Below are 56995 nucleotides of genomic sequence, written 5' to 3' on the forward strand. Positions count from 1 at the left end.
GCTGCTGACCGGCGAGCACGACGTGGTGGTGCTCGACGAGCCGACCAACCACCTCGACGTCGAGGGGGTCGACTGGCTGGCCCGGCACCTCGCCGCGCGCTGGCCCGCAGGGACCGGCGCCCTGCTGGTCGTCACCCACGACCGCTGGTTCCTCGACGCCGTCTGCGAGAAGGTCTGGGAGGTCCACGACGGGGTCGTCGACCCCTACGAGGGCGGGTACGCGGCCTACGTGCAGACCCGGGCCGAGCGCAGCCGGGTCGCGGCGGTGACCGAGGAACGTCGGCAGAACCTGCTGCGCAAGGAGCTCGCCTGGCTGCGTCGGGGCGCCCCGGCCCGCACCTCCAAGCCGCGCTTCCGCCTCGACGCGGCCGCCGCCCTCATCGCCGACGAGCCGCCGCCCCGCGACACCGTCGCGCTGGCCCGGATGGCGACGACGCGGCTGGGCAAGGACGTCCTGGACCTCGAGAACGTCAGCCTCGACCGCGGCGAGGGGAGCCGGCGGCGTCGCCTGCTCGACACCGTGACCTGGCGGCTCGGGCCGGGCGACCGGATCGGTGTCGTCGGGGTCAACGGGGCCGGCAAGTCCTCGCTGATCTCGCTGATCACGGGTGAGCTGGCGCCCGACGCCGGCCGGGTGAAGCGCGGGACCACGGTGGTCGTGGCCCACCTGTCCCAGGACGTCCACGAGATCGACGAGGTGGGCGAGCTGCGGGCGCTGGAGGCGGTCGAGAAGGTCGCCGGCCACGTCCGCCTCGGAGACCGTGACGTCCCGGCCGGGCAGCTCCTGGAACGGCTGGGGTTCACCGCCCAGCGGGCCTGGACGCGGGTCGACGACCTCTCCGGCGGCGAGCGACGTCGGCTGCAGCTGCTCCGGCTGCTGATGGCCGAGCCCAACGTGCTCCTCCTGGACGAGCCCACCAACGACCTCGACACCGACACCCTGGCCGCGGTCGAGGACCTGCTCGACGGGTGGCCGGGCACCCTGGTCGTCGTCAGCCACGACCGCTACCTCCTGGAGCGGGTCACGGACACCCAGGTCGCGCTGTTCGGCGACGGCGCGCTGCGTCAGCTCGTCGGCGGGGTCGAGGAGTACCTGCGCCGCCGGGCCGAGGGGGTCGGTGCGGTGACGCGCGAGACCCCGCGCCCCGCGGCCGCCCCCGACGGTGCCGTGGTCCGGGCCGCGCGCAAGGAGCTGGCCCGTCTCGAACGGCGCCTGGAGAAGCTCGGCGAGCGGGAGGTCGCCCTGCACGCGGCGATGGCCGAGGCCTCCACCGACCACGCCCGGGTCGGCGCCCTCGACGCGGAGCTGCGGGCCGTCCTCGCCGAGAAGGACGAGGTCGAGGACGCCTGGATGACCGCCTCGGAACTCCTGGAGTAACGCCCGGCGACGGGCCGGCGATGTTCCGGCGATGCCCGCTGGTGGTGACGCCGGGTGCGACCGTTGGGCCGTCCGGTCGGACATTGCGCCGAACGGGGGACTCCTGGCGAAGCAACTCACCGTCCGGGGGCATCACCGTGCGACGTATCTTGCGCTCAGGGGGTGACTGTCCCCTAAGGTTCAGGTAGCGACGCCGCGGGGGCGGACAAGCGTCGCAACGGTTCCGTTCAGCGGAAGATTCAGGTCCTGGGGGAAATGTGAGCATCGGTGACGTGGCCCGAACGGCCGGCACGACCGAGCTGGACGACCAGTTGCTGGGGCCCTCTCCGGCCGAGATGGCCGAGCTGACCACCGACGGCAAGGTGGACGGGGCTCGCCGCGAACGGCTCCTCGTCCCCCGTCAGGCCTCCCGCGCCGGTGGGCACCGGGTGCCGGCCTGGCAGCGTTCCTACATCCAGAAGATCATCGCCACCGACGCCGCCGTCGCCGCCATCGCGTCCTTCATGGGCTACTTCGCCCGCTTCAACGGCCAGCCCGCGAATCTCTCGACCGTCCAGGGTCAGGCCGTCATCGCCGTCGCGGTGTGCCTGCCGGTCCTCTGGGTCATGGCGATGGGCGCGCTGCGCACCTACGAGGCCCGCTTCCTCGGGGTCGGTTCGGAGGAGTACCACCGGGTGCTCACCGCCGGTCTCGCCGTGGTCGCCCTCGTCGGGACCACCTCCTACGCCTTCGCCCTCGACGTGGCCCGCGGCTTCGTCGTCGTCGCCTTCCCGCTGGCCCTGGTGCTGACCCTCATGGGTCGCTACACGATGCGGCAGAAGCTGCACTCCAGCCGCATCCGCGGCGAGGCCGGCCAGGCCGTCGTCGCCGTCGGGCACCGCGCCGCGGTCGCCGGGATGGCGCGTCAGCTGCACCGGGCGAGCTACCACGGCATGCGGATCGTCGGGGCCTGCGTGCCCGGCGGCCAGGGCAGCGCGGCCGACGACGCCGAGCTGACCGCCCTGGGCATCCCCGTGATCGGCAGCCTGGAGGACGTGCGGCACGCCGTGTCCCGCGTGGACGCCGACGTCGTGGCCGTCACTGCCTGCCCCGAGCTCGACGGCCCGGCCCTGCGTCGCCTCGGCTGGGACCTCGAGGCCACCCGCGCCGACCTGGTGGTCGCCCCGGCCCTCACCGAGGTCATCGGCCCGCGCGTCGCGATCCGTCCGGTCTGCGGTCTGCCGCTGCTGCACGTCGAGCGCCCCGAGCTGGAGGGTGTGCGACGCGTCGCCAAGGCGCTGTTCGACCGGTCCGTGGCGGGGCTGTCCCTGCTGTTGCTGAGCCCGCTGCTGCTCGGCCTGGCGCTCGCCATCCGGCTGGACTCCAAGGGTCCGGCGCTGTTCCGCCAGGAGCGGGTCGGCAAGGACGGTCAGCCGTTCACCATGTACAAGTTCCGCTCGATGGTGACCGACGCCGAGCGGCTGCTGATCGACCTGCGCGAGTCCAGCGAGGGCAACGGCGTCCTGTTCAAGATGAAGGTCGACCCGCGGATCACCCGCATCGGCCGCGTCCTGCGCAAGTTCTCCCTCGACGAGCTGCCCCAGCTGATCAACGTCTTCCTCGGCAACATGTCGCTGGTGGGTCCGCGGCCGCCGCTGCAGCGCGAGGTCGACGAGTACGGCTCGGACATGCGCCGCCGCCTGCTGGTGAAGCCCGGTCTGACCGGTCTCTGGCAGATCAACGGCCGCAGCGACCTCGACTGGGACGAGTCGGTCCGCCTCGACGTGCGCTACGTCGAGAACTGGTCCTTCACCTTCGACTTCATGATCCTCTGGAAGACCGCAGGCGCGGTCCTGCGGGGCCGAGGGGCGTACTGACCGGTCCGCCCGACCCTCGTCCCACCCTCTCGAGCCCCGACGCGATCAGCGTCGGGGCTCGAACGGTTCCGCGACGGTGCGCAGGAGGTCGGCGAGGGTCTGCTGCCCCGCCGGGTCGAGCGCCAGCAGCATCCGGCGTTCGGCGGCCACCAGGTCCACCAGGGCGGCCTCGACCACGGCCGCACCGGCGGTCGTGAGCCGCACCCGGATGCTGCGTCCGTCGTCGGGGGCCGGGTGGCGGGCGACCAGCTCCCGGCCGACCAGTCGGTCGACCCGGTTCGTCATGGTCCCGCTGGTCACCAGGGTCTCCCGCAGGAGCTGGCCGGGGGAGAGCTCGTAGGGCCGTCCCGCCTTGCGCAGCGCGGCCAGGACGTCGAACTCCCAGGGCTCCAGGCCGTGGGCGGCGAAGGCCTCCCGGCGCAGCCGGTCCAGGTGACGCGCCAGCCGGCTCACCCGCGACAGCACGGCCAACGGGTCGACGTCGACGTGCGGGACCTCGCGGCGCCAGTCCGCCAGGATCCGATCGACCTCGTCGCTCACGCACCCTCCGTGGCGCCCGCGGGGCCGCGCGCGGCCAGGCGCGGGCGTCGCTCCAGGCCGGTCAGGCCGTTCCAGGCCAGGTTCACCAGGTGCGCCGCGACCTCCTCCTTCGGCGGTTCGCGCGTCTCCAGCCACCACTGCCCGGTCGTGGCGACCATGCCCACCAGCATCTGGGCGTACATGGCCGCGGTCTGCGGCGGGAAGCCGCGCGCCGCGAACGCGTCGACCAGCAGGTACTCGACCTGGGTGACGACGTCGGAGAGCAGCGAGGCGAAGCTCCCGGTGGTCGTGGTGACGGGGGAGTCGCGCACCAGGATCCGGAACCCGTCGGTGGAGCGCTCGATGTAGTCCAGCAGCGCGACGGTGGCCCGTTCGAGCAGCGTGCGTGGTGAGCCCCGCCCCGACAGGGCCCGGGTGATCGCCTCCAGCAGGCCCGAGATCTCGCGGTCGACGACGACCGCGTACAACCCTTCCTTGCCCCCGAAGTGCTCGTACACGACCGGTTTCGACACCCCGGCCGTCGCGGCGATCTCCTCGACGCTCGTCCCCTCGACCCCGCGCTCGGCGAACAGCCGTCGGCCGATGCCGATCAGCTGCTCGCGGCGCTCCTGCCCGGTCATCCGGGCCCGGGGGTGGGGGGGCACGCCCTCATCCTGCCGCACGGGTTGCGCCGACCGGGTGACGCGCACCCCGCGTCCCCCGGGCCCGCCCCGCCGGTGACCTGGTCGGGCCCGCCGTGGGCAACTGGCAGGATGGGCCCCGGCGCGAGGGGTCCGACGGTGCACCACCGGGGGCCTTCCTCGCGGTCCCGGGTGGTGTAACGGCAGCACGGCGGGTTTTGGTCCCGTCCAGTGGGGGTTCGAATCCTCCCCCGGGAGCGTCGGGCGGGGGTCCGGCCCCAGGGTGCGCCCCGGTGGCGTCGCCCGGCCGATACGCTCCCCCGGACGTCGCGCCGCCGCACCCGTCACCGACTCAGGAGTCCTCCCCGCCGTGAGCCCCCAGTCCTCCGCCCCCGCCGCCGTGGTCGTGCTCGCCGCCGGTGAGGGCACCCGGATGCGGTCCCGACTGCCGAAGGTGCTGCACCCGCTGGCCGGGCGCGCCCTGGTCTCCCACGCGCTGCTCGCCGCGGCGGGGACGACGCCGGAGCACCTGGTCGTCGTCCTGCGCCACCAGGCCGAGCGGGTCTCCGCGCACGTCGGGGGAGCCCACCCCGAGGTCACCGTCGCCCTGCAGGACGACGTGCCCGGCACCGGACGGGCCGTGCAGTGCGGGTTGGACGCGCTGCCCGCCGACCTGGCCGGGACGGTCCTGGTCACCTACGGCGACGTGCCGCTCCTCAGCACCGCCACCCTCGGCCGGCTGGTCGCCGCCCACCACGAGGCCGGCAACGCGATGACCATCCTCACCGCCGAGCTCGCCGACCCGACCGGGTACGGCCGGGTCCTGCGCGACGCGGCCGGGGTCAGCGGCATCGTCGAGCAGAAGGACGCGACCGAGGAGCAGCGGGCGGTGCGCGAGATCAACTCCGGGGTCTACGCCTTCGACGCCGCCGCCCTGCGGCAGGCGCTCGGACGGGTGGGCCGCGACAACGCCGCCGGTGAGATGTACCTCACCGACGTCCTCGCCCTCGTGCGGGCCGAGGGCGGGAAGGTCGAGGCGCTGGTCCTCGAGGACGAGTGGGAGATCCGCGGGGTCAACGACCGGGTGCAGCTCGCCGAGCTCGCGGCCGAGGCCAACCGCCGCACCCTGCTGCGCTGGATGCGCGCGGGGGTGACGGTGGTCGACCCGTGCACGACCTGGATCGACGCCGACGTCGAGCTCGACCAGGACGTCACCGTGCTGCCCGGCACCCAGCTGCACGGCGCGACCCGGATCGCGGCCGGGGCCACGATCGGCCCGGACAGCACCCTGACCGACACCGAGGTGGGGGAGGGCGCGCGCGTCGTGCGCACCGACGCCACCCTCGCCGTCGTGGGGGCCGGCGCCCAGGTCGGCCCGTTCGCGTTCCTGCGCCCGGGCACCGAGCTCGGGGCCGACGGCAAGATCGGGACCTTCGTCGAGACCAAGAACGCGGTCATCGGCGCCGGTTCCAAGGTGCCGCACCTGTCCTACGTCGGGGACGCGAGCATCGGCGAGCACTCCAACATCGGGGCCGCCTCGATCTTCGTGAACTACGACGGGGTGAACAAGCACCGGACGACTGTCGGCAGCCACGTCCGGATGGGCTCGGACAACATGTACGTCGCCCCCGTCACGATCGGCGACGGCGCCTACTCCGGGGCGGGCACCACCATCCGCAAGGACGTGCCCCCGGGCGCGCTGGCCGTCTCCGTCGCGCCGCAGCGCAACCTCGAGGGCTGGACCCTCGCCAACCGTCCCGGGACGCCCGCCGCCGAGGCGGCCGCCCGGGCCCAGCAGGGTGCGACCGAGCACAGCACGGCGACGGAGCACAGCACGGCGACCGAGAACACCACCGCGACAGGGGAGCAGCGATGACCGGGATCACCACGACGGGCGAGAAGCGGATGGTCCTCATCTCCGGGCGGGCCCACCCGGAGCTGGCCGAGGACGTCGCCGCCTCGCTCGGGGCCGAGTTGGTCCCGACCACCCTGCACGACTTCGCCAACTCCGAGATCTACGTGCGCTTCCAGGAGAGCGTCCGCGGCTGCGACGCGTTCGTCATCCAGTCGCACACCGCGAACGTCAACCAGTGGATCATGGAGCAGCTGATCATGGTCGACGCGCTCAAGCGCGCCTCGGCCAAGCGGATCACGGTCGTCGCGCCGTTCTACGGGTACGCCCGGCAGGACAAGAAGGGCCGCGGTCGCGAACCGATCTCGGCCCGCCTCATCGCCGACATGTTCAAGACCGCCGGTGCCGACCGCCTCATGTCGGTCGACCTGCACACCGCGCAGATCCAGGGGTTCTTCGACGGCCCGGTCGACCACCTGTGGGCGCTGCCGCTGCTGGCCGACCACGTCGGCAAGCGCGTCGACCGCTCGAACATCACCATCGTCTCGCCCGACGCGGGCCGGGTGCGGGTGGCCGACCTCTGGTCGGACCGTCTCGGGGCCCCGCTGGCGATCATCCACAAGCGCCGCGACCCGAACGTGCCGAACCAGGTGAAGGTGCACGAGGTCGTCGGTGACGTCCGGGGCCGGACCTGCGTCCTGGTCGACGACCTCATCGACACCGCGGGCACGATCGTCCAGGCCGCCGAGGCGCTCAAGGCCAACGGCGCCGCCGACGTCGTCGCGACCGCGACCCACGCCGTGCTGTCCGGGCCGGCGGTCGACCGGTTGAAGAACTCCGCGATCTCCGAGCTGGTGGTCACCAACACCCTGCCGATCTCCGACGAGCAGCGCTTCCCCCAGCTCACCGTCCTCTCCATCGCCCCGCTGCTGGCCCGGGCCATCCGCGAGGTCTTCGACGACGGGTCGGTCACCTCGCTGTTCGAGGGTCACGCCTGAGCTGAGGGCAGCCCCCCGGGCTGAGGTCCGGGGTCGGCCGCGGGGTCGGCCGCGGGGTCGGCCGCGGGGTCGGGCGCGGAGACGGGGAACTCGGCCCGGACCAGCCCGCCCCGTGGCGTCGGTCCGGCGGTGAGCGTGCCGCCGAGCAGCTCGGTGCGCTCCACCATCGAGGTCAGGCCGACCCCGGCGGCCCACGGACCGGCCCGGGTGCCGTCGTCGCGCACCTCGGCCAGCAGCGTGGCCGCCCGGATCCGGACGTCGATGGTCACCCTCGACGCCCCGGCGTGCCGGGCCACGTTGGTGAGGGCCTCGGCCAGCACCCGGTAGGCGGCCACCTCCACCTCCGGGGGCAGGTCGGGCACCTCGACGTGGGCCTCGACCGCGCGGTCGGGTCCGCGGAACCGGGCCGCCAGGGCCTGCACCGACGCGGTCAGCCCGCGTTCCTCCAGAGCCGCCGGGCGCAGGTCGTCGATGATCCGCCGGACTTCCACCAGGGCCTCGCCGGCGTCGGCAGCGAGTTCGCGCAGCACCGCCTGGGCCTCGGCGGGGCGGGCCGGAAGGAGCCGGCTCGCCGCCTGGGCCGAGAGGCGCAGTCCGGTCAGCGTCGGCCCCAGACCGTCGTGCAGGTCGTGGCGGAGGTGACGGCGCTCGTCCTCCCGGGCGCGGGCCAGCCGTTGGCGCGACCGTTGCAGGTCGGCCGCGAGCCGGCCGGCCCGGACCGCCTGGGCCAGCGGCGGGGTCAGCAGGGTCAGCACCAGGCGGGTCTCCGGCTCCGGCCGGGGTCGTGACGTGCCGACCACGAGATCGCCCACCCGGGCCCCCTCCAGCAGCAGCGGGAGCACGTGCTCGGTGGACGTGCTGCCGTCCGGGGGGTCGTGGCGGGCCAGGACCCGGCCGTCGACGTCGAGGAGCCGGGCGCCGACCAGGCCCGCCAACCCGCACAGGTCGGCCAACCAGCCGGCGCCGGGACCGGAGTCGGTGAGCCGGCCGCCGAGCCCGACCAGCACGGGCAACGGGTCGAGCCGGCGACCGAAGAGCAGCACGTCCACGTGCGGCCGCAGCACCCGTCGCAGGGGTTCGAAACCAGCGGCGGCGCAGAGCAATACGACCATGCGCACCGCGCGTCCGGGTGGTCCGCCGAGCGCCACGGAGGCCAGTGCCTCGACCACCGAGGCGCCGGCCGCGATCCCGAGGGCCGTCACCCCGTGGCCCACCACGGTGGCGATCACCCGGCGGACGTCGGTCACGTCGGGGCCCCGGGCGGCGACCGCGAGGCAGGCCGCGAGCACCAGGGCGGCGGGGACGGTGAGCAGGACCCCCGGCGCCCCCCCGACGAACTGGGTGCTCGTCGTGCCCAGGAGCGCCGCCGTGCCCACCCCCAGCGCCACCCACGACCCGCGCACCCGACGCGCCTCGACGTCCCCGCCCGTCGCCTCGTCGCGGTCGCGGGGTCCGGCCCCGACCAGCAGCACCAGCACCACGACGGTGGCGGTCCCCACCGCCCGGACCGTGGGCGACGCGAGTCCGGGCGCCACCGCCGCCCCCAGGACCGTCGCCCCGCCCGCGGCCAGGACCACCCGGCCGAGTCCGGGCACCGTTCCGAAGACCACCCGCAGCAGCAACCAGGGCAGGGTCAGCAGGAGGGCCGCGTCTCGGGCGGCCGAGCCGAGGGGGCCGGTCGGGCCGAGGGCCGCGGCGAGCAGCAGCAGTGCGGTCGTCGCCAGTGCGGGCCGGTGGGTCCCGACCGGGCGCAGCAGCACGGCGAGGACGAGCGTCACGGCCCCCGTCACCAGGCAGACGACGACCAGTGCGCCGCCGACGTCGAGGCTCATCCCGCGAACCCGTCACGCCGGGCGATCGCCACCGCCTCCGCGCGCGTCGCGACCCCCAGCTTGGTCAGCACCTCCGAGATGCGGTTGCTCACCGTCTTGGTCGCCAGGCCGAGGCGCTGCGCGATCGCCGCGCTGGGCAGTCCGGCCACGAGCAGGGCCAGCACCTCCCGCTCGCGGGCGCTCAGCTCCCGCAGGCCGGTGGGGGCGACCGTGGGGGCGAGCAGCGTCCCCGCCAGTCCGGCCGGGAGCACGACGTGGCCGCCGGCCACCACCGCGAGGGCGTGCACGATGTCGTCGGCCTCGCTGCCCTTGGCCAGCACCCCGCCGGCCCCGGCGACCAGGGCCGCCCGCAGCGCCGTCGGGTCGGTCTCCAAGGTGAGCACCAGGACGCGGGTCCCGGGCAGGGCGGCCCGGATCCGCCGGGTCGCGGCGATGCCGTCGGGGACCTCCTCGTCCCCGGGCAGCCGCAAGTCCATGAGGACCACGTCGGGCCGGTGCAGCACCGCCTCGCGCACCGAGGAGGGGCCGTCGGCGGCCTGGGCGACGACCTGCAGACCCGCTTCCGCGCCCAGCAGCGCGGCCAGCCCCCGGCGGACGACGGGATGGTCGTCCACCAGCAGGACCCGCAGGTCGCCCACCGCTCAGCGCTCGCCGGGGGCGGGGGAGAGCAGGAGCACCACGGCGAGGATGGTCAGCCCCACGCAGAGCGAGGCCAGCACGACCAGGACCGGCGGAACGCCGTCGACGAAGAAGGCGGGCACCGCGGTGAGAGCCGAGACCGTGCGGACCGCGGCCGCCACGCGCAGCCAGGCCCGGCGCCGGGTCCCGAGGTAGGCCACGACGGCGACGAGGGTCAGCACCCCGAAGCCCTCCAGCATGACCAGGAACGTGGGGCCCGGCTCGAAGTCGGCCGGCACGTCGATCGGCAGCCAGACGAGCGGCACCACGTCCATGACCGCGAGCAGAGCGGCGACGGCGAGCCCGGCGCGGCGGCGGGCGGTCAGGGCGGGGCGGGCGGTGCCGCGCGGGGTCGGTCGCGGGGTCGGTCGCGGGGTCGGTCGAGTGGTGGTCATGACGGGCTCCCGGGGTGCGGTGCGGACAGGTGCCCCCACCGTCGGGGGGCAGTGTCCCGCGCGGGGCCCGCCATGTCCCGGTCCGGCCGGGAATTCGCCCGGTTTCGTCGGGGTGGTGGCGGGCGGCTAAGGTGTGGCGGTTACCTCGGCGAGGGCGGCGTCACGACGTCGCCGTGATCGACGCGGTGGAAGGCGTTGCGGCGTGCTCTCCCGAGGTGTGCAGACCGACCACCCCGAGAGTTCCAGGAGATCTGTCATGGACGCCACCAAGCTCAGCGCCGAGAAGCGCGACTCGTTCGGCAAGGGCGCGGCCCGCCAGGTCCGCCGCGCCAACCGCATCCCCGCCGTCGTCTACGGCCACGGCGAGGCGCCGCTGCACATCACCCTGCCGGGCCACGACACCATGATGGCCCTCAAGCACTCCAACGCCCTGCTCGACGTCACCGTCGAGGGCAAGAGCCACCTGGTCCTGCCCAAGGACGTCCAGCGCGACCCGATCAAGGGCTTCATCGAGCACGTCGACCTGCTCACCGTGCGTCGCGGCGAGAAGGTCGAGGTCGACGTCCCCGTCCACGTGACCGGCGACGCCGCCCCCGAGACGGTCGTCCAGCAGGAGCTCACCACCCTGACCCTCGAGGTCGAGGCCACCAACATCCCCGAGTCCGTCGAGGTCTCGGTCCAGGACGCCGCTGCCGGCACCCTCGTCACCGCCGCCGACGTCACCCTGCCCCAGGGCGCGACGCTGGCCGGCGACGGCGAGCAGCTCGTCGTCAACGTGACCGCGGCCGTCACCGCCGAGCAGCTCGAGGCCGAGCTCGAGGCCGCCGAGGCCGAGGCCGGCATCGAGCGCGACGAGCCCGAGTCGGAGACCGCGTCCGAGGACGCCGCCGCCGACGAGGCTCCCGCCGCCGACCAGGACTGAGCCTCTCCGACGTGGACGCAGGCGCCTGGCTCGTCGTCGGACTCGGCAACCCCGGTCCGGAGTACGAGCGCACCCGGCACAACGTCGGCCAGATGGCGCTCGCCGAGCTCGGCGAGCGGGCCGGCGCCTCGTTCAAGCGTCACCGCACCGGGGCCCGGGTGGCCGAGATCCGACTCGGCACCCGCCCCGGTGGGGCCCCCGGTCCGCGCACGATCCTCGCCGCGCCGACCTCCTACATGAACGTCTCCGGCGGCCCGGTCGCGGGCCTCGCCTCGTACTACGACGTCCCCGTCGAGCGGGTCGTGGTGCTGCACGACGAGCTCGACATCGACGCGGGAGCCGTCCGCCTCAAGCGCGGCGGCGGCGAGGGCGGCCACAACGGCCTCCGCTCGATCTCGAAATCGTTGGGGGACAAGGATTACTTCCGGGTCCGCATCGGGATCGGCCGTCCGCCGGGCCGGCAGGACCCGGCCGACTTCGTGCTCAAGGAGTTCTCCTCCGCCGAGCGCAAGGATCTCCCCTTCCTGCTGATGGACGCCGCCGACGCCGTGGAGCTGCTCGTGCACTCCGGCCTCGAAGCCGCCCAGCAGAAGTTCCACGCCCCCGCCTGAGGCCCGGGCCTCAGTCCGCCCGCACCCCGTCCATCCGGATGTCGCGGTGCCAGCGCGGTCCCCACCCCGGCCCGAGGTGGTGCGTCCACAGCCGGGTCCGCGGATGCGCGGCGACCAGCCGCCCGGCCGCCGAGGGTCCGCGGGTCCGGTCGGAGGTCTCGACGAAGTGCGCCTCGCGCCCGGCGGTCAGGGCGGCCAGGACGGCCGGGACCGCGACCGCACCCCCGGTGCCGACCAGGGCCGTCAGGTCGGGGTCGGTGAGCAGGCGGGCGACGACCGGCCCGCAGCGCGCGGCCCCGGGACCCGCCGGGAGCCACGCCACGGACCGTCCGGCCAGCACCGACTCGCTCTCCGGCGTGCGGATGCTCACCCACGCGCTGTCCGGGCGGGCGTCGAGGGCCTCGGCCAGGCGCGCCAGTTCGACGAGCCGGCGCCCGGGGGAGGCGACCAGCACGAGGCGGGCCGATCGCGGCAGCGCGACCACCGTCGGGTCAGCCTCCGTCCTCAGCCGCGCGCCGGGTCAGCGGGCCAGCCGCACCCGGACGTAGCGGAACCCGATCATGCGCTGGAAGTGGCGCAGCCCGTTGGGCAGATGGGTGGCCGGGACGGTGTCGGCCAGGTGGCGCACCCCGCGGGCCGAGAGTTCGCGCACCGCGACGACGGCCATCAGGTAGCGCGCGTCGCTGTGCGCCGGGCCGGTCCCGATGGTCCGGAAGTGCCGCAGCACGGCCCACTCCCCGGCGTGCGGCAGCACCGCCAGCATGAGGGGTTCCCCGTCACGCTCGGCCACGAGCCACAGCTGGTAGTCGGGCAGGTCGGCGAGGTCCGGGTCGGCGCTGCGGTAGCGCTCGTCGGGGTGGGCCTGCTCGGCGGCCCGGGCCCGGGCCAGCAGCGTCTCGCGCTCCCCCGGACGGACGACCCGGGCGCTCACACCCTTCTTGGTGGCCGCCCGCAGCTTGCGGCGCAGGGTCTGCCGGCTGTTGCCCTCCAGGTACTCCTCCGCGTCGGCCGGGACGTCGAGGACGGCCGTCCCGGTCAGCCCGACCGGGACGATCCCGGCCAGTCGGCGGCCGAGGACCTCCCGCACCTGCCGGGCGTCCGCGGTCGCCGCGAGGGGCGGACCGGGCAGCACGGCCCGTCGCCCCGGCAGCCGCACGACGGCGACCGCGGCCAGGACCGTCCGCAGCGGCTGGGCCCGGACGAAGGCGGGCGCGGAGCGGACCCCGGTGCCCCGGGCGTCGGCGTGCTCGCGGTAGTCACCGAGGAACGAGGCCAGCGCCGCCTCGGTCGACCCGGCCCGGAACCGCTCGACGACCGCCGCCACCCGACCGGGACCGTCCGGCTGCGGCGGCTGCGGTGCCGCCGTGGGCCTCCGCGGCGGGGCCGGGTGGGAACGGGGCGGGCTCACGGGGGTCGTGAGGGGGGCGGGCATGGGTGGAGGTCCTCGTCGTCGTCGGCGCACCCGGAGCACGTCCTCGGGGCAGGTCATTCTCCCACGACCTGAGCGCTTCGTGTGACCGAGCGACGACACCGCGTTCACCCCGCGCCGCCCAGGAACCCCACCGTGGACGCGTCAGCGCGCCGGGCCCGTCCCGCTCGTGGCGACCACGACGGAGAGCACGGGGGCGTGCTCGCTGGCACCCCGGGGGCGCACCGAGGTCTGCTCCGTCCGCGCGTTGCGCGTCAGGACGGCGTCGATGCGGGCGATGCCCGGTCCGGCCCCGCGCGTCAGGCCGGGACCCCACCCCCGCGTGCGGAAGGTGTCGGTGAAACCCGCGGTGGCCAGCGCGCGCAGCGGGTCGTTGAAGGACGTGGCGTTGAGGTCCCCGCCCAGGACGACGAGCCGGCCCCGGTCCGCCGGGGCGGCCACCGCGTCGGCCAGGACCCGCGCCTCGGTCCCGCGCAACCGGGCGGCGCGGCTGCCCCCGCCCGCGGGCCCGGCGTCGGAGGGGTGCAGGTCGCAGGCCACGCAGGGGGAGGCGAGGTGAAGGCTCACCACGTCCACCGTCGTCCCGTCGACGTCGAGGTGCACGAGGTCCATGGGGCGCGACGCCGCGGGGAGTCCCGTGACCGGTTCGGCCCCCAGGACCGGGTAGCGCGAGAGGACCGCGGTGCTCGACGGGGTGCTCCACCGGGCGGCCCAGGCCGGGGGGGCGACGTGCGACCAGGGCAGCTCCGTCCCGAGGTCGCGGCGCAGCGACTCCGCCGTCGAGGCCGTGACCTCCTGGAGCAGGACGACGTCGGGCCGGGCGGCCCGGATCTCCCGGACCGTGCCGGCCGCGTCGGTGCCGGCGGTGACGTTCCACGTCAGCACGCGCAACCGCGGGCCGCTGCCCGCTCCGTCGCCCCCGGTGCCGTCCGCCGCGGTGGCCGGGGCCGGCAGCGGGACGAGGGTCGTGAGTGCGACCAGGGCCGGCAGCAGGGTGGCCGCGGCGGCCCGGGACCACCGCAGGGCCAGGCTGAGGACGAAGGCCGGCAGCGCCCACACCACCCACCAGAACGCCGTGAGCCCCAGGACGTAGAGCAGGGCCTGCCGGTCCCCGAGGACGGCCAGCCCGGCCAGCGCCGCGGTGGCCACCGCCCCGTAGAGCTGGATCACGACCGGGCCGGGGGAGGGAACGGAGGCGGTGCGGCGCGGTCGCCCCACGGTCCCCCCTCGCTCAGCGCGCTCGGACGAGTCCCAGCGCCGGGGTCTCCTTCAGGCCCGGGAAGATCGGGCCGACCGACGGAGCGCCGCAGCGGCGCCGCAGGATCTCGCTGATCACCGAACGATAGTCGGTCGTCCCGGCCAGCGCGCCGTCCACGAGCTGCTGCTCGCCGAGCCCGGGCCAGCGGCCGTAGACCCGTCCACCCTCGACGCCTCCGCCGAGGACGAGCATCGCGTTGCCGTGCCCGTGGTCGACGCCCGACGACCCGTTCTCGACGACCCGACGACCGAACTCGGAGAGGGTGACCATCGTCACCCGCGAGAAGTCGGGGCCGAGGTCCTGGGCGAAGGCGGCGACGGACCCGGCGAGATCGGTCAACCGGTCGGAGATCCACCCGTCGCCGGCCTTGCCGAGGTTCTCGTGCATGTCCCAGTCGCCGCTGTCGACGGTGGCGACCTGCACGCCGACCCGGCTCCGGATCAACCGGGCGATGTCGCGCAGGGAGCGACCGAGGTCGCTGTCGGGGTAGGCGGCCAGGTTCGTCGCCGGGGGCAGGGTCTTGACGGTGGTGGCCGCCGAGAGGGCGGCGCGCCCGGGGCGGGCCACCGTCTCGGGGCCGGTGGCGTGCAGGTCCTGGAGACAGGTCGACCAGCGGACGCGTTCGGCCTCGTTGCGCGGTCCGGACAGGACGAAGCTCCCGAGGGAGTTCATCGCCAGTTCCGGGGTCGGCCCCGCGAAGGACTGCGGCGCGGTGGGGGTGCCGATCTGGATCCCGGCGAAGGTGCTGTCCGCGGGAGTCCCCTGCACCCCGAGGGTGCGGTCCAGCCACCCCGTGCGCAGCGAGGTGCCGGGGGCCGCCCGCTCCATCTCGGCGAGGGCGGCGAAGTGCGAGCGGGTGGGGTCGGGGGCGCCGACGGCGTGGACGACGGCGAGCTGCTTCCGCTTCCACAGCGGCAGCAGCGGGGCCATCGCCGGGTGCATCCCGAACATGGCGTCCAGGCCGAGCAGGCGACCCTGGGGCACCCCGATGCCCGGGCGCCACCGCAGGTAGTCCGGGTCGCCGGTCGGGACGACGGCCGAGAGTCCGTCGAACCCGCCGCGCAGCGAGAGGACCACGAGAACGTCGCGCGAGGCCTGCTCGGTCGGCGCGGCCAGCGCGACCTGGGTGTGCACGGCGTCGGTGGCCAGAAGCGTGACGACACCGGCCCCGAGCGCCTTGAGCATCGTGCGGCGCGTGGTGGCGGCGGCCGTGGCGGCGCGCCGTCCCTCGGCGCAGGTGCCCTGGGTGAAGGTCTCGAGCACTGGTCTCACCTTTCCATGTGTCCGGGGGCGCACAGCACGATCGCGCTCAGGTCGCCGAGGCGCTGGGCCAGCCAGGGGTCGTTCTCGCTGAGGGGGGTCTCCGAGCTCCGGCCGCAGAGCCGGAGCAGGGCGTCGATCTCCGGCTGGGTGGCCGGGCGGAACAGGAGCGTGGCGACGAGACGCGCGAGGAACTGCCCCCACGTGCGGCACCCGGCGATGCGGGTGGCCAGGTTGCTGTTCTCGGGCCAGACCAGGTTGTCGGGCTTGCGGCGGGAGGTGAGTTCCCAGGTGGCGTTCCAGCGGCGCATCGTGGACCCGGCGGAGGACCAGGCGGTGGCCACGTCGGGGAACCCGTTGGGCGCGGGCCACAGCAGGGGGCCGTGGCCCAGGCCGCGGGCGGCGATGAAGATGGCGTCGGCCCCGCCGGCCCCGGTTCGACCGGGTTGGGCGCCGAGCGCACGGACGGCCGCGACGAGGCCTTCCAGCGGGCGGCGGGTCTTGGTGCCGGCGGAGGCCGCGAAGGCGGGGGAGGCGAACAGCGCCCGCAGGACCGGCGCCACGGCGGTGTCGTTGTCCAGGTAGACGCGGGCGAGCTGGGCGACGAGGTCGGGCTGCGGGTCGTCGGAGACGAAGCGGCGCACCAGCTTCGTGGCCAGCGACCGGGCAGTGGAGGGGTGCCGGGCCAGGAACAGCAGGAGGTCGGCCTGCACCTGCGGCCCGCTCGCCGGGTCGTGGTCGGGGGCCGACCAGCCGGCCACCCGCACCGCGCCCGCGTCGTGGCGTCGGGGGTCGAAGATCGCCGTCCCGTCGCCGCGGAAGCACCACCCGGTCATGACCCGGGCGCACGCCTTCATGTCGGTCTCGGTGTACCCCCCGTCGATGCCCAGCGTGTGCAGCTCGAGCACCTCACGGCCGTAGTTCTGGTTCGGGGCCTCCTTGCGCGACACCCCGCCGTCCAGGTACCGCAGCATCGCCGGGTGCCGGGAGGAGGCCAGCAGCATGTCGGCGAACCGGCCGAGCGCGTGGGGCCGGACGACGGTGGCGTCGTAGTCGTGCCGGTCGGCGAAGAACGCCGGGACGGTGTTGGTCACGTTCAGGTGGTTGGACCAGAAGTCGCACATCACCTCGAACAGCTGGCGCCGGCTCCAGCAGTAGCGGCCGATGGTGGCGTAGCTGAGCTGCTGCATCGTGCGGGCGTCGCCCCAGCGTTCCTGAGCGCGAACCTGCTGGAGCGTGCGGTTCAGCTTGGGGAACAGGGTGAGGAAGCGGTCGCAGGCCTCGTCCGGGATCCGCGACGGGTCCAGCTGCTGCTCCAGCCAGCGCGCCGGTCCGACGGCGGCGACCTCCTCGAGCAGCCCGGGGGTGGGTCCCCAGGTCGTCCTGCGCACGAGATGCAGCAGGGTGTCGACCATTCGGTGGTCCTCCTCGTAGCCCGGGGGCTGGCAGCGTCAGAACACCCATCGGCAGGGGCGGGAGGGGGCTTGAGCGGGCGATCATGCGGGTGGTCGTGCTCGTCGGTCGAGCGCGGAAGGAGCTGTCCGATGGCAGTGCGTGAGGCATCGATCACGCGGTGACCCGGGGGGGTGAAGGTTCGGTCGCCTTTACCGCGATCTGGTTGCCCAGGCAATGATCGCCGGGTTATTTTTCCTGCGACCTGCTCCTCCGCCGGTCGCCCACGCATGCGGTGATCTTCGACCGCCCGTCACGTCGAGGGACTTCCCATGAGCGAGATCACCCCTGCCCTGCGTCGGCGTTCCTTCCTGCTCGGCGGGGCCGCCGGGATCGGTGCGGGCCTGACGACCGCGACCGCGGCCCACGCCGCCAACGCGAACAACCCCAACGGCAGCCCGATCCCCACGCTGCCCGGTGAGGTGTGGCGCGACGTGACCCGCTACAGCCGGATCGGCAAGAAGCCCTACGAGGTCATCGACGTCCTGCAGGACGGCGACATGGCCCGGCTGTACGTGCCCTGGACGGCGAAGCTCAAGGGCATGGTCCCCGGGGCGCTGGTCTGGTACTACCACACGTACGGGTGGTCCTACACGTCCATGGACCGCACCTACGCCTACCCGGGCATGCTCTGCGTGGACCAGGACGCGGTGAGCATCTGCCCCGACTACGGCGGGAACATCTGGACGTCGGAGCGCGCCATCTCGTTGCAGCGCACGTGGTCGACCTGGGCCACGAACACGTTCAGCATCGGGCGCAGCTTCGCCCGTTCGCACTCCGGCGGCTGCGCGCTGATGATCTACGCCTACGGCAAGAACATGCTGCGCAACCAGCGCGGCATCTACGTCGTCAACGGGGTCTACGACATGGAGGACATGTACGCCCGGTCCCCCGAGACGGTCGGCCCCGCCTACAACAACGACCCGGTCGCCATCGCCACGACCAACCCGGCTCGGTTCCCGCAGACCGCCTGGACCGGGAAGCGGCTGAAGATCATCGTCTCCGAGGCCGACACGATGGTCCCGCCCGGTCCCCACGGTCTGGCGCTGGCCGAGAAGGCGTCGCCCGTCGCTGTGTCGTGCACCACTGTTTTCCACGACGACGGCCACAACGTCCCGGCCTTCGTGAACAATGACATGATGATCACCTTCCGCTCCTGGGCCTGATGCCGGTGCCGACGCGCTCCGTCCCTCTCACGTCCACCCCCCACGACCTCTCGCCGCCGGACGCCGGTTCCGACCTCGTCGTCCTGCACTCGCTGCGGCGTTCGTCGACGCCGGGCAGCACCTACACCGATCTGGTGTCCGGTTCGTGCCCCCCGGGGACCGAGCTGAAGTTCTTCTCGTGGTCCACGGCCCTACGGGGCCGTTTCGACGTGTTCCACATGCACTGGCCCGAACAACTCGTCCGTGACCGCCACCGTCCGTGGCTGCGTCCCGTGCGGGCGTCGTTGTTCACGCTGCTGCTGCTGCGGTTGCGGGTCCGCCGGATCCCGCTGGTGTGGACGGTGCACAACCTGGCCCCCCACGAACCCGGGGGCCTCATCGAGTCGCTGCTCTTCCGGTTGTTCCGGGGCTCTGTCGCGACGGCCGTGACGATGACCGAGGCCACCCCGGACCCGGGGGTCCCGGCCCGTACCGTCATCGCCCACGCGCACTACCGCGAGCACTTCCCGCGCGAGGTGCTCGCCGAGCGACGGCCCTCGTCGATCCTCCACTGCGGCATCATCCGCCCGTACAAGGGTGTGGAATCGCTGCTGGCGGCCTTCGCCGACCTCCCCGACCCGGCGGCGAGCCTGCGCATCGTGGGCAAGCCGCAGACCCCTGACCAGGCCGACCTGGTGCGGAGCGGGTGCGCGGCCGACCCGCGCGTCTCCGCCCACCTCGGCTACGCCGACGACGCGACCTTCGTGACGGAGCTCGACGCGGCCCAGCTCGTCGTCCTGCCCTACCGGGGCCGGATGCACAACTCGGGTGTCCTGCTCGCCGCGCTCTCCCGGGGGACCCCGGTCCTCGTGCCGCGCTCCCCGGTGAACGAGGCCCTGGCCGAACGGGTGGGGCACGACTGGATCGTCCAGTACGACGGCGACCTCGACGCCACCGTCCTGGCCTCGGCCCTCGCGGTGACGGCGGGGCGGACGGGGACGCCCGACCTCTCCGCGCACGACCCGTCCACGGTGGCGGCCCGGCACGGTGAGCTCTACCGAGAACTCCGGGGCCGCGACGCAGGAAGGAGGCGCCCGTGAGCGGGAACCTGAACAAGGCGGCCGGTCGCGGGGCCGCCGTCACCCTGGGCACCCAGGGAATCCGACTCGTCGTGCAGGTGATCGGCCTCAGCGTCCTCGGTCGACTGCTGGCGCCGCACGACTACGGCCTCGTCGCCATCGTCACCGTGCTGGTCTCGGCCGGCGAGGTGTTCCGTGACTTCGGCCTCTCGGCGGCCGCGATCCAGGCGAAGACGGTGACCGCGGTCCAGCGCAGCAACCTGTTCTGGATCAACCTCGGCATCGGGACCGTCCTGGCCGGTCTGCTGGCCGCGGCCAGCCCGCTCATCGCCCACGTCTACGACGACCAGCGTCTGGTCGGTGTCTGCCTGGCCATGGCCAGCATCTTCGTCCTCAACGGGATGTCGACGCAGTACCGCGCGAACCTGGCCCGCAACCTGCAGTTCGGCCGCCTGAGCGGGGCCGAACTCACCGGCCAGGTCACCGGGGTCGCGGTCGCGGTGCTGGTCGCGGTGCTGGGTGGGGGTTACTGGGCCCTTGCGGCGCAATGGATCTCGGCGCAGGTCATGGTCCTCACCCTGCTGCTGGTGTGGAGTCGCTGGCTGCCCCGCCGCTACGACCGGTCGGGTCCCGTCCGGCCGTTCCTGCGGTTCGGGGCGAACCTCCTCGGGGCCACCCTGCTCGACAACTCGGTGAACTACTCCGCGCCGCTCGCGCTCGGCATCACGACCAGCCCCACCGGGGTCGGCGTCTTCAACCGCGCGCAGCAACTGGTCTCGATGCCGCTGCTGCAGCTGCAGGCCCCCACCTTCCGGGTCGCGCTGCCGGTGCTGTCCAAACTCGTCGACGACTCCCGGCGCTACGCCGAGATGCTGCTGCGGGTGCAGCTGCTCCTGCTGACCGTCATCGGCATCACCTTCGCCGTCCTCTTCGCGCAGGCTCCCGCGGTCGTCCGCATCCTGCTGGGCACCCAGTGGGGTGCGACCGTCCCGCTGTTCCGGCTGCTCCTGGTCGCCGGGTTCTTCCAGGCCTGCACCTACGCCGCCAACTGGGTGTTCCAGTCCAAGGGGATGACGTCGGCGCAGTTCCGGTACTCGCTGTGGACCCGGCCGGTGTTCGTCGTCCTCATCGTCGTCGGCGCGCAGTGGGGCCCCTACGGGGTCGCCGTGGCCTACACCATCACCACCGTGCTGGGCTGGCCGGCGTCGCTGCTCTGGTTGCGACGCCTCGGCGTCGCGCCCGTGCGGGCCATGTTCACCAACGGCCTCGTCACGGGCGTCATCTCCGCCGCCGCCGTCATGGGGTCGTGGGGGGTGACCCGGTTCGTGCCGGGGCCCGCCCTCGTCCAGGTCGTGGTCGGGGGACTGGCCGCCCTGCTGGTCGCCGCGATCGCGGCCCTCATCCTCCCGGGACACCGACGGGGGCTGCAGCAGGCGGTCCGCATGCTGCGGCGTCGGCGGCGGGGTTCGCGCACCCCGGTCGAGCCGGTCGAGGTGAGCGCGGTCAAGAGCTGACCCGCAGGGCAGGAGGGGCCGGTCCCGGATCGTCGGGACCGGCCCCTCGTGCGTGCGGCCGGGGCCGGCGGCCCCGAGGGACGACGAAGGGGGTCCGTCCCCGGACGACCGGGACGGACCCCCTCGACGTGACGGGCGGTGCGGGCGGGCGGGCTCAGTGCTGCAGGGCCCGGCCGCGGTCCTTGCGGTGGTGGACGTGGGCGATCGTCTCGCGCAGGCGGCGCCCGAAGGTCTCCCGCGAGAACTTCTCGGAGTGGGCGCGGATGGCGGCGGGGTCGAACGCGGCGTCGTCGAACTCGGCGAGGGCGAGGGCCAGCGCCTCGACGCTCTCCTCGTCGACGAACACGGTGGCGACGCCCTCGAGACCGCTGTCGAGGTAACCCCCGGCGCGCAGGCAGATGCTGGGCCGCCCGAACCGGTACCCCTCGACGGGGGCCAGACCGAAGTCCTCGTGGCTCATGGCGACGACCGCTCGGCAGTTCGCGTAGGCCCAGCGCAGCTGGGCGTCGGAGATGCCGCGCACGGTCGTGACGCGCTCCCCGTCGTCGGTGGGTGAACCCCCGACGACCAGCAGTCGTACCCCGGGCGTCTGCTCGACGGCCGCGCAGACCAGGGCGGTGTTCTTGTAGCCGCGGCGACGGCCCACGGTGAGGAAGAAACCCGGTTCGACGCCGGGGATCGCCTCCGTCACCCCTTCGGAGTCCAGCCCCGCCGGCGGGTGCACCACGGTCGCCCGGACGCCGTAGGCGCTGTGGATCCGTTCGGCCACCGCGGTGGAGTTCGCGAGGTAGTGGTCGGCCGTGCGGGCCGCCCGGCGGTCCCACCAGCGCAGCGGGGAGAGCACCGACGAGAGCATCCAGCGCACGGCCGACGGCGTGGTCGGGAAGTAGTCGTGCGGCTGGTACAACCAGCGGGCCGGGTTGTGGCAGTAGACGATCTTCGGCCCCCGGGCCCGCAACCCGTGCGCCCAGCCGGAGGAGCTGACGAGCAGCACGCCCTCCGGCACCGGCATCTGCCGGATGGCCGCGGGCAGGAACCCGAACGCGATGCGCGGGTCGCGCCGGAAAGGCTTGCAGCGGTTGAGGAAACTCGTCCGGACGTCGACGCCGTCGAACTCCGGGAAGGTCTCCTCGCGCTGGTAGACGCTGGTCAGCAGCGGGGCCTCGGGGAACTGCCGGGTGAACTCCAGGGCCACCCGTTCGCCCCCACCCCGCTGGGTGAGGTAGTCGTGGGCGAGGACGACCGGCGGGGTCATCTCCTGGGCCGGAGGGCCGGGTTGGGCCGGGGCCTGACCCGTGGTCGACGTGGCACCCGCGACGGTCTCCTGAGCAGGGGGCGTTGCCTGCGCCGAGTGCGCCAAGTGGGACTCCTGACGGGGGTCTTGGGGCCGTCCGGCGGTCGGCGGCGCGTTCAACGTACTGGATCAGCACGGGTTCCTGCAGGGAACGTGGGAAACCCCTCAAAAACTACCCACGGTCAGAACTCTATCGCTCTTGGTCGATCTTGTCGGCGTCCGAGCAGGGCCGAACGGGTCGCCTTGGCCGTTCCCGGGCCCGCGGGACGCGCCGCCGGATACCGTGAGGACGTGATGAAGGTCAGCATCGTTCTGCCCGTCTACAACGATGCCGGTCGACTTCCCTCCGCCGTGGAGAACGCCCTGTCGCAGGCCGGCGCCGAGGTCGAGCTGGTCCTCGTCGACGACGGCTCCACCGACGGTTCCGCCGAGGTCGTGAAGGCCGCGGCCGCGAAGGACCCCCGGGTCGTCGCGGTGCTGCAGCCGGAGAACGGCGGGGTCTCCCTCGCCCGCCGCGCCGGCGTCGAAGCCGCACGGGGAGAATGGATCTGGTTCGTCGACTCCGACGACGAGTGGCCCGTCTTCGCCTGCGCCGCGATGCTCGCGGCCGCCGCGGACGCCGCCTCGTCGGGACGCGAGGCCCAGGTGGTCCTGGCCCGTGCCCAGCTGACCCCGCCCTCGGGCGTCCCCCGTCTGCTGTCCTCGCCGTCGACCGGGACCCTCGACAACCGCGAGGCGCTCCGGGCTTTGCTGCGGGGCGAGGTCACCGGGCACCTGTGGAACAAGCTGGTCCGTCGGGACCTGCTGCTGGGGCTGGAGTTCCCCCTGGCCCGGGTGCAGTCCGACCTCGCCCTGATGGCGCGGATCCTCGGGGCGGCGACGACCGTGGCCTGCATCGAGACGGTCGTCTACCACCACGGGAAGCGTCCGGGCTCCATCATCACGTCCCGCCACCGCCGCGTGCAGTCGTTGCAGATCGTCGAGGACGTCGTGCTGGAAGTGGCCCGACGCAACGGTTTCGGCGAGGACGACGTCGACGCGGCCTACTTCCGGCTGCGGTACGTCGCTCTCTCCGGGCTCAAGGACGCCCTGAGCGGCGCCTACGACGACGAGGCCTCCCGGGTGCTCGTCCGGGCCGTCCGTGCCCGCATCGGCACCCGGGAACTGGCGTTGCTCACGCGCCGTCGGGACAAGCGCGTGTTCCTGGCCCTGCTCGCCCACGCCCCGCGACCGCTCCAGCTGCGCCTGCTGCGCCGCTGGTGAGGTGATTCTCCGGGCGAAACCGCCCGGCGCCCGGCCCCCGGCTGCTAGCGTTTTCTCGTCGTCGCCGTGGCCGGCCTCAGACCCCTGCCCGTTCCCCGCGACGTCTCGAGGTATCCCGTGCGCCAGATCTTCACCGTCGGTCGAGGTCAGTTCGACAACATCGGTGACGCCATGCTGCGTCGGCAGTTGTTCAGCTGGTTGCGCGAGTCGGGGCGGCTGCACATCTTCGTCGGGAACTGCCCGGACGGGTACGAGGAGTGCCTGGGCGTCACCTCCGAGGACGTCACCTACCGCGACCTGGGCACCTGGTACCGGGCGGCCGTGAACGAGGGGCTGGCCGGGCGCGCCTCCTACGCCTTCAAACCGGGTGAGATCCAGCTCTCCCTGGGGGGCATGAAGGAGCACCTGGTCGTCGTCCCGCTGCTCGCGCTGCTGCGCGCCCGCAACGGACGGGTCGTCCGGGTCGGTTCCGGGGCGAAGTCGCTCGCCCCGCTGCCCCGGCTCCTGATGCGACCCTCGATCGCCCTCAGCGACCTGACCCGGTGGCGCGACGACGAGACCGCGGACTACCTCGGCGCCCCGGCGATGCCCGACCTCGCCTTCGGTGAAGGTGCCTCGACGGAGGAGATCGCAGCCGGTGGGCGACGCGACGTCCTCGTCGTCTCGGTCCGCGACGACAAGGGCAGCCCGCCCTACCCGAGCCCGGAGGCGTTGCAGGCCGTGCGGGAGTTCGCCGCCCGCAACGAGCTGGAGATCTGGACCATCACCCAGGTGTTCCAGGACGACCGGCGGGCCCGTCGTCTCGCCGAGGACCTCGGCGGTCAGGTGCTCGGATGGCAGGACCGCATCCGTCACGACGAGCACGAGGCGGCGCTGCGCGCGTTGTACCGCCGCGCGGCCATGGTCGTCTCCGACCGTCTGCACGTCGTCATCGCCGCGTTCACCGAAGGGGCGGTTCCGGTCGCCGGCCTCGTCCAGCGCAGCACGAAGATCGCGCGGCACATGAGCACGATCGGGGTCGAGGACATCTCGGTCGACCTCCTCGGTCGCGACACCGACGCGCTGACCGAACGCCTGCAGTCCCTGCTCGGGCGGCGGGAGGAGTTCTTCGGGCACCTCACCGACGCGCGGGAGCGTCTCGACCAGGTCCGCCTGGCGATCCTGGACACGCTCAAGGGTGCGAACCAGCCGGCGGACGGGTCCGGTCCGGCCGCCGTCCGTCCGGTCCCGGCCACCCCGGCCGCCCCGGCCCCCGTGCGGGCCTCCACGACCCCGACGTCGGCCCGTCCGCGTCCCCTGGTCCACCACCTGGGTCGCGTCGGGGACGTCGCCGGCGGCATGACCCAGGTCCTCAACGGCTACCTCGACGGGCCGTTCGAGAACACCGACGTCACGGTGCTGACCACCCGGGGGAACCCCGGGGACGTGGCGACCGGCGTCCGTCGCGCCCTCGGGGCCGCGGTGCGGATCGCCCGGCTGCGCTCCACCGAGGCGGTCGTCGTGGCCCACCTGTCGAACCGCGGTTCGTGGTTGCGCGAAGGGGCCCTGCTCTGGTGGGCCGACCGCCGGGGTCTGCCCACGGTCGCCCACCTGCACGGGAGTTCGTTCGTGCCGTTCGCCCGACGGCACCCGAAACTCGTCCGCACGGTTCTCCGCAGCGCCGACCAGGCCATCACGCTCTCGGAGGAGACCTCCGAGGTGGTGCGGGCGGCGCTCCCGGTCGACCGCGTCGACCTGGTTCCCAACGCGGTCCCGGTCGCGACGGCCACCGCGAACTCCGAGAACCTCGTGGTCTTCGGCGGTGCCGTCGGTCGGCGCAAGGGTGTGGACGTCCTGCTCGCCGCGTGGGAGCAGCTCGACCTGGCCGCGGCCGGCTGGCGTCTGGTGGTCGCCGGGCCGGTGCAGGAGCCCGACCTGGTGCGCGACCTGCCCGGTGTCGAGTTCCCGGGTGCCCTCGCCCACGACGCCCTCGTCGAACTCCTCGGGCGGTCCCGCGTGGCGGTCCTGCCCTCGCGCGGCGAGGCGATGCCGGTGTTCGTGCTCGAGGCCATGGCCCAGGGCAACGCCGTCGTGGCCACCGACGTGGGTGGTGTCGCCGAGGTCGTCGGACCCGACACCGGTGAACTCGTCCCGGCCGAGGACGTCGCCGCCCTCGCCGCCGCCCTGGACCGCGTCTGCCGCGACGACGCCCACCGGGAACGCCTGGCCGCCAACGGCCGCACCGCGGTCGCCGAACGTTTCGACACCAGCGTGGTCTTCCCGGCGCTGGAACGGATCTGGATCGACGCCCTGCAGCGGCGGGACTGGCGCAACCGCTGACGGTCCGCCGCACCCGGAGGAACGACGAAGCGCCCCCCGCGCGAGGCGGGGGGCGCTTCGTCGTTCCCCGTCAGTTCCGCAGGGCGAAGGGGGTCGTCGCCGAGAGCGACACCTCGTGGGCGGCGGCGTGCTCCAGGTCGGACCACTCCACCGTCCCGGCGTCGCGGACGACGGCCAGACCTCGTTCCTCCAGCATGGCCGCGATCTGCGTCTGGTGGTCGTCGACGTGCTCACCGCGGCTGATCAACCGGGGGAGCAGCAGGGGCATCTTGCCGTTGGCCAGCGCCGTCAGGGTGGAACCCGTCCCGGCGTGGGCCACGACCACGTCCGCGTCGCGGATGGCCGCGTTCAGGGCTTCGGAACTCATCGACGGGGTGGCGGTCAGCGGGAGTCCGTCCACGGGGGTGGAACCGGTCTGCCAGAGCACCTCGACCCCTTCGGGCAGGATCTCGAGCAGGCGTTCCAGGGGGCGGCGGAACGGGTACCCCTCGGAACTGCCGAGCGTCACCACGACCTTGCGGACGGGGCGGGATCCGGTGGGCGTCGCGCGGTAACCGTCGAGGACCGTGCCGGAGTAGCGCCAACGGGCGTCGGCCCACGTCTCGTGCTGCGTGTAGAGGCGGATGCCCGGGACCCGGCTCAGCAGCCGGCCGGAGGAGGAGGGGCCGTCCACGCGGGTGGCGCTCTCGATGTAGTGGCAGGGGATCCCGCGCAGGGCGTAGGGCGGCAGGACGGACAGGGCCAGGCTCGCCCCGGTCGTGATCACCTGGTCGACCCCCCGCTGCGGCAGCCGGCGCAGCGCCAGGGCGGTGTTGCGGGCGACGTGGAAGACGTTGCGCGCGCGCGGATAGGTCAGGTAGACGGCCTTCTCACCCGCCAGCAGCGAGCGGCTCTGCGGTCCGTCGAGGGTCACCCACACCCGGTCCTCGACCGGGAGCCGCCGGAGCAGGCTGTGCAGCTGGGTCAGGTGGCCACCGGTGTTCGCCACGAGCAGGGTCGTCATGAGGGGCTGCCTCCAAGGTCGGGAGCGAGGGGGTCGGGTCGGGGGGTGCTGAGCGGGAGCGTCGCCCCGTCGAGGACGAGCAGCGGCCCGGTGGTGCTGCGCCGGGCCAGGGTCTCGGGCACGTCCCCGGAGGCGGCCACCCAGGGGAGTCCGCCGAGGAACTGCCCGGTGTCGTAGACGGTGACCACGCCGGCCGGGACCCCGAGGCTGACCCGGCCCTCGGCGCGCGCGGCCACGCCGTCACCGCGGCTGCGCCAGAGGACGAGCGTGGCCGGTGCGGTCGTGCGGATCCGCACCCGCACCGAGCCGGAACCGCCCACGTCGGCCCGCGTCGCCTCCGACAGACCGCTCCACCCGCCCTGCGCGTCGCGCAGGGCGGCGACGTAGGACACCTGGCCGCCGAGGACCCCGCGGACACCGTCGAGGGATCCCTGGGCGTCCACGATCTCCGGGGCCTGCAGGTCGGGGCAGTAGGCGCTGGAACCACCCAGGGGCAGCACCCGCCAGCGGTCGCGTCGGGCCAGCTGCCAGCGGCCGGTGGCTCGCAGCCAGGATCCGGAGTCGCTCTCCAGGGCGGTCGTGATCTCGGGGTCCGGGCTCACCACGCGCCAGCCCGCGCTCGGCAACCAGCGGGCTCCCGTGGCCAGGGTGCCGACCTGGGTGGCGGCGCCGTCCACCGACAGCGTCGTGCCGGGTTGCGTCCGACGGACCTCGACCAGCGGGGCGGCCACGACGTCGCCCTGGCGCTCGGCACGCACCGAGGAGGACCCGTCCCGGTGCAGCACCATCTCGGTCACCTGGCGCAGCACGACGGTCGAACCGTTCCCGTCGTCGTCGTCGTCCACGACCAGGGTGGGGGCGTCGGCGTCGCGCGAGGGGTAGAGCACCGAGGTGTCCAGGGTGACGGAACTGGCCCGGACGGCGAACGCCGTCACGGCGCTGAGGTCGGCCTCGGTGTGCCCGCCGGTGACGTGCACGGCGCGGCAGCGGTCGAAGGAGAACCTCCCCGACACGGGCGCCTGGATGGTGGCGCCCTTGCAGTTCTGCAACCGGGCGGCCCCGATGCCGCGTTCGGTCTTGGGGCTCACGAGGACGATCCCGTCGCCGTTGGCGACCTGGTAGAGCAACCAGGCGTCCGGCACGGTGTCCACCCGCGCGTGGCACTGGTCGAGCACGATGCCGTCGCAGTAGTCGAACCACGAGACCAGGGCCCGGGCCGCGGTCATGACGACGCCCTCGAAGCGGGCGGCGCAGCGGTTGAGGAAGGCGAGACCGACGTTGCGCCCCCCGCCGTCGACGACGACGTCGCGCACGACGAACCGCAGCGTGCCGCCGACGTCGGGGCCGGTGGCGCGGGTCGCGGGGGAGACCTCGACGCGCGGGCCCGACGCGCGGGTGGAGTTCGCGAGGAACGCCCAGCGGGTCTCCGGGTCGGCGGTGAAGGCGTCGGTCGCGGCCAGCCCGTCACCGAGGCGGAGGGTGGCCCCGTTGCCCTGCAGGACGAACCGGTCGAAGGGGCCGTCGTCGTCGAGGAACACGGGGCTGTCCAACCGGTAGGTGCCCCGCGGGGCCAGCGACACCAGCCGGGCCCCCTGGTCGTAGAGCTCCTGCAGGGCCGGGGCGCTGTCGCGACGACCGGTCGGGTCGAGCCCGGGCAGGTCCGGGCCGAGCAGCTCGACGGCGTCGCGGTTGGGGGCGCTGCCGTTCAGCACCACGGCCGCCGTCCCGACGCCCAGCAGGGCGAGGGCCGCCCGGTGCAGGTCGCGCCGGCGCGTGCCGGGAACCCCCGGCCCCGTGGGGTTCCCGCGGTGGTCCGGTTCCTGGGTCCCAGGGGTCATCGCGGCTCGGGCACGGTGTCCACGGCGGGGCCGGGAACCGTCGCCGCGGGCCGGGAACCGTTCGCGAGGGCCGATCCGCTTCCCCCGCGCGCGATCCCGGCGAGGACGGCGCCGGCGAGCAGGAGGAACGGGTAGGCGGGGGCCGAGACGAACACGGGGGCGGCCAGGGATTCGGTCACCAGCAGGAGCATCCAGCCGATGCCGGCGATGCGGATCCACCGGAACAGCGGGTCCTCCTCCCGCCACAAGCCCTTGACCAGGAACAGCAGGGTCGCGGCGAGCGCGAGGGCGAACAGGACCCCGCCGATCCAGCCGGCCTCGCCGAAGATGGCCGGCCACTGGCTGTCGTTCAGGAACATGCCCGAGTCCGGCCCGGGGCCCATGCCGAAACGCTTGTCGAAACCGAGCGCGTAGTACCAGGGGCTGTAGTTCTCCGCGGCGGTCGAGCTCGCGTAGCGCCCGAAACCGGCGCCGAACGGGAAGGTCGCCTGCGCGACCTCCACCCCGCCGCGGGTCAGCAGCGACCGGGCCGACTCCTGGAACACGTACTGGCTCACGTCGGTGCGCACGACCAGCCAGAGCGGCGGCGCCAGGAACACGGCCAGGACGGGGAGGAACGCGAGCACCGTGCGCGAACCGGCACGACGCAGCGTCGGGATGCTGAGCACCACCATCGTCCCGAGCAGCCCCAGCATGGTCTTGACCTGCAGGGTGAGCAGCGCGAGCGCGGTGCACCCGAGCACGGCCACGACGGCGGGGAAACTCCGGCGGACCGCGATGAGGTACGCGAGCGCCCCCAGCGCCACGACCCCGCAGAACCGGCTGAGGGCCGCGGGGCGGGTGAAGATGCCGGTCAGCGCGGGCAGTCCGAAGGGCCCGCGCAGCGACGTGGTGCCGAGCAGCGAGGTCCAGGCCCCCGGGACCAGGAGGTTCACCGCACCGCTGGCCAGGACCACCACGACCACGACCGCGCCGATCGCCAGACCGGTGCGCAGGTGGGCCCGGGTCCACGGCACCTGGGCCAGCGCGAAGGCCAGCAGCGCGGCCTTGAGCGCGACGAAGGCCCCGAGCACGACGAGGGACCGCGGGACGTCCTGCTGCAGTCCGCAGACGACGCCCCAGATGCCGAAGAGCAGGAACCAGAGCGAGCCCGGGATCACGACGATCCGGCCCTCGGTCAGCAGCCGGCGCAAGGGCAGCGCGAGGAGGCAGAACACCAGGGCGGCCTCGTCGAGCTGGGAGCTCGCCCCACCGAGGACGGCCTGCAGCGGCGTGGACAGGAACGCCAGGAACAGGGTCACCACGGCCAGCAGCGCCGGGGTGCGGACCGCCATGAGCACGGCGACGCCGACGGCGATGACGGCCAACGGCGCCAGGGGGTGCACCGCGATGAGGGCGACGAGGACCACGGTGACCGCGACCGCGACCATCCCTGGCCGGCGGCCGACCCCGGTCTCCGTCGCGCGACGGAGCAGGTCGATCACGACGAGCTCTGGCTCCGACGCGGGGCCGCGCGCACCGCGACGATGCCACCGCAGACGGCCAGGCCGATCGCCAGGGAGATCGCGAGGTTCAGCGGCAGGCTGGGGGAGGAGGGGGCGGTCGGGACGAGGGGCTCCTCGACGACGACGCCCTCGACCAGCGGCTCTCCGGCGACCTGGCTCTGCTCGCCGATCTGGGTCACCAGGCTGTCGGCGATGGCCTTGGTCAGCTGGGCCGCGGCCTGCGCGTCGGCGGCGGAGGCGTCGATCTCGATGAGGTTGGTGTTCGGGACGACCGTCGAGGTCACCTCGTCCTGGAGGGTGGCCGAGTCGGTGTCGGCGCCGGAGGCGGCGATGGCCGGGTCGAGCACCGTCGGCGTGCCGACGAGCGCCGCGTAGGTCGCCGACTGCTCACCGATCATCGTCGCCACCTGGGTGACCGTGACCTCGGCGGAGGACACCCGGGGTCGCAGCAGGACCTGGGCCTCGGTCGTGTAGGTCTTCGGCAGCACGAGGGTGATCAGCAGTCCCCCGACCACGGCGACGACCATGACCAGGGCCATCAGCCCGGCCGTGCTGCGCAGGAAGGACCGCGGGGCCCTGCCCGGTTCCCCCGGGGAGGAGTGCCGGCCGAGGGCGGCCGCGCGGGGGCGGTCGGCGGGGGACGTGACTTCACTCACAGGTGCTCCTTCAGGAATTCTGCCGCGTCGACGCGAACGTCGCTGGTCATGAGCGGCACACCGTGCCGGTCACCGGGAACCAGGATCAGTTGGTGGGCGATCCCGACTTCCCCGAGTTTCTTGTCCATCTCCTCGGCCTGCTCCGCCGGCACGAGTTCATCGGTCCCGTTCACCAGCATCATGGCCGGATCGGTCGGGTCCACCTCGGTGATCGCCGAGGCCTCCTCTCCCGCCGGGCAGTTCTGCAGGTCCGTGCAGCCCAGGTAGGTCGAGACGAGTTGCTGCGCCTCGGGGCTCGGGTCGCCCAGGGCGAGGGCCGAGGACCGCAGGTCGGCCACCCCGCTCAACGAGACGACCGCCGCCAGACGTGAACCCTCGTCCCGCGCCCCTTCCCCCCGGGCGCCGGCGGTGAGGGCGAGAACCGCCCCCGCGGAACTGCCGAGGGCGCCGATCCGGGCGGGGTCGAGCTTGAACCGTCCGACCTGCGCCGGCTCGCGCAACCAGGTCACCGCGTTCTGCACGTCGTCGACCTGCGCCGGGTAGATGTGTTGCGGCGCAAGGCGGTAATCGATCGCCACACCTACGTAACCCTCACGGGCGCCCCATTCGCACAGGGCCCGCGTGGCGTCGTCGTCGCGGCTGCCGGAGGTGAAACCCCCGCTGTGCAGCACGAGGAGGGCGGGCCGGGTTCCGGTGGCCTCGCGGGGGAGGCAGACGTCGGCGGAGAGGGCCTGTCCGTCGGTCTCGGCGTAGGTGAGACCGGGGACGACGTCGACCGTGAAACCGTCGCTGGGGGCGAGGCGCTGCGGGGGCTCGGCGGAGGAGCAGGCGCTGACGAGGGTGAGCGCGGACAGCAGCGCGACCGTCGGGACGGCACGGGTGGGACGAGCACGCAGTTTCCGAACCGTCGGGCGCATGGCCATTCCTCCGTCGTCACCTCCTCGACAGGGAACCGGTCGGGAGGCCAACCGGCGCATCCCCGCACCCTCAGTAGTGGGAAGGTGACCGAGACGGAACAACCCCGTCGGTCTCTCGTCCTCCCCCGAGAAAGTTGTACCAGCCGGACGTCACCGGGGGGACCCTTTCGTGCCCCGGTTGGGTGAAACCGCCGCGATCCGTCGGGTGGGTCCGGCAGACTGGTGAAGGGGGTGCGGAGGAGCTGCGCCCCTTCGTCGGAGAACAGCGGAGGGGCGGCCGGTGACGCGAGCGGGACGCGATTCGTGGACCGAACCGGTCAAGGGGGCCGCCATCGTCATGGTGGTCCTCTTCCATGTCATCCAGTACCTGGGCGACGCCGGGGTCGACGTGATGCTCGGCCGGGTCAAGGCCCTCGGCGAGCTCTTCCCGCTCCCGGCCTTCTTCCTGGTCGCCGGACTGGCCGCGGCCGGTCACCCGGGGCTGCCGGTCGTCGAGGTGTGGCGCCGCCGGGCCCTGCCGATCGCCTACGTCTACCTGCTCTGGTCGGCGCTGCGGACGGTCGTGTACCTCCTCGTGCCCGCACTGCCCTACGGCGACAGCGACCTGCCCCCGCTCGACTGGCGCACCATCGCGCTGCTGCCGGTCTGGCCCAGCAGCAGCTACTGGTTCCTGTACGCCCTGGTCGTCTTCATCATGGTCCGCCGGCTCGTCTGCCGGGTTCCGCCCGCCGTGCAGCTCGCCGGTGCCGCGGTGCTCTCGGCGCTGTTCGCCGGGGGATGGGTCCGCGTGGACAACCTCGGCTGGAACCGCATCGCCGTGCTCTTCGTGTTCTTCCTGGTCGGAGCCCTCTGCGGCCAGCGGATCAAGGCCTTCGTCCGCGGTTCGCGGCCGTGGTTCCTGCTGCCGCTGGGCGCGGCCCTGCTCGTCCTGTTCGCCGGGCTGCTCCTGGGTCTGCGGGCGGTGCCGTTCGTGCCGCTGCTGGCCCAGCTGCTGGCCGTCACCGTGGGGATCCTCGCCATCGCCTGGCTGCCCGCCGGGCGGCTGCGCGACGGGCTGGCCACCGTGGGCACCCAGGCGTTCCGCGTCTACCTGGTGCACCTGTTCGCCGTCGTGCTCGTGGCGCTGGCCCTGCGCACCTTCTACCCCGACGTCCCCCGGGTCGTCGACGTCGCCCTGCAGTTCGTGGTCACCGGGGTCGTGCTGTGGCTCTCGCTGCGGTTCTCGACGTTCAGCGGACGGTGGCGCTGGTTGTACGTGCCGCCGAAGGCCCTGACCACCCCGCGGGCCCGGCGTCCGCGTCCGGCGGTCACCGGGGCTTCCGAGCGCCCCACCCCGGCGGCCCGGCGCCCCTGACGCCTCGCGGTCTCGAGGTCTCGAGGTCTCGAGCACCCGTCCCCGACGACGTCGAAGGGCCCGTGACGATCTCTCGTCACGGGCCCTTCGACGATGCGGGCTCAGTGCTGGCGGGCGGTCTTCCGGCCGGCCAGGACGAGCGCGGCGCCACCGGCGAGCAGCACGCCGCCGCCGAGGGCCCAGGGCAGCACGTCGGCGCCGGTGTAGGCGAGCTCGCCGCCGGAGCCGGCGACCGCGGACGGGGTGGACCCGCCGGTGGTCGGGGACACGCCGGGGGTCACGTCGTCGGTGACCGAGGGCACCGGGGTGACGGGGGCGTAGTCGGTGGCGGCGAGGGCGGAGCCGGCGCCGACGGACAGGGCGGCGACGGACAGGGCGCCCGCAGCAGCGAGGCGAACGGAGGTCTTGCGCACGGTGGTTCCCCCCACGGGTTAGACGGCTCGTGACGTTCTCGCCCCGAGTCCCGCTCAGGATGACGGAAAGTCACCCCTTACGTCCACCTCATCGCGGCCGAACGGGTTGGCGTTTCACCCCGCCCGACCGACCGTCGTCCGATCGGAGGGGCGGGGACCCGTTCGGGGGCACCCGATCGGAGCAGCGGCCCCGTCCGGGCGGGCCGCGGGTGCGCGCGACGACCCCTGGCGGTGCGTGCGACCTCGCTCACCGCCCGCGATCACGGGCACCCGACCGTCGTCACCGTGGGTGGCGTGACCGTGCTCGGGCCCTCGACGGTGCGGGGCAGCGCGTCGGCGCGTCCGGTGAGCGTCCAGCGGACGACGACGGGTCGGTCCGGCGGGACCTGCACGGTCAACCGGATCAACCGCCACCCGCGTTCGTCGTCGACCGCCGTGGCCACGGGTGAACCGTCGACCACGGCCTGCTGCAGCCCGACCCACGGCGGCACCCACAGCGAGACGATGTCCTGACCCGTCCGCGAACCGAGCGCGCTGCTCTCCCGCTGGTTGCGCATGTACTGCGGGATCTCCTCCGGCACCGGGTTGGTGAGGGTGAGCTGGAGGATCGAGGTGGCCTCCGCGGCAGCGGCCGTGCTGCAGGACGGTTCGACCACGAAGGCCGGCTGCATCCAGTAGTCCAGCTTGGAGGGCACGGCGTTGGTCAGCCCGACCTTCACCACCCCGGGCTGCGCGGCCGGGTCGCCCAGCAGACCCCCGACCCCGGCGGCGACGAGGGCGGACTGCTCCCCGGGTACCGCCGACCACACGGCCAGGTGCCCCGAGCGCACCGCCTCACCCATCCCGCGCAGCACGGTCGAGGACAACCCGTCGGAGAGGATCGCCTCGAACGCGGCGGCGGAGGTGGCGGTCAGGAACGCCTTGCGGGCCGGTTGGTCGCCCTCGAAACGGACGTAGGCCTCGTAGAGCAGCGTGGTCGCCAGGTCGGCCGTCGGGACCTGCCCGAACGGGCCCAGGTCCAGCGGCGGGTGGTCGGGGCCGAGCATGTCGGCCAGCCCCACCGGGTCGACGAGGACGACCGCGTCGGGCCGGGGGAGACCCGCGTCGACCATGAGGTCGGCGGCCAGGCGCCCGGCGTCGTCGGCGTTGCCGCTGACCGTGACGTTCTGGACCAGGTCGGCCTGGGCGGCGCCGTAGGTGCCGACGAACTCGTCGCCGAGGACGCCCGGGTCGGCGCGGGCGTCGTACAGGTCCTCGTCGCTACCGGTGCGGGTCAGCTCGATGTGACCGTCGGTGACGGTCAGGTAGGCGTAGGCGCCGAACATGCCCTGCACGGGCCGGATCTCGGCCGGGTTGGTGAAGGCCACGAGGTAGGTGCGCGCCCCGCCGGCACCGAGCATGGCGGGCAGACGGGGGGCGACCTGCGCGGCGGTCGCCAGCGGCGGGGCGGCCGTGTCGAGCGTCGCGGCCACGGGGGCCACCCGCTCGGCGATCGGGGCCAGCACCCCGGGGGCCTCGGCGGAGTCCAGCGCGCGCTGCGCCTGGGGCAGCCGTCGGGCGTAGTCGGCCACCACCGGTTCCAGCGCCTGGACCCCGGCCAGGTCGACGGTCCGGTCGGCGGAGACCAGCCCACGGCCGAGGACGCTCTCGGCGACCCCGAGCGCCCCGGGCAGCGGTTCGGCCAGCAGCGCGGCCGCCTCCGACACCCCGCCCACCGCGCGCAGCTGGGTGCCCACCCACGGCACGTGCTCGGCGGCCCGGTAGGGCCACTGGTTGGTGGCCCGCGCCGCGGTCACCGAGTCCTCGCTCACCTGCCGGGCCAGCGGGACCGCCTCGCCGAAGCGTTCGGCCCGCAGGTCCTGGGCGAGCACGTCGCTGCTCGCCGCCACCCGCTGCAGCGCCCGCCCGGCCTGCACGCCGCTGACCGCGACCGCCACGACCCAGGCCAGCAGCAGCAGCCCGACCACCGCCAGGACCACGCGCAGCCGCCGTCGCCGGCGCGCCCCGGAGGGCGGGGGACCGGTGTGTCGAGACATGTCCTCGGTGCCGTGCACCCCCCGAGTGTCGTCTACCCGGATCTGGCAGCGGTGCTCAGCCCGCGAGGAAGTTGTTGATCGCGCCTGCGCTGAAGGAAGCCGTCATCGCGGAGAGCCATGGTGGGAGTGCTTTCAGAATGTGCCGAGTCTTCGTCAGCTCGCCCCCTGCCGCCGTCCTCCCGGCTTCCGCGAGCGCCTCGACGGCCTCCCGCCCCGCCGCGTCCAACGGCATCTCGCGCACTTTGGCCACAACGGAGCTGATGTCCTCGGACAGTGCGCTGGCGCCAAAATGATTGACCACGCTCTCGTTGTGGTGGCCACCGATGTTCCCCGAGATGTGGCCACCCGGGGCGTTGTTGATGTTGATCGCTTCCCCAGGATTGACGCCGTTCATGCCGTTGAGCCTCCCGCGCTGTTGTAGGACCCCCCGATGTTTACCCCACTCAGTTTCCCGCTGTTGTTCACGTTGATCGTGGTTCCTCGGACCTTCGAGACCATCTCTGTGAGGAGGTCGTGCACGGTTCGGGTGTCGAGGTGGAAGGTGGGTGCCAGTCGCTCCAACGCCTGCATGATCAGCGGAACGGTGTGCTTTAGATGGGCGGAGGTGTCATCGAGGTCGAAGGAGCTCGACGAGAGGCCAGCGGGGAAGGCAGCTCGCCACGCGGTAGCACCTCGTCCCGACAGTTTGGCCCTCACGACACCAGCGAAGAATCGCGTGCCAAGAATCAAGGCTGCGAGCCACATGATCAGGTCGAACGCCGGTGGACCAACACTGAGCGCCACGAAGAGGGGGAGCAGCGTTGCGGCGGCGCGGAGAGCGACCCGTCCTCGCGCCGTCGGGCCGAGGGCGAAGGAGTCGAGCGCCAGATATACGGAATCATCTCCGTAGGGGCGGCAACGAAGCAGGCTCGTGACGATCGTGCTCCGTTCTGTCGTCCTCGTGATCTCGAGGTAATTCCTGCGTTTTGAGTTCAGGTTGCTGACATCCGTGTACTCGATTACGCGACAGGTCGAACCTGTGGACAAGTCCTCGCGATGGAGGCGTTCAACAATCACGGAGAAGAGAGCGGCCTCAAGGTCGTACCCCCGCCCGCGCCCACCCGCCTGCAGAGGAATCAGCCAGCTCTGGCTGAAGGAATAGATTTGCGGGCCGAGGAAGTCGAATGGGTCGCGGGCCCCGAAGGGAGAATTTATCTGTGCTGAATGGACGGAAGGAAGCGTGAACGCCCGCACCTCGACATCGCTGGCCTCGTCGTCCGAATCTCGTGTGGCCATGGCCTCTCTGATCTCTACAGAATCCGGCACCGCTCACTGCGGGTGGTGACCGCACAGTACTGGCGAGGAGCAGCAGAGGCGGCGTGTTCCGCAGATTGGACCCGGATGCGAGCGGTGCCCCCGCCCAACCCGACGGGCGGGCCGCGCGTCGGGCCCGGACGTAGGGTGGGGAGGTTGCCGACCTGACTTCACCGGAGTGTTCGTGAGCCTCACCGGCCTGCTCGACGTCCTCAAGAACGACCCCGCCGTCGCCGGCGCCGTGACCTCCGCCCGGGAGGGGGACTCCCGGGCCCTCGACGTCGTCGCGCCCCAGGGCGTCCGTCCCGCGCTCCTGGCCGCGCTGGCGGCCGAGCGGCCGCTGCTCGTGGTGACCGCCACCGGGCGCGAGACCGAGGACCTCGCCACCTGGCTGCGCTGCTACGTCCCGGCCGAGCGCATCGCCGAGTTCCCGGCCTGGGAGACCCTGCCCCACGAGCGGCTCTCGCCGCGCTCGGACACCGTCGCCCAGCGTCTCGCCGTCCTGCGCCGGCTGGCCCACCCCGACACCTCCGAGACGGGGTTCGCGGGCGCCGGGGAGATCCGGGTCGTGGTGGCCCCGGTCCGCGCCCTGCTGCAACCGCTGGTCAAGGGCCTGGCCGACCTGGAACCGGTGCGGCTGCGGCCGGGGGACGAGGTCGGCCTCGACGAGACCGTCGAGCGTCTCGCGGCCGCCGCCTACACCCGCGTCGACATGGTCGAGCGCCGGGGCGAGTTCGCCGTGCGCGGCGGGATCCTCGACGTGTTCCCGCCCACCCGGTCCCACCCCCTGCGGGTGGAGTTCTTCGGCGACGAGGTCGACGAGATCCGGTCCTTCGCGGTCGCCGACCAGCGCTCGCTCGAGGTCGAGCCCGAGGGCGTGTGGGCGCCGCCGTGCCGGGAGCTGCTGCTGACCCCCGCGGTCCGGGACCGCGCCGCGGCGCTCGCCGAGAGCCTGCCGGGCGCCGCGGACGTGCTCGCCAAGCTGGCCGAGGGCATCGCGGTGGAGGGCATGGAGTCGCTCGCGCCCGCCCTGGTGGACGGCATGGAGCCGCTGCTCGACGTGCTGCCCCGCGACACCCACGTCGTGCTCGCCGAACCCGAGAAGGTCCGGGCCCGCGCGCACGACCTGGTGGCCACGGGTCAGGAGTTCCTCGACGCGGCCTGGATGAACGCCGCGGCCGGCGGGCAGACCCCGGTCGACCTGGGGGCCTCCTCGTTCTGGACGCTGGCCGAGGTGCGCGCCCACGCGGAGTCGACCGGTCGGCCGTGGTGGTCGGTCACGTCGCTGGTCTCCGACGACGAGCTGCGCGACCTCGAGGACACCCGCGTGCTGCGCGTCGCCGCCCGCGACGTGGTCAGCTACCGCGGCGAGACCGAACGGGCGCTCGCCGAGATGCGGGCCCTGGTCAAAGGGTCCTGGCGGCTGGTGGTGACCACGGAGGGGCACGGCCCGGCCAAGCGCCTGGTCGAGATGCTCGGGGCCGAGGACGTGCCGGCCCGCCTCGTCGAGGATTTGTCCGCGGCCCCCGAGGAGTCGCTGGTCCTCGTCACCACCGCGGGCGTCGAGCACGGTTTCGTGGCCGAGGAGCTCAAGCTCGCCCTCATCACCGAGTCCGACATCACCGGCGTCGGGGGGTCCTCGACCAAGGACATGCGCAAGATGGCTCCGCGCCGTCGCCGCAACGCCGTCGACCCGCTGGCGCTGCGCCCCGGCGACTTCGTCGTGCACGAGCAGCACGGTGTCGGGCGGTTCGTGGAGATGGTCCAGCGGACGATCCAGAACGCGACCCGGGAGTACCTCGTGCTGGAGTACGCCCCCAGCAAGCGGGGCCAGCCGGGCGACCGCCTGTTCGTGCCCTCCGACACCCTCGACCAGGTCACCCGGTACTCCGGCGGCGAGGCCCCCCAGCTGTCCAAGATGGGCGGTGCGGACTGGGCCAAGACCAAGAGCCGTGCGCGGCGCGCCGTCAAGCAGATCGCCGGGGAACTCATCCGGCTCTACTCGGCCCGGATGGCCACCAAGGGCCACGAGTTCGGGGCCGACACCCCCTGGCAGCGCGAGCTCGAGGACGCCTTCCCCTACATCGAGACGCCCGACCAGCTGGCCAGCATCGACGAGGTCAAGGCCGACATGATGAAGCCGGTCCCGATGGACCGGTTGATCTGCGGCGACGTCGGCTACGGCAAGACCGAGATCGCCCTGCGGGCCGCGTTCAAGGCGGTCCAGGACGGCAAGCAGGTCGCCGTCCTCGTCCCGACCACGCTACTCGTCCAGCAGCACCAGAAGACGTTCGCCGAGCGCTACGCGAGTTTCCCGGTGTCGGTGCGGCCGTTGTCCCGCTTCGTCTCCGACGCCGAGTCCAAGGAGACCCTGGCCGGCCTGGCCGACGGGTCGGTCGACGTCGTCATCGGGACCCACCGGCTGCTCTCGGGGGAGGTGAGGTTCAAGGACCTCGGTCTCGTCGTCGTCGACGAGGAGCAGCGCTTCGGCGTCGAGCACAAGGAGGCGCTGAAGACGCTGCGCACCAACGTCGACGTGCTCGCCATGTCGGCGACCCCCATCCCGCGCACGCTGGAGATGGCAGTGACCGGGATCCGGGAGATGTCGACCCTGGCCACCCCGCCGGAGGAACGCCACCCGATCCTGACCTACGTCGGCGCCTACGAGGAGAAGCAGATCGCCGCCTCGATCCGGCGCGAGCTGCTCCGCGAGGGGCAGGTGTTCTACGTCCACAACCGGGTGCAGTCCATCGAACGGACCGCGGCCCGGCTCAAGGAACTCGTCCCCGAGGCGCGCATCGCCACGGCGCACGGGCAGATGGGGGAGCACCGCCTGGAACAGGTCGTGCTCGACTTCTGGGAGAACAAGTTCGACGTCCTGGTCTGCACCACCATCGTCGAGACCGGTCTGGACATCTCCAACGCCAACACCCTGATCGTCGAACGGGCCGACGTGATGGGCCTGTCGCAGCTGCACCAGCTGCGCGGGCGGGTCGGGCGCGGGCGGGAACGGGCCTACGCCTACTTCCTGTTCCCCGCCGACAAGCCGCTCACCGAGACCGCGCACGACCGGCTCGCCACGATCGCCCAGCACACCGACCTCGGGTCGGGCATGGCCGTGGCCATGAAGGACCTGGAGATCCGTGGGGCCGGGAACCTGCTCGGCGGCGAGCAGTCCGGCCACATCGCCGGGGTCGGGTTCGACCTCTACATGCGCATGGTCGCCGACGCCGTCTCCGACGTCCGCAACCAGGTGCCCGGGGCGGAGAACCCCGGCGCCGAGGAGGAGACCACCGAGGTCAAGATCGAGCTGCCGGTGGACGCCCACCTGCCGCACGACTACGTGCCCTCGGAACGGCTCCGCCTCGAGGCCTACCGGCGCCTGGCCACCGTCGAGGACGAGTCGGGTCTGGTCGAGCTGAACGCCGAGCTGACCGACCGCTACGGGACCCCGCCCCAGCCGGTGCTGAACCTGCTCGAGGTGGCCCGGTTCCGGATCGTCGCCCGGCGCGGCGGACTGCGCGAGGTGTCGTTGCAGGGCAAGCAGATCCGCTTCGGCCCGATCGACCTGCCCGAGTCCCGCGAACTCCGCCTGAAGCGGCTCTACCCGGGCACGCTGCTGAAACCGGCCCTCTCGGTCGCCCTCGTCCCCGCCCCCATGACGGCGCGGATCGGGGGCAAGCCGTTGCGGGACGCCGAGATCCTGGCCTGGGCCCACGAGTTCGTGGCCGCGGTCCTGCTCGACCAGCCGGCCAAGGTCGCGGCCGGCGCCCGCTGAGTGCCGGGTTCGTCCGGCGTCAGCGTTCGCTGCGCAGTTCCTCCAGCAGTTCGGTGAGGGTCTGCTCGGCCACCTCGTGGGACACCTGGCAGGTCCCGGCCGCGAGGTGGCCCCCGCCGCCGCGCTTCAGGCAGATGGCGCCGACGTCGACCGGGGAGGTGCGGTCGACGATGGACTTGCCGACGGCGAACACGGTGTTCTGCTTCGCGCGACCCCAGATGACGTGGACCGAGACGCGGGCCTCGGGGTAGAGGGCGTAGAGGAAGAACCGGTTGCCGGCGTGGATCGTCTCCTCCTCGCGCAGGTCGACGACCACGACGTCGCCGTGGACGCGGCTGACCCGGCGCAGCTGGGCGGCGAACTTCTCGGCCTGCTCGCGGTACAGGGCGACGCGCTCGGCGACGTCGGGGGTGGCGAGGATCTCCTCGACGTCCTGGTACTCCGCGCAGCTCTCGATGAGCTGCATCATCAGGTCGTAGTTGGAGATCCGGAAGTCGCGGAACCGGCCGAGGCCCGTCCGGGAGTCCATGAGGAAGTTGAGCAGCGTCCAGCCCTGCGGGTCGAGCACCTCCTCGACGTCGTAGGCCGCGGAGTCGGCCTGGTCGACGGCGCGCATCAACCCGAAGGAGATCTTGGGGAACGCGGCGTCACCGCCGAAGTGGTCGAAGACCACGCGCGCGGCGGAGGGGGCCTCGGGGTCGATGACGTGCGCGGCGGCGTGGCCACCGGTGTCCTCGTGCTCGCGCATGGTCTCGGAGTGGTGGTGGTCGAAGACCAGCGCGGCCCGGGCGTCGTAGGGCACGTTGGTGAGGATGTCGCGGTCGCTGATCTCGACCACCCCGTCCTGCACGTCCTTCGGGTGCACGAACGTGATGTCGTCGACCAGGTCCAGCATGCGCAGCAGGACCGCGCAGACCAGGCCGTCGAAGTCGCTACGGGTGACCAACCGGTAGGGGCGGCCGGAGTGGTGCGGCGGCAGGGTGGCGGGCGCGTCGAGGAGGCTCACCCCGAGATCATCGGCAGGTCGGGCCCGGACCTGACGCCGCCGAACGGGCGGTTCGGGCCCTAGCGTGACCACCGTGACCACCTCGCCTCCCGGGTCCCGTCTGCTCGACCTCGTCGCGACCATGGACCGGCTGCGCTCGCCGGGGGGCTGCCCCTGGGACGCCCGGCAGACCCACCTCACGCTGCGCCGCTACCTGCAGGAGGAGACCTACGAGGTCCTGGAGGCGATCGAGGCCGGGGACCCCGCGGAGCTGCGCGAGGAGCTCGGCGACCTGCTGCTGCAGGTGGTCTTCCACGCCCGGGTGGCGCAGGAGAACCCGCCCGCGGCGGGGGGTTTCGACATCGACGACGTGGCCGCGGCGATCGTGGCCAAGCTGGTCCGGCGCCACCCGCACGTGTTCGCCGACGACCAGCTCGCCGCGGACGCGCCGACCGAGGACCTGCAGCGGCGCTGGGACGCCATCAAGGCCCAGGAGAAGCCCCGCACGTCGGTCCTGGACGGGATCCCGCTGGCCCTGCCCGCCCTGGCCCGGGCCGACAAGGTGCTGGGTCGGCTGCAGCGCAACGGGATCGAGACGCCCGTGGCGGCCCAGGAACTGTCCGAGGAGCAGGTCGGCGCGGAACTGCTGCAGCTGGTGCGGCGGGCGCACGCGGCCGGGGTCGACCCGGAGGCCGCGCTGCGGGCCGCGACCGCCGCCCTGGAGGCGCGGGCCCGCGACGCCGAGCGCGCCTGAGCGTCCCGTCCCCGCCCGCGAGACATGCCCTAGGCTCGCGCAGGGATCAGACGCCGCCCGGGCCCCGGGTGGCCCCCGTCCCACCCGCCGACCAGCATCTGCTCGTAAGGAGTGCCTGTGGCCACCATCGAGGCCGTCGGAGCCCGCGAGATCCTCGACTCCCGCGGTAACCCCACCGTCGAGGTCGAGGTCCTCCTCGACGACGAGACCTTCGCCCGCGCGGCCGTCCCCTCGGGCGCCTCCACCGGCGCCTACGAGGCCGTGGAGCGTCGCGACGGCGACAAGGGCCGCTACCTGGGCAAGGGCGTCGACCAGGCCGTCGAGGCGGTCATCGAGGAGATCGGCCCCGCCCTCGTCGGCCACGACGCGCACGAGCAGCGTCTCGTCGACCAGGCCATGCTCGACCTGGACGGCACCCCGAACAAGGAGCGCCTGGGCGCCAACGCCATCCTCGGCGTCTCGCTCGCCGTGGCCAAGGCCGCGTCCTCGTCGGCCGGTCTGCCGCTGTTCCGCTACCTCGGCGGCCCCAACGCGCACGTCCTGCCCGTGCCGATGATGAACATCATCAACGGCGGCGCGCACGCCGACACCGGCGTGAACATCCAGGAGTTCATGATCGCCCCGATCGGCGCCCCGACCTTCCGGGAGGCGCTGCGCTGGGGGGCCGAGACCTACCATGCGCTGAAGTCGGTGCTCAAGGAGCGCGGGCTGGCCACCGGTCTGGGTGACGAGGGCGGTTTCGCCCCCGACCTGCCCAGCAACAAGGACGCCCTGGACCTCATCGCCGTCGCGATCGAGAAGGCCGGGTACACCCTGGGCCGCGACATCGCCCTGGCCCTCGACGTCGCGGCGACCGAGTTCGTCGCCGACGGCGGGTACGCCTTCGAGGGTGAGAACCGCAGCGCCGAGTGGATGTCGGAGTACTACGCCGGCCTCGCCGCGGACTACCCGCTGGTCTCCATCGAGGACCCGCTGGGCGAGGACGACTGGGCCGGGTGGCAGCACCTGACCACGACGCTGGGCGACAAGCTGCAGCTCGTCGGCGACGACCTGTTCGTCACCAACCCCGAGCGGCTGGCCCGCGGGATCGCGGAGAAGGCCGGCAGCGCGCTGCTCGTCAAGGTCAACCAGATCGGGACCCTGACCGAGACGCTCGACGCGGTCGACCTGGCCCACCGGGCCGGTTTCACCACGATGATGAGCCACCGCTCCGGCGAGACCGAGGACACGACCATCGCCGACCTCGCGGTCGCCGTGGGCTCGGGCCAGATCAAGACCGGCGCCCCGGCCCGTTCCGAGCGCGTCGCGAAGTACAACCAGCTGCTCCGCATCGAGGAGGAGCTGGACGACGCGGGTCGCTACGCGGGGGCCTCGGCCTTCCCGCGCTCCGGTCTCTGACCGCTCGGGAACCCTCCGGGTCCTCCGGCCCGGCGCGCCTGACCCCTGGGGCGCGCCGGGCTTGAGAACCTGGTACCGATGGCGACTCGTCGACCCACCGCACCGCGCGCCCCGCGCCGCACGGCACCGGGCGCGGCTCGACCGCGCCCGGAGACCCGGGCCGGGGCGGCCCCGCCGCCGCGACCGGCGGCCCGGGCCTCGACGCGACCCTCGCCCGCGTCCCGGGGACGCAGTTCGGCGTCGACGAGCGCGGCCGAGCGGCGGCGCACCCGCGGCCCACGGGCGCTGGTGCTGACCGGTCTCGTCGTCGTCCTCGCCGTGTTCCTCGTCCCCTCCGGGCAGACCTGGCTGGAGCAGCGCTCGGAGATCGGTCGGCTCGAGGCGCAGATCCAGCAGCAGGAGAAGGACCTCGCCGCCGCCCGTGCGGAGGAGGCCCGCTGGAACGACCCGGCCTACGTGCGCACCCAGGCCCGGGAACGCCTGCAGTACGTGCTGCCGGGGGAGACCGCCTACCGCGTCCCGGGCTCCGGGCAGACCGACCTCACCGACCCGGCCGAGGTCGCGGCCCGCTCGACCAGTTCCGCGCAGGCCTGGTACGCCAACATCTGGACCTCGCTGCGGATCGCGGGTCTCGACGACGCGGCCGACGCGATCCAGCGCACGCCCGAGCCGACACCCACCCCGACCGGCGGCTGACACCCCGACCGGATACTCCTCGACCGAGGACGACGCAGGAAGGCCACCGTGGACGAGACATCCCTGGGCACCGGGAGCGAGGTCACGGACGGTGACCTCGCTGCGGTCCGGGAACTGCTGGGCCGGGTGCCCCGGGGGGTGCTCGGCATCGCGCACCGCTGCCGGTGCGGACGCCCCGACGTGGTGACGACCGCCCCGCGGCTGCCGGACGGGACCCCCTTCCCGACGACCTTCTACCTGGTGGACCCGTTCGCGGCGTCGGCGATCAGCACCCTCGAGGCGTCGGGCCTGATGCGCGAGATGCAGGACCGGCTGAGCGAGGACGACGAGCTGGCCACGGTCTACGCGCAGGCCCACGCGGACTACCTGGCCCGGCGGGCGGAGCTCGGGGAGCCGGTCGCCGAGATCGAGGGCATCTCCGCCGGGGGGATGCCGACGCGGGTCAAGTGCCTGCACGCGCTCGCGGGCCACGCGCTGGCGGCCGGGGCCGGGGTCAACCCGTTCGGGGACGAGACGCTGGAGCGGCTCTCCGCGCTGGGCGGGTGGCCCGCCACCTGTCCCCACACCGCGTGAGCGCGACGCGTCGGGTCGCCGCGATCGACTGCGGAACCAACTCGCTGCGGTTGCTGGTCGCCGACGTCGCCGCCGACGGCACGGCCCGGGACCTGGTGCGCAGCAACACGATCGTGCGGCTGGGGCAGGGGGTCGACGCCACGGGGGCCTTCGCGCCCGAGGCGCTCACCCGGACCTTCGCCGCCTGCGACGAGGTCGCCGCCACGCTGGCGCGTCTCGGGGTGGGCCCGGACGCGACCCGGTTCGTGGCCACCTCGGCGAGCCGGGACGTGAGCAACCGCGCGGAGTTCGTCGCCGGGGTCCTCGACCGCCTGGGGGTCGAGCCCGACGTCGTCAGCGGGACCGAGGAGGCCCGGCTGTCCTTCGTCGGCGCCACCCGGGAGCTGGTCGGCTCTCGGCCCGACCCCTTCTGCGTCGTCGACCTCGGGGGCGGGTCGACGGAGTTCGTCCTCGGCCGGGCCGACGTCGAGGCGAGCCTGTCGGTCGACGTCGGCTCGGTCCGGCTGACCGAACGCCACCTGCACGACGACCCGCCCACCCCCGAGCAGGTCGCGGCCGCCCGGGCCGACGTGGCCGCGGCCCTGGACCGGGTGGAGGAGGCCGTGCCGCTGGCCCGGACGGCCACGTTGGTCGGGGTCGCCGGGACGGTCACGACCCTGACCGCCGCGGTGGCCGACCTCCCCGCCTACGAGCCGGGGAGCGTCCACGGGCGCGAGCAGCCGATCGCCGACGTCCGGGCGACGTGCGCCTGGTTGCTGGCCCTGCCCCGGGCCGAGCGCCGGACCCGTCCTTGGTTGCACCCCGGTCGGGTCGACGTGATCGGGGCCGGCGCCCTGGTCTGGGACGCGGTGCTGGAACGGTTCGCCGGGCGGGCCGGGCTGAGCAGCGTCCTGAGCAGCGAGCACGACATCCTCGACGGCATCGCCCGCTCGGTGGTGGAACGCGCGGACCGGTCCTAGCCGCTCGTGGCCGGCTTCGCCCGGGACAGCTCGGTGAGCACCTCCCGCACGACGGCCCACCGCTCGGCCCCCACCTCGGCGGCCCAGTCCGCCTCCACCTGCTCCATCGCCGTCCGGACCGCGCGGACCACCTCGGTCCCGGCCGACGTGCGTCGCACCAGCCGGGCGCGCCCGTCGGCCGGGTCCGGCCCCACCTCGACGAAACCGGCCGCGAGCAGGGGGTCCAGGGTCTGGGCCAACGCCTGCTTGGTGAGGCCGGCCACCTCGGCCAGTCGGCTCAGACGTTCCCCCCCGGTGGGCAGCATGACCAGCAACCGGTAGTGCCGGGCGCGCAGCCCGGGGAAGCGGTCCTCGCTGAGCGTCAGCAGCGTCGGGCGCAGCCGCCGGAGCGCGTGCTCCAGCAGGGCGGGCAGCCACGGGCCGTTGACAGAGTCCGTCAAGGAGCTTCACCATCTTCGTCATCCGACAAGGAGCTTGACCAACTGTAGGCAGGCAGACCATGGACGTCGTCACCGCCCTGCGCCACCACCTCGAACGGCCCACGCTGCAGCTGCTCGACCAGCGCGAGGAGCCGCTGGAGCACGACATCAGCGCCCCCACCACCGCCTCGGTCACCCGGGTGCACCTGCACCTGCGCGACCCCCTCGGGGACCTGCGGTTGTCCTGCGTGCGCAAGGTGCTGCAGGCCGCCCGGCACGGGCTGCCCCCGGTCATCCCGCCGGAGGTGATCGCCCACCTCGACGCCGTCATCCCGTGGCGCTTGGAGTCCGACGTGCTCACCCCGGCCCTGGCGGCCGCGATGCCGCCGGGACTGCGGGCCCCCGAGGTGCTCGCACGCCTGGAGCGCCCCGACGACCGCATCGAGCTGTGGCTGCGCGACGTCGAGCCGGTCCCTGCGTCGTGGACGGCCGGGGACACCGTGCACGCGGCCCGTCTGCTCGGCCGGCTGGCCGCCCGCCGCCGGGACGAACCGCAGCCCGCGGGCCCCCGGTTCCTCGACACCTACCGCTGGGAGTCGGTCGCGGTCTGGTCGGCGCCGCGCCTGCTCGACCCGGCGACGTGGGCCCACCCGGTCTTCCGCGACCCCGCCGTCGTCGGTCTGCGCGGGCCGCTCCTCGCGCTCGTCGCCGGCCTGCCGCGCCTGGACGAACGGCTGGCCGCGGTCCCGGTGCTGCCCGCCCACGGGGACGCGACCCCGCTCAACCTGCTGCGGCCGGGGGTCGATCCCGACGACCTCGTCCTGCTCGACTGGGCCTCGGCCACCCCCGGGCCCGCCGGGTGGGACGTCGTCCCCCTCGTCTTCGGGCTGGCCGAGTGCGGGCGTCAGGACGTCTCCGACGCCCGGGCCGTCCTGGACGACGCGATCGCCGCCTACGGCGCCGGGTTGGCCGAGGAGGGGTTCGAACTCGCCCCGGACCGGTTGCGCACGGCCGTCGTCACCGCCGCGCAACTGCGCTACGCCTTCACGACCCTCCCGCTGGGCGTGCTCGACGGCGTCCCCCTGCCCGACCCCGACCCGTCCGCCTACCTCGCCCGCCGGGCCGCGCTGGTCCGCTGCGTGCTCGACCTCACACCGGGGGGACCCGGTGAGGGGGGCGTCGGGCGGGGGCGGCTGGCAGGGTGGAGCGCGACGTCGTAAAGATCGACGCAGGGCACGCCGGAAGGAACCGCAGCATGGGCACCGTCAGCGCCACCACGACCCGCCGCATCGAGGCCCCGCCCGCCCGGGTCCTCGCGGCGCTCGCGGACTACCGGGGGACCCGTCCGCGGTTGCTGCCCGCCCAGTTCACCGACTACGAGGTGGTCTCCGGTGGGGCGGGGGAGGGCACCGAGGTCCGCTGGAAGCTGCACGCCACCAAGAAGCGGGTCCGCGACGTGCACGCCGACGTGACCGCCACCGATTCGCACGGGTTCGTCGAGGCCGACCGGAACTCCTCGCTGCGCACGACGTGGCGGGTGGAGTCGACCGAGTCGGAGGACGGCGACGCGAGCGAGGTCCTGGTGACCCACGAGTGGAACGGTGCCACCGGCGTCGGCGGGTTCTTCGAGCGGACCTTCGCCCCGCGCGGGCTGGACCGCATCTACGGCGAGCTGCTGGACAACCTGGCGGCCGACGTGGCGCGGTGACCTGGCTCGGTGACCTGGCTCGGTGACGTCCGAGGTCGGGCCGGGCGGCGGGCTCCCGCACCCCGGGACGGGGGAGTGCTTCGACTCACCCGTACCGGCCGGTTCCGGCTGGCCGGGCGACCCGGCCCGTGGGGACGAGACCGCCGCGCGGACCGTGACCGACATCGACGCGCTCTCCCGGGCGACGGATCTGCCCGGTCTCGCGGCCCACGCCTCGGTCTGCCGGGCCTGTCCCCGCCTGGTCGCCTGGCGCGAGGAGGTGGCCGTCGGGAAACGTCGCGCCTACCGCGACCAGCCGTACTGGGGGCGACCCGTGCCGAGCCTCGGGACCGACCGCCCGCGGGTCCTCGTCGTCGGGCTCGCCCCGGCCGCGCACGGCGGGAACCGCACCGGGCGGATGTTCACCGGGGACGACTCCGGTGACTGGATCATCGGCGGTCTGCACCGGGCGGGGCTGGCCTCGCAGGCCGAGTCGGTCCACGCCGCCGACGGGCTGACCCTGCCGCTCACCCGGATCGTCGCGCCCGTGCGGTGCGCCCCGCCGGACAACGCCCCGACCCCCGCCGAGCGCGACACCTGTGCCCACTGGCTCGACGCCGAGCTCCGCCTCGTCGAGCGCGACGTCCGCGTCGTCGTCGCGCTCGGCGCCTTCGCCTGGGCCGCGGTCCTGGGCGCCACCCGGCGGGCCGGGCGGCCGGTGCCGCGCCCGCAGCCCCGCTTCGGCCACGGGGCCGAGGTCGCCCTCCCGCTCGGGGGTCCCGCCCCGGCCACGCTGCTCGGCAGCTACCACGTGAGCCGGCAGAACACCGCCACCGGCCGCCTCACCCGCCCGATGCTCGACGCCGTCCTCACCCGCGCGGCCACCCTCGCCACGCCCCCCTGACCCGCCCGGGGCCCGTGGCCCGCGGGGGTCGCGTCGTTGCCGGGGTGGACGGCGGCGCGTCACTACAGTCGGTCCATGGCCGCGCCCGTCTCCCCGCCGCGCATCCTCGTCGTGGGCGGGGGTGGCCCCGACGGGGGGCTCGCCGGTCCCGCGGTGGCCGCCGCGCTGGCCCGTCGGCTGGCTCCCCGGGAGGCCTCGATCAGTCTGGTGCGCCCGCCGGCCCCGGTGACCGACCTCGACCTGCTCGCCGACGTGGTCGTCGGGGCCCTCCGCCCGTCGCGGGTCTCGCGCGAGCTGTCGGAGACGGACCTGGCGGCCGACCTCGCCGCGGTCGAGGAGCTGCCGGGTCGGCTGGCGCACCTCGACCACACCCACCGCGTCGCCCGGTGGCGGCCGGTCTCCGGGCCCGAGCGCGCCCTGCACTACGACGTGCTGGTCCTGGCCACCCCGCCCCGACCGCCGGTCGGGCACGAGGTGCCCGCGGATCTCACCGAGCTCGCCGACGCGACCGGGGCGGAGGAGCTGCGCCACCGTCTGGAGGCCGCGCTGGACCGGGCGGACGCGAGCCGCGACCCCGAGGTGCGCGACCGGGCGCTCACCGTCGTCGTCCGGGGCGCGGGAACCCCCGCCGTCCGCCTGGCCGCGGCGTGCGTGCACGTCCTGCGGCAGGGTGCGCTGAGCCGGAACAGCCTGCGGCGCACCGATGTCCGGGTCCTCCTGCGTTGCCCGGGCCCGCTGCTGCCCACCGACCCGGACTTCGGGGTCGAGGTGGGCGCCCGGCTGCGGGACGTCGGGGTCGAGGTCCGCATCGAGGGGGCGGACGGGTCGGGGACGCCCGAGGCCGCCGACGTGCGGGTGGCCCTGCCCGCGGCGGGGGCCGACGCGGGCGGGCCCGTCGTGCTCGACGCCGACCTGGCGGCGCTGCGCACCGAACCGTCGCTGGACGCCGACCTGCGCCTGACCGGCCTGGACGCGGCCTGGGGCATCCCCGGGGGTGGCGGCCCTCGCGCGGTCCGGCACGCGGCCGAGGCGGTCGCGGCGAACGTGGTGGCCGAGCTGCACGGCGGGAGGAGCGAGGACTACCGGGCGCCGACGGCCCTGCCGGTCGTCGGCCTGACCCCCGGCCGGGGGCTGGCCCGCGTCGCCGGTCTGACGGTGGCCGGGCGAGCGGCCGGGGCCCTGGACCGGGTGCGGACGCTGGTCGAGCTGCCGACCGCGCGGCGCCGCGCCGCCGTGCTGGGCGGGTGGGCGCGCGGGGGGTGGGCCTCCCGACGGTCCGGGCGGACGGGGCGGGACGCCGTCCCGGTCGACCCGTTCGTGGCCGCGGCGCCCGGCGTGGAAGCATGACCGCGTCCGCTCCCGCCCGGGTGGCGTAACTGGTAGGCGCACGGGGCTTAAACCCCCGGGCCGTTCGCGGCGTGCGGGTTCGAGCCCCGTCCCGGGTACGAGGTGACGATCAGGTCACGACGGTGCGGCCGGGAACCCCGGACGGGGTCCCGGCGTTGCACCGGACAAGAAACTCGACTCCCGGGGGAGCCATGCGCAGCAGCAACCCGATCTTCAGCCGCAACAACGAGTGGCAGGGCAAGGGTGGGTACGCCACCTTCGACGCCCACGGTCGCGGCGGAGCCCGTTCCACCGCGCCGGCCGACGCCTCCGCCTCGACGCTGGAGGACTGGTACCGCAAGCCGTCCGCGACGCCCGCCCAGTCCGGGCGGATGACCCTGGACGACGTCGTCGTCCGGACCGCGATGCTCTTCGTCGTGCTCCTGGTCGGCGCCGCGGCCGGGTTCTTCTTCGTCCCGAACCTCGGCATCGCCATCGTCGCGGCGCTCGTCGCGATGGGTCTCGGCCTCTGGGCGTCGATGTCCAAGAAGGTGCGCCCGGGCGTCATGTTCGCCTACGCCGCCCTGGAGGGCGTCTTCGTCGGGGCGATCAGCGGGGCCTACGCGAGCCTCTACGAGGGCATCGTCGGCCAGGCCGTCGTCGGCACGCTGTGCGCCTTCACCGCGATGCTGCTGGCCTACAAGTTCGGCCTGATCAAGGCGACCGCGCGCTTCACCAAGGTCCTGCTCGTCGCCACCCTCGGGTACCTGATCTTCGGCCTCGTCAACCTGCTGCTGGCCTCGTTCACCAGCTGGACCAGCGTCTACGCCGGGGGCGGCCCGCTCGCCATCGGCATCAGCGCCCTCGGCGTCGTCCTCGCCTCGCTGTTCCTCATCCTCGACTTCAGCTACATCGAGCAGGGGATCCGCAACGGGTTGCCGCAGAAGGAGGCGTGGCGCGCGGGCTTCGGTCTCATGGTCACCCTCGTGTGGCTGTACCTGGAGATGCTGCGGCTCATCGCCATCCTCCGCGGCAACGACTGACGTCCCCGCGACCGGCATGAGCACCCCGGAGCTCGGTCCGTCGGCCCCCGCGGCCGCACGGGCCGAGCTTCGTCGTTCCCTGGACCTGCTCGTCGACCGGATCCGCGCGATGCCGCTGAGCCGGCTCGAACGCGCCCCCGAGGGCGCGGGCACGACGCGTGCCGCGGCCGTCGGCGCCGCGGCGCAGCGGTTGGCCGACCTCGCGGCCGCCGCCGAGGGACGACCGCGCCGGGAGCTGCCCGGTCTCGCCACGCACGGTCTCGGGGACCAGCTCGCGGTGGTCGGCGGGGACGCGCTGACCCACGGGGCGCCCTCCGCCGACGTCGAGACGGTCCTGGTCGGCCTGCGGCGCTCGCTCTGAGGAGCGCGGAGGGCCACCCTCCGCGTCCTGCGACAATGCCGTCATGCGCTACGCCGAGTCCGTCGTCGACCTCGTGGGCGGGACGCCCCTCGTCAAACTGTCCAAGGTGACCGCGGGTCTGTCCTGCACCGTCCTGGCCAAGGTCGAGTACCTGAACCCCGGCGGGTCGGTGAAGGACCGCATCGCGCTCAAGATGGTCGAGGCCGCCGAGGCGGAGGGCGCCCTCAAGCCGGGCGGCACCATCGTCGAGCCGACCAGCGGCAACACCGGGGTCGGACTGGCCCTGGTCGCCCAGCAGCGCGGCTACAAGTGCGTCTTCGTCTGCCCGGACAAGGTCGGTGCCGACAAGCGCAACGTCCTCAAGGCCTACGGCGCCGAGGTCGTGGTCTGCCCGACCGCGGTGCCGCCGGAGGACCCGCAGTCCTACTACCAGGTGTCCGACCGGCTCGTCCGCGAGATCGAGGGCGCCTGGAAGCCCAACCAGTACGCCAACGTCAACGGCCCGGCCAGCCACTACGAGTCCACCGGACCGGAGGTCTGGGCCGACACCGAGGGGCGCGTCACGCACTTCGTGGCCGGGGTCGGGACCGGGGGCACCATCACCGGGACGGGCCGCTACCTCAAGGAGCAGGGGCCGGTCACCGTCATCGGCGCCGACCCGGAGGGGTCGGTCTACTCCGGCGGGACCGGGCGTCCCTACCTGGTCGAGGGCGTGGGCGAGGACTTCTGGCCCAGCGCCTACGACCCCTCGATCCCCGACGAGATCGTCGCGGTCTCCGACGCCGACTCCTTCCAGATGACCCGGCGCCTGGCCCGCGAGGAGGGCCTGCTGGTGGGTGGCTCCTGCGGCATGGCCGTCGTGGCCGCGCTCCGCGTCGCCGAGCGCCTCGGGCCCGACGACGTCGTCGTGGTGCTGCTGCCCGACTCCGGTCGCGGGTACCTCGGCAAGATCTTCAACGACGAGTGGATGGCCTCCTACGGGTTCCTGCCCGCGACCGAGGGCGGCACCGTCGGGCAGGTCCTGGCCGCCAAGACCGACGGGCTGCCGGCCCTGGTGCACACGCACCCGACCGAGACCGTCCACGACGTCATCGAGATCATGCGCGAGTACGGCGTCTCCCAGCTGCCGGTCGTCGGCGCCGAGCCCCCGGTCATGGCCGGTGAGATCGCCGGCGCCGTCACCGAGCGCGAACTGCTCGACGCGGTCTTCACCGGGCGGGCGGGCATGGCCGACCCGATCGCGGCCCACATGGGTCCGGCCCTGCCGTTGCTCGGGGCCGGGCAGTCGGTCACCGAGGCCCGCTGCGCCCTCGAGCGGGGCGACGCCGCGGTCGTCGTCGACGACGGCAAGCCGGTCGGCGTCATCACCCGCCACGACCTGCTCGCCTTCCTGGCCGTCAACAGCCACTGACGTCCGTGCTCTCACCCGGGGGCGGGTCCACCGTCCGGATCCGCACCCGGGTCCCGGCGCCGCCGGAACAGGTCCACGACGCCTGCCTGGACATGGACCTGCACCGCGCGTCGCTGGCCGGCAGCGCGGAGACGGCGACCACGAGTTCCGGCTCGGCGCGGCTGGGGGTCGGGGACGAGGTCACCTTCTCCGCCCGCCACCTCGGTCGCCGCTGGTCGATGACGGCGCGGGTGACCGAGGGGGACCGGCCGCACCGCTTCGTCGACGAGCAGGTCCGCGGTCCGTTCGGGTCGTTCCGACACGTCCACGAGTTCCGCGCCGACGGCGGCGGCGGAACCGTCATGACCGACGAGGTGACGTTCCGCCCGCCGTTGCCGCCCCTCGGCCTCGTCGCCGTGCCCGTGCTGCGCTGGTACCTGCGCCGCCTGCTCCGGCGCCGGGCGCGGTTCCTCGCGCGGCGGTTCGATCAGTAGCGGATGGCGTCGATGACCTTGGCTCGCACGGCCATGGTGGCCGGGATCAGCCCGGCCAGGGCGCCGATGGCGGTCGCGGCCAGCAGCCCCTCGAGCGCCGCCGACACCGGGAAGGGCGGGACGTCGGTCAGCGAGAGCTCCGCCGGCAGGATCAGGTCCAACGGCAGGTTGGAGATGATCGCGACCGAGATCCCGACCGCCACCAGCCCGGCGACGAACGTGGCCACGACGCTCTCCAGCAGCACCGCGAAGAACACCCGCCGGGAGGTGGCCCCGAAACTGCGCCGGACGCCGATCTCCCGGATGCGCTGGCGGACCGTGACCAGACCGACGTTGAGCACCCCGATCCCGCCGAGCAGCAGCGCGAAGTAGCCGATGACCCGCAGCCCGATCGAGAGCACCAGGTCGAGGACGCCGAGCGCCTGCCCGCTGTCCGCGCGGTAGACCGAACCCAAGAATCCCGGCACGGCCGAGTTCAGCTCGTTCTGCAGGGCCGCCACCAACGCCTCGCTGTCGGCCTCGGGGACCCAGAGCTCCATCGACGGCGGGCCGGTCGTGGTCGGGTCCACGAGCTGCCAGCGGCTGAGCGCCGAGTTGAGGACGTAACCGGCCGGGACGTCGGGGTCGCTGAAGGGCGGGTCGGCCAGGCCGACCACGGTCGCGGTGACCGGGACGGGCCCGGCCAGGACGACGGTCGGGGGTGCGGCCGGGTCGAAACCGCCGAGCGCGTCGGCGAAGGCCGCGTTGACGACGAGGCGCGGGGCGTAGGCGGCGGCGTCCCCCGCGTCGAACCAGCGGCCGGCGCTCGGCAGGGTCCGGTGCATGGTCCCGTAGGCGGGGTCCACCCCGGTGAGCTGGACGGACATCGCCCCGGAGGGGAATCGCACGATGGTCCCCGAGGACTGCGTGACCAGCCCGTTCCACCGGATCTCGTGGCGTTCGGCGACCTCCCGCAACGCCTGGACCACCTCGGCGTTCTGCGTCGCGGAGACGGTGGGCCCCACGGGGTAGAGGTTCGCGGTCAGCGTGGCCGGTCGCCCGGAACTCCGCTCGAAACTCTCCCCGAGGGTCTGCCGGGCCATGTCGCCGACGGCGGTGATCGTCGTCATCGCGAACACGGCGAGGAACACGCCGACCAGCGAGAGGATCACCCGGACCCGGTGGACCCGGACCTCGCCCCAGGCCTCGACCAGTGCGGCCACGAACCCCATCTAGACCGTCTCCCGGTGCGCGGTGGCGTCGGCCACGGCGTCGGCGTCGAGCGGGGAGAGGACCCCGTGGTCGAGCCGGAACCGTCGGTCGGCCCGGGCGGCCACAGAGAGGTCGTGGGTGATGGTGACCAACGTGGTGCCGTCGTCGCGGACGAGTTCCTCCAGGACGTCCATGACCGCCGAGCCGGTGTCGACGTCGAGGGCCCCGGTGGGTTCGTCGGCCAGCAGCACCCGCGGTCGGCGGACCAGGGACCGGGCTAGGGCGACGCGTTGCTGCTCCCCGCCCGACAACGTCTCCGGCATCGCGTCGACCCGCCCGCCGAGGCCGACGCGGTCGAGCATGTCCCGCGCGATCCGCTTGCGCTGCAGGAATTCACGGGTAGACCCGTAGAACAACGGCGACGCGGTGTTCTCGGTCGCGGTGCGCCCGGGGAGGAGGTTGAACTGCTGGAAGACGAACCCGAAGGTCGCGCCCCGGAGCTTGGCGGTGGCCCGCGCCGACAACCCGGCGACGGACCGACCGTCGAGCAGGTACTCCCCGCCGGTGGGGGAGTCCAGCAGGCCCATCAGGTTGAGCAGGGTCGACTTCCCGGAACCGGACCGACCGACGACGGCGACGTGCTCCCCGCGGGCGATGTCGAGGTCCACGCCGGTGAGGATGCGGAGGTCGGAACCGTCGGGCAGCCGCACGGTCCGGTCCACCGCCCGCAGCGAGATCACGGGCTCGTCCATCAGCCGTAGATCCCGCCCGGGGCGTAGGGGTCCTGGACGGTGTCGTCACCGGGGGCGAACTGCAGGATCCGGGCCCCCTCCTCGACCCCGCCGGTGATCTCGACGTTCACGCCGTCGGTCAGGCCGAGGGTCACGGGCGTCTCCGTCTGCGCGCCGTCGTCGCCGAGGACCCACACCGCACCGTTGTCGACGCGCCCACGGACCGCGGTGACCGGCGCGAGCAGCACCCCGGTGGCCCGGCCGGCCGTGATGTCCAGGGTGGCGCTCAGGCCCGCGAACACCCGGACGTCCGCGGGCACCCGGCAGGAGACGCGGGCCCCGGTCAGGGTGTCGGTCGGTGCGGAGAACGGGTCGACGAACCCCTGCTGGTCCGCGCCGTCGTCGCCCGACCCCGCCGCCGGGGTCCCGGTGGTCAGGTCGGTGCAGGAGAAGGTGCCCGGCCCGCCGGGGACGGTCACCTCCGCCGACGTCGGCGGGGAGAGGAGACGGAACTGCTGCTCCTGGGTGAGGCTCCCGGCGGCGGTCAACGTCCCGGGGGAGACCCGCGCGACCTCCTGCCCCACGGTCACGTCCTGCTGCGGCAGCACGTCCAGGGTGGTGAGGGTCCCGGGGCCGGTGGCGGTGACGGTGACCGTCCGGGTCCGGGGCACCGCGGGGGCGGTGGCCGCGGCGTCGGGGGCGCCCGACGTGGTGCCCGACGTGGTGGCCGTCTCCTCGACCGGCACGACGACGGTGAACAGCGGCGTCCCCTGCTCCACGACGTCGCCGACCGCCACGCGCACCCGCCCGACCTGACCGGCGGCGGTCGACTTCACCACGGTGGCGGCGTCGGCCTCGATGGTCCCGGTGACCGAGACGGTGTTCACCACGTCGCCCCGCGTCACGCTCGCCTCGGGGGAGTCGAGGACCGCCGACGGGCTCGCCGGGCCACCCTCGTCGGCGCGGGCGTCGGGCCGGAAGAACGCCAGGTAGACGAGGGCGACCGCGATGACCGCCCACACCAGCAACCGCAGCGTCGGGAACACGTACCCGCGGACGACTCCTGCCTCGGTCCCCCTGGCCACGCTCGAACCCCCGGTCGATCCACCTCGTCGGGCCCCGTGCCGGACCCGGCGAAACTAGCAGCGGGAGATCGCGTCGCGGGCCCGGACACGAGGGTCCGGGCGGGTGGTCTCGGGCGGGTGGGCTCGGGCGGGTGGGCTCAGGCGGGGTGCAGTTCCACCCAGAGCGACCCGGGGTGCAGGTCGAGCGTCATCCGCAGCGCCCCGGAGCGGGGCAGGACGAACTCCCGGGACCGTTCGACCGCGGCGGCGACGGCGTCGACCACCTCTGGTTCACCCTCGACCGCGATGGTGAGCGGGGTGCCCGACGGGGGCAGGCGGGTGGTGACCCGGCACCGGGCGGCGTGGACCAGGACGACGACGAGGGTGCCCCGTCCGGCCGCCAGCAGCTCGCCCGGGTCGGAGCCGGTGCGCCGGTCGTCGACGACGTCCACCTCGATGCCCCGGGCCCGGGCCACCCGCAGGGCGTCGCGGACGCGGGTGTCGACCAGCGCCCGGGCCCGCAGGTCGTCGC

At 73.8% G+C, this 56995-nt stretch carries 52 protein-coding genes and 2 tRNA genes (2 of these 54 only partly in view); 28 read left to right on the top strand and 26 right to left on the bottom strand.

All coding sequences use genetic code 11. From position 1 onward, the window contains the following. Positions 1–1378, top strand: the 3' portion of a protein-coding gene (locus ACFFKU_RS17530) for an ABC-F family ATP-binding cassette domain-containing protein (protein ID WP_380140006.1). It extends 437 nt beyond the left edge of the window; 1378 of the gene's 1815 nt are visible here — the last part of the coding sequence; its start codon lies beyond the left edge, outside the window; its stop codon occupies positions 1376–1378. A 335-nt stretch (positions 1379–1713) separates the two neighbouring features. Further along, positions 1714–3234, top strand: a complete 1521-nt coding sequence (locus ACFFKU_RS17535) for a sugar transferase (RefSeq protein WP_380140284.1) — start codon at positions 1714–1716, stop codon at positions 3232–3234. A gap of 45 nt (positions 3235–3279) precedes the next feature. On the opposite strand, the gene ACFFKU_RS17540 is transcribed toward ACFFKU_RS17535, so the two are convergent. Next, complete coding sequence (locus ACFFKU_RS17540) at positions 3280–3774, bottom strand: MarR family winged helix-turn-helix transcriptional regulator (RefSeq protein WP_380140008.1); 495 nt, start codon at positions 3772–3774, stop codon at positions 3280–3282. Continuing rightward, entirely contained in the window at positions 3771–4394 is a 624-nt protein-coding gene (locus ACFFKU_RS17545) for a TetR family transcriptional regulator (RefSeq protein ID WP_380140285.1), read from the bottom strand. Before ACFFKU_RS17545 ends, ACFFKU_RS17540 begins: the two co-directional genes overlap by 4 nt. A 186-nt stretch (positions 4395–4580) precedes the next feature. Between ACFFKU_RS17545 and ACFFKU_RS17550 the strand changes: the two genes are divergently transcribed. The 3 genes from ACFFKU_RS17550 to ACFFKU_RS17560 all read left to right on the top strand — a co-directional run bounded on the left by ACFFKU_RS17550 (position 4581) and on the right by ACFFKU_RS17560 (position 7244). Next, positions 4581–4652 (top strand) — tRNA-Gln (locus tag ACFFKU_RS17550). A 112-nt stretch (positions 4653–4764) separates the two neighbouring features. Then, a complete protein-coding gene (gene glmU / locus ACFFKU_RS17555; protein ID WP_380140010.1) occupies positions 4765–6270 on the top strand; it encodes a bifunctional UDP-N-acetylglucosamine diphosphorylase/glucosamine-1-phosphate N-acetyltransferase GlmU in 1506 nt (501 codons plus the stop codon). Continuing rightward, positions 6267–7244, top strand: coding sequence for a ribose-phosphate diphosphokinase (locus ACFFKU_RS17560; RefSeq protein ID WP_380140012.1), 978 nt, complete (start codon positions 6267–6269; stop codon positions 7242–7244). The genes glmU and ACFFKU_RS17560 overlap by 4 nt, the downstream gene beginning before the upstream one ends. On the opposite strand, the gene ACFFKU_RS17565 is transcribed toward ACFFKU_RS17560, so the two are convergent. From ACFFKU_RS17565 to ACFFKU_RS17575, 3 genes are read right to left on the bottom strand one after another with little or no spacing between them, the layout of a single operon-like run. Next, positions 7235–9076, bottom strand: a complete 1842-nt coding sequence (locus tag ACFFKU_RS17565) for a sensor histidine kinase (protein ID WP_380140014.1) — start codon at positions 9074–9076, stop codon at positions 7235–7237. The two genes, ACFFKU_RS17560 and ACFFKU_RS17565, sit on opposite strands and share 10 nt — an antisense overlap. After that, positions 9073–9714, bottom strand: coding sequence for a response regulator (locus tag ACFFKU_RS17570; protein WP_380140016.1), 642 nt, complete (start codon positions 9712–9714; stop codon positions 9073–9075). Before ACFFKU_RS17570 ends, ACFFKU_RS17565 begins: the two co-directional genes overlap by 4 nt. A 3-nt stretch (positions 9715–9717) precedes the next feature. Continuing rightward, a complete protein-coding gene (locus ACFFKU_RS17575; RefSeq protein WP_380140018.1) occupies positions 9718–10149 on the bottom strand; it encodes a hypothetical protein in 432 nt (143 codons plus the stop codon). Between the two features lie 256 nt (positions 10150–10405). Between ACFFKU_RS17575 and ACFFKU_RS17580 the strand changes: the two genes are divergently transcribed. Together ACFFKU_RS17580 and pth are read left to right on the top strand one after the other, a co-directional pair. Next, positions 10406–11071 (top strand): 50S ribosomal protein L25/general stress protein Ctc, encoded by a 666-nt coding sequence (locus ACFFKU_RS17580; RefSeq protein WP_380140020.1) that lies wholly within the window; start codon positions 10406–10408, stop codon positions 11069–11071. Positions 11072–11082: 11 nt separating this feature from the next. Further along, positions 11083–11682, top strand: coding sequence for an aminoacyl-tRNA hydrolase (pth, locus tag ACFFKU_RS17585; RefSeq protein ID WP_380140022.1), 600 nt, complete (start codon positions 11083–11085; stop codon positions 11680–11682). Between the two features lie 10 nt (positions 11683–11692). Here pth and ACFFKU_RS17590 read toward each other — a convergent pair whose 3' ends face one another. From ACFFKU_RS17590 to ACFFKU_RS17610, 5 genes are all read right to left on the bottom strand, one after another. Further along, positions 11693–12166: a hypothetical protein gene (locus ACFFKU_RS17590; protein ID WP_380140024.1), complete on the bottom strand. Its 474-nt coding sequence runs from the start codon at positions 12164–12166 to the stop codon at positions 11693–11695. Positions 12167–12202: 36 nt separating this feature from the next. Beyond that, positions 12203–13006: a hypothetical protein gene (locus ACFFKU_RS17595; protein WP_380140026.1), complete on the bottom strand. Its 804-nt coding sequence runs from the start codon at positions 13004–13006 to the stop codon at positions 12203–12205. Between the two features lie 249 nt (positions 13007–13255). Then, entirely contained in the window at positions 13256–14329 is a 1074-nt protein-coding gene (locus tag ACFFKU_RS17600) for an endonuclease/exonuclease/phosphatase family protein (protein ID WP_380140028.1), read from the bottom strand. 13 nt (positions 14330–14342) lie between these two features. Then, positions 14343–15632, bottom strand: coding sequence for a DUF1501 domain-containing protein (locus tag ACFFKU_RS17605; protein WP_380140029.1), 1290 nt, complete (start codon positions 15630–15632; stop codon positions 14343–14345). 5 nt (positions 15633–15637) lie between these two features. Beyond that, a complete protein-coding gene (locus ACFFKU_RS17610; protein WP_380140031.1) occupies positions 15638–17044 on the bottom strand; it encodes a DUF1800 domain-containing protein in 1407 nt (468 codons plus the stop codon). A 309-nt stretch (positions 17045–17353) separates the two neighbouring features. On the opposite strand from ACFFKU_RS17610, the gene ACFFKU_RS17615 reads away from it, so the two are divergent. From ACFFKU_RS17615 to ACFFKU_RS17625, 3 genes are read left to right on the top strand one after another with little or no spacing between them, the layout of a single operon-like run. Beyond that, positions 17354–18247: a hypothetical protein gene (locus ACFFKU_RS17615; RefSeq protein ID WP_380140033.1), complete on the top strand. Its 894-nt coding sequence runs from the start codon at positions 17354–17356 to the stop codon at positions 18245–18247. Beyond that, the gene (locus tag ACFFKU_RS17620) at positions 18247–19326 is read left to right on the top strand and encodes a glycosyltransferase family protein (protein ID WP_380140035.1); all 1080 of its coding nucleotides are present in this window, start codon (positions 18247–18249) and stop codon (positions 19324–19326) included. Before ACFFKU_RS17615 ends, ACFFKU_RS17620 begins: the two co-directional genes overlap by 1 nt. Continuing rightward, positions 19323–20819 carry a lipopolysaccharide biosynthesis protein gene (locus ACFFKU_RS17625; RefSeq protein WP_380140037.1) on the top strand — a complete coding sequence of 499 codons (1497 nt, stop codon included), beginning with the start codon at positions 19323–19325 and terminating at the stop codon, positions 20817–20819. Before ACFFKU_RS17620 ends, ACFFKU_RS17625 begins: the two co-directional genes overlap by 4 nt. Before the next feature lie 154 nt (positions 20820–20973). Here the strand turns inward: ACFFKU_RS17625 and ACFFKU_RS17630 are convergent, their stop codons facing one another. After that, a complete protein-coding gene (locus tag ACFFKU_RS17630) occupies positions 20974–22074 on the bottom strand; it encodes a glycosyltransferase (RefSeq protein ID WP_380140039.1) in 1101 nt (366 codons plus the stop codon). A 333-nt stretch (positions 22075–22407) separates the two neighbouring features. On the opposite strand from ACFFKU_RS17630, the gene ACFFKU_RS17635 reads away from it, so the two are divergent. Together ACFFKU_RS17635 and ACFFKU_RS17640 are read left to right on the top strand one after the other, a co-directional pair. Further along, the gene (locus tag ACFFKU_RS17635; protein ID WP_380140286.1) at positions 22408–23376 is read left to right on the top strand and encodes a glycosyltransferase family 2 protein; all 969 of its coding nucleotides are present in this window, start codon (positions 22408–22410) and stop codon (positions 23374–23376) included. A 117-nt stretch (positions 23377–23493) separates the two neighbouring features. Continuing rightward, complete coding sequence (locus ACFFKU_RS17640; protein ID WP_380140041.1) at positions 23494–25695, top strand: glycosyltransferase; 2202 nt, start codon at positions 23494–23496, stop codon at positions 25693–25695. Positions 25696–25765: 70 nt separating this feature from the next. Here ACFFKU_RS17640 and ACFFKU_RS17645 read toward each other — a convergent pair whose 3' ends face one another. From ACFFKU_RS17645 to ACFFKU_RS17665, 5 genes are read right to left on the bottom strand one after another with little or no spacing between them, the layout of a single operon-like run. Next, a complete protein-coding gene (locus ACFFKU_RS17645; RefSeq protein WP_380140043.1) occupies positions 25766–26698 on the bottom strand; it encodes a glycosyltransferase in 933 nt (310 codons plus the stop codon). Beyond that, positions 26695–28536, bottom strand: coding sequence for a pectate lyase family protein (locus ACFFKU_RS17650; protein WP_380140045.1), 1842 nt, complete (start codon positions 28534–28536; stop codon positions 26695–26697). Before ACFFKU_RS17650 ends, ACFFKU_RS17645 begins: the two co-directional genes overlap by 4 nt. Further along, positions 28533–30020, bottom strand: a complete 1488-nt coding sequence (locus ACFFKU_RS17655; RefSeq protein ID WP_380140047.1) for a hypothetical protein — start codon at positions 30018–30020, stop codon at positions 28533–28535. Before ACFFKU_RS17655 ends, ACFFKU_RS17650 begins: the two co-directional genes overlap by 4 nt. Continuing rightward, the gene (locus tag ACFFKU_RS17660) at positions 30017–30697 is read right to left on the bottom strand and encodes a YveK family protein (RefSeq protein ID WP_380140048.1); all 681 of its coding nucleotides are present in this window, start codon (positions 30695–30697) and stop codon (positions 30017–30019) included. The genes ACFFKU_RS17655 and ACFFKU_RS17660 overlap by 4 nt, the downstream gene beginning before the upstream one ends. Further along, on the bottom strand, positions 30694–31614 hold the full coding sequence (locus ACFFKU_RS17665; protein ID WP_380140050.1) for an alpha/beta hydrolase: 921 nt from the start codon (positions 31612–31614) through the stop codon (positions 30694–30696). Before ACFFKU_RS17665 ends, ACFFKU_RS17660 begins: the two co-directional genes overlap by 4 nt. A gap of 280 nt (positions 31615–31894) precedes the next feature. Here ACFFKU_RS17665 and ACFFKU_RS17670 point away from each other — a divergent pair, with 280 nt between their 5' ends. Beyond that, the gene (locus tag ACFFKU_RS17670; RefSeq protein WP_380140052.1) at positions 31895–32968 is read left to right on the top strand and encodes an acyltransferase family protein; all 1074 of its coding nucleotides are present in this window, start codon (positions 31895–31897) and stop codon (positions 32966–32968) included. Positions 32969–33069: 101 nt separating this feature from the next. Here ACFFKU_RS17670 and ACFFKU_RS17675 read toward each other — a convergent pair whose 3' ends face one another. The 4 genes from ACFFKU_RS17675 to ACFFKU_RS17690 form a co-directional block, all read right to left on the bottom strand. Further along, positions 33070–33381 (bottom strand): LAVTG motif-containing sortase-dependent surface protein, encoded by a 312-nt coding sequence (locus ACFFKU_RS17675; protein WP_380140053.1) that lies wholly within the window; start codon positions 33379–33381, stop codon positions 33070–33072. Positions 33382–33641: 260 nt separating this feature from the next. Continuing rightward, positions 33642–35435 carry a DUF4012 domain-containing protein gene (locus ACFFKU_RS17680; protein ID WP_380140055.1) on the bottom strand — a complete coding sequence of 598 codons (1794 nt, stop codon included), beginning with the start codon at positions 35433–35435 and terminating at the stop codon, positions 33642–33644. A 37-nt stretch (positions 35436–35472) separates the two neighbouring features. Further along, positions 35473–35811 (bottom strand): hypothetical protein, encoded by a 339-nt coding sequence (locus ACFFKU_RS17685; protein ID WP_380140056.1) that lies wholly within the window; start codon positions 35809–35811, stop codon positions 35473–35475. Beyond that, positions 35808–36692, bottom strand: coding sequence for a hypothetical protein (locus tag ACFFKU_RS17690; RefSeq protein ID WP_380140058.1), 885 nt, complete (start codon positions 36690–36692; stop codon positions 35808–35810). The genes ACFFKU_RS17685 and ACFFKU_RS17690 overlap by 4 nt, the downstream gene beginning before the upstream one ends. A gap of 202 nt (positions 36693–36894) precedes the next feature. On the opposite strand from ACFFKU_RS17690, the gene mfd reads away from it, so the two are divergent. Next, positions 36895–40488 carry a transcription-repair coupling factor gene (mfd, locus tag ACFFKU_RS17695; RefSeq protein WP_380140060.1) on the top strand — a complete coding sequence of 1198 codons (3594 nt, stop codon included), beginning with the start codon at positions 36895–36897 and terminating at the stop codon, positions 40486–40488. Between the two features lie 19 nt (positions 40489–40507). On the opposite strand, the gene ACFFKU_RS17700 is transcribed toward mfd, so the two are convergent. After that, complete coding sequence (locus ACFFKU_RS17700) at positions 40508–41383, bottom strand: DHH family phosphoesterase (RefSeq protein WP_380140287.1); 876 nt, start codon at positions 41381–41383, stop codon at positions 40508–40510. Positions 41384–41567: 184 nt separating this feature from the next. Between ACFFKU_RS17700 and ACFFKU_RS17705 the strand changes: the two genes are divergently transcribed. The 5 genes from ACFFKU_RS17705 to ACFFKU_RS17725 all read left to right on the top strand — a co-directional run bounded on the left by ACFFKU_RS17705 (position 41568) and on the right by ACFFKU_RS17725 (position 45853). Next, positions 41568–42227 (top strand): nucleoside triphosphate pyrophosphohydrolase, encoded by a 660-nt coding sequence (locus ACFFKU_RS17705; RefSeq protein ID WP_380140062.1) that lies wholly within the window; start codon positions 41568–41570, stop codon positions 42225–42227. A 117-nt stretch (positions 42228–42344) separates the two neighbouring features. Next, complete coding sequence (eno, locus tag ACFFKU_RS17710; protein WP_380140064.1) at positions 42345–43625, top strand: phosphopyruvate hydratase; 1281 nt, start codon at positions 42345–42347, stop codon at positions 43623–43625. A 78-nt stretch (positions 43626–43703) separates the two neighbouring features. Next, a complete protein-coding gene (locus ACFFKU_RS17715; RefSeq protein WP_380140065.1) occupies positions 43704–44321 on the top strand; it encodes a septum formation initiator family protein in 618 nt (205 codons plus the stop codon). A gap of 48 nt (positions 44322–44369) precedes the next feature. Then, on the top strand, positions 44370–44894 hold the full coding sequence (locus tag ACFFKU_RS17720) for a DUF501 domain-containing protein (RefSeq protein ID WP_380140066.1): 525 nt from the start codon (positions 44370–44372) through the stop codon (positions 44892–44894). After that, positions 44891–45853, top strand: a complete 963-nt coding sequence (locus ACFFKU_RS17725; protein WP_380140068.1) for a Ppx/GppA phosphatase family protein — start codon at positions 44891–44893, stop codon at positions 45851–45853. Before ACFFKU_RS17720 ends, ACFFKU_RS17725 begins: the two co-directional genes overlap by 4 nt. Here the strand turns inward: ACFFKU_RS17725 and ACFFKU_RS17730 are convergent. Then, positions 45850–46293, bottom strand: a complete 444-nt coding sequence (locus tag ACFFKU_RS17730; protein ID WP_380140069.1) for a MarR family winged helix-turn-helix transcriptional regulator — start codon at positions 46291–46293, stop codon at positions 45850–45852. The genes ACFFKU_RS17725 and ACFFKU_RS17730 overlap by 4 nt on opposite strands. Before the next feature lie 59 nt (positions 46294–46352). Between ACFFKU_RS17730 and ACFFKU_RS17735 the strand changes: the two genes are divergently transcribed. The 9 genes from ACFFKU_RS17735 (at position 46353) to ACFFKU_RS17775 (ending at position 53477) form a co-directional block, all read left to right on the top strand. After that, complete coding sequence (locus tag ACFFKU_RS17735) at positions 46353–47492, top strand: hypothetical protein (RefSeq protein ID WP_380140071.1); 1140 nt, start codon at positions 46353–46355, stop codon at positions 47490–47492. Between the two features lie 35 nt (positions 47493–47527). Continuing rightward, positions 47528–47980: an SRPBCC family protein gene (locus ACFFKU_RS17740; protein ID WP_380140073.1), complete on the top strand. Its 453-nt coding sequence runs from the start codon at positions 47528–47530 to the stop codon at positions 47978–47980. 22 nt (positions 47981–48002) lie between these two features. Further along, positions 48003–48863 (top strand): uracil-DNA glycosylase, encoded by an 861-nt coding sequence (locus ACFFKU_RS17745; RefSeq protein ID WP_380140075.1) that lies wholly within the window; start codon positions 48003–48005, stop codon positions 48861–48863. A gap of 75 nt (positions 48864–48938) precedes the next feature. Next, complete coding sequence (locus ACFFKU_RS17750) at positions 48939–50210, top strand: FAD-dependent oxidoreductase (RefSeq protein WP_380140077.1); 1272 nt, start codon at positions 48939–48941, stop codon at positions 50208–50210. A gap of 14 nt (positions 50211–50224) precedes the next feature. Next, positions 50225–50308 (top strand) — tRNA-Leu (locus tag ACFFKU_RS17755). A gap of 93 nt (positions 50309–50401) precedes the next feature. After that, positions 50402–51232, top strand: coding sequence for a Bax inhibitor-1/YccA family protein (locus ACFFKU_RS17760; RefSeq protein WP_380140079.1), 831 nt, complete (start codon positions 50402–50404; stop codon positions 51230–51232). Between the two features lie 16 nt (positions 51233–51248). Continuing rightward, on the top strand, positions 51249–51593 hold the full coding sequence (locus ACFFKU_RS17765; protein WP_380140081.1) for a hypothetical protein: 345 nt from the start codon (positions 51249–51251) through the stop codon (positions 51591–51593). A 43-nt stretch (positions 51594–51636) separates the two neighbouring features. Next, a complete protein-coding gene (locus tag ACFFKU_RS17770; protein ID WP_380140083.1) occupies positions 51637–53004 on the top strand; it encodes a cystathionine beta-synthase in 1368 nt (455 codons plus the stop codon). 5 nt (positions 53005–53009) lie between these two features. Then, on the top strand, positions 53010–53477 hold the full coding sequence (locus ACFFKU_RS17775; RefSeq protein WP_380140085.1) for an SRPBCC family protein: 468 nt from the start codon (positions 53010–53012) through the stop codon (positions 53475–53477). Here ACFFKU_RS17775 and ACFFKU_RS17780 read toward each other — a convergent pair. From ACFFKU_RS17780 to ACFFKU_RS17795, 4 genes are all read right to left on the bottom strand, one after another. Beyond that, positions 53471–54679, bottom strand: a complete 1209-nt coding sequence (locus tag ACFFKU_RS17780) for an ABC transporter permease (RefSeq protein ID WP_380140087.1) — start codon at positions 54677–54679, stop codon at positions 53471–53473. The genes ACFFKU_RS17775 and ACFFKU_RS17780 overlap by 7 nt on opposite strands. Positions 54680–54688: 9 nt before the next feature. After that, positions 54689–55420, bottom strand: a complete 732-nt coding sequence (locus tag ACFFKU_RS17785) for an ABC transporter ATP-binding protein (protein ID WP_380140089.1) — start codon at positions 55418–55420, stop codon at positions 54689–54691. Continuing rightward, positions 55420–56484, bottom strand: coding sequence for a biotin/lipoyl-containing protein (locus ACFFKU_RS17790; RefSeq protein WP_380140091.1), 1065 nt, complete (start codon positions 56482–56484; stop codon positions 55420–55422). The genes ACFFKU_RS17785 and ACFFKU_RS17790 overlap by 1 nt, the downstream gene beginning before the upstream one ends. A gap of 137 nt (positions 56485–56621) precedes the next feature. Then, positions 56622–56995: the 3' portion of a hypothetical protein gene (locus ACFFKU_RS17795; RefSeq protein ID WP_380140093.1), read on the bottom strand. The gene runs 724 nt beyond the window's last position; only the last 374 of its 1098 coding nucleotides appear in the window; its start codon lies beyond the right edge, outside the window — the gene reads right to left on this strand; its stop codon occupies positions 56622–56624.

Origin of the sequence: Kineococcus gynurae, assembly GCF_042433995.1 — a bacterium.
In the GTDB taxonomy this organism is placed as follows: Bacteria; Actinomycetota; Actinomycetes; order Actinomycetales; family Kineococcaceae; genus Kineococcus; species Kineococcus gynurae.

Coding starts and splice junctions, on each gene's coding strand:
- ACFFKU_RS17610 (WP_380140031.1), bottom strand. CDS start 17,044: ATGGTCGACACCCTGCTGCATCTCGTGCGCAGGACGACCTGGGGACCC.
- ACFFKU_RS17645 (WP_380140043.1), bottom strand. CDS start 26,698: ATGACGACCCTGCTCGTGGCGAACACCGGTGGCCACCTGACCCAGCTG.
- ACFFKU_RS17615 (WP_380140033.1), top strand. CDS start 17,354: ATGAGCGAGATCACCCCTGCCCTGCGTCGGCGTTCCTTCCTGCTCGGC.
- ACFFKU_RS17560 (WP_380140012.1), top strand. CDS start 6,267: ATGACCGGGATCACCACGACGGGCGAGAAGCGGATGGTCCTCATCTCC.
- ACFFKU_RS17545 (WP_380140285.1), bottom strand. CDS start 4,394: ATGACCGGGCAGGAGCGCCGCGAGCAGCTGATCGGCATCGGCCGACGG.
- ACFFKU_RS17740 (WP_380140073.1), top strand. CDS start 47,528: ATGGGCACCGTCAGCGCCACCACGACCCGCCGCATCGAGGCCCCGCCC.
- ACFFKU_RS17535 (WP_380140284.1), top strand. CDS start 1,714: ATGGCCGAGCTGACCACCGACGGCAAGGTGGACGGGGCTCGCCGCGAA.
- ACFFKU_RS17620 (WP_380140035.1), top strand. CDS start 18,247: ATGCCGGTGCCGACGCGCTCCGTCCCTCTCACGTCCACCCCCCACGAC.
- ACFFKU_RS17565 (WP_380140014.1), bottom strand. CDS start 9,076: ATGAGCCTCGACGTCGGCGGCGCACTGGTCGTCGTCTGCCTGGTGACG.
- ACFFKU_RS17635 (WP_380140286.1), top strand. CDS start 22,408: ATGAAGGTCAGCATCGTTCTGCCCGTCTACAACGATGCCGGTCGACTT.
- ACFFKU_RS17650 (WP_380140045.1), bottom strand. CDS start 28,536: ATGACCCCTGGGACCCAGGAACCGGACCACCGCGGGAACCCCACGGGG.
- ACFFKU_RS17700 (WP_380140287.1), bottom strand. CDS start 41,383: ATGCTGGACCTGGTCGACGACATCACGTTCGTGCACCCGAAGGACGTG.
- ACFFKU_RS17735 (WP_380140071.1), top strand. CDS start 46,353: ATGGACGTCGTCACCGCCCTGCGCCACCACCTCGAACGGCCCACGCTG.
- ACFFKU_RS17575 (WP_380140018.1), bottom strand. CDS start 10,149: ATGACCACCACTCGACCGACCCCGCGACCGACCCCGCGACCGACCCCG.
- ACFFKU_RS17690 (WP_380140058.1), bottom strand. CDS start 36,692: ATGGCCACACGAGATTCGGACGACGAGGCCAGCGATGTCGAGGTGCGG.
- ACFFKU_RS17685 (WP_380140056.1), bottom strand. CDS start 35,811: ATGAACGGCGTCAATCCTGGGGAAGCGATCAACATCAACAACGCCCCG.
- ACFFKU_RS17715 (WP_380140065.1), top strand. CDS start 43,704: ATGGCGACTCGTCGACCCACCGCACCGCGCGCCCCGCGCCGCACGGCA.
- ACFFKU_RS17770 (WP_380140083.1), top strand. CDS start 51,637: ATGCGCTACGCCGAGTCCGTCGTCGACCTCGTGGGCGGGACGCCCCTC.
- ACFFKU_RS17580 (WP_380140020.1), top strand. CDS start 10,406: ATGGACGCCACCAAGCTCAGCGCCGAGAAGCGCGACTCGTTCGGCAAG.
- ACFFKU_RS17765 (WP_380140081.1), top strand. CDS start 51,249: ATGAGCACCCCGGAGCTCGGTCCGTCGGCCCCCGCGGCCGCACGGGCC.
- ACFFKU_RS17760 (WP_380140079.1), top strand. CDS start 50,402: ATGCGCAGCAGCAACCCGATCTTCAGCCGCAACAACGAGTGGCAGGGC.
- ACFFKU_RS17665 (WP_380140050.1), bottom strand. CDS start 31,614: ATGCGCCCGACGGTTCGGAAACTGCGTGCTCGTCCCACCCGTGCCGTC.
- ACFFKU_RS17785 (WP_380140089.1), bottom strand. CDS start 55,420: ATGGACGAGCCCGTGATCTCGCTGCGGGCGGTGGACCGGACCGTGCGG.
- ACFFKU_RS17750 (WP_380140077.1), top strand. CDS start 48,939: ATGGCCGCGCCCGTCTCCCCGCCGCGCATCCTCGTCGTGGGCGGGGGT.
- ACFFKU_RS17630 (WP_380140039.1), bottom strand. CDS start 22,074: ATGACCCCGCCGGTCGTCCTCGCCCACGACTACCTCACCCAGCGGGGT.